Origin of the sequence: Amycolatopsis acidiphila (assembly GCF_021391495.1) — a bacterium.
GTDB classification, from domain to species: Bacteria; Actinomycetota; Actinomycetes; order Mycobacteriales; family Pseudonocardiaceae; genus Amycolatopsis_E; species Amycolatopsis_E acidiphila.
The window spans coordinates 7,667,358-7,722,815 of the sequence record NZ_CP090063.1; the positions used below are offsets into that span (position 1 = coordinate 7,667,358).

Here is a 55,458-nt window from a genome sequence, read left to right on the forward strand (position 1 = left end):
GTCGAGGTGCACCACGAAGTGCACCGCAGACGCGATGAGCAGGGCGGTGGCTTCCAGCGGTAGTCGCTCGCGGCTCTGCGCGGCGTAGGAGGCGAGCCGGGTGAACGCGATCTTCGAGCTGGACGCGTGCAACGTGGCCATGGACCCGTCGTTACCTTGGCTCATGGCGTTGAACGCGGGAATGAGTTCGGCGCCGCGGATCTCGCCGACGATCACCCGGTCCGGAGACATGCGCAGCCCCCAGCGGACGAGTTCGGCCTGATCGATGGCGCCCTCACCCTCGACGTTTGGTTCGCGGGCTTGCAGGGCGGTGACGTCGGCGTGCAGCTCGGGGTCGAGGCCGAGGCCGAGCTCGAATGCGTCCTCCACGGTGACGATGCGCTCCATGGGGTCCATTTCGGCGGCCATCGCGCGTAGCAACGTGGTTTTGCCGGCGCCGGTGCCGCCGGTGTTCAGCACGTTCTTGCGGGCCCGCACGACCGCGCGCAGGAACCGTTCCAGGCCGACGTCGAGGGTGCCGCGGCGGCGGAGCTGGGCGAGGGTGGCGGTGAGGTAGCCGTGCCGGCGGATCGTGCACGCCGTCACCCCGCCCGCGGTCAGGCCGAGCACCGCGAAGAGCCGTTCGCCGCCGGGCAGTTGGAGGTTCAGCGCGGGACTGCCGCGGTCGAACCGGCGCTCCTCGGACGAGGCGCGCGCCGCGAGCGTGCGGATCAGGTCGGTGAGTTCTTCGTTCGAGGCGGCCACGGGGGCGACCTGGGCGCGGCGGCCGTCGCTGTACTGGACGAAGACCCGGTCGTAGCGGTTGACCGCGATCGTCTCCACGGACGGGTCGGCCAGCAACGGTTGCAGTCCGCCGAGGCCGAAGACCTCGTCGAGGACTTGGTCGACGACCCGCTGCTCGGTCGCGGAATCGACCAGGGCGCGCCCGGCGAGGAGTTCGGCCTCGCTGTGCGCGGCGACCGCGGTGTCGAGGACCTCGCGGCCGATCTCCCGGCGCCGCGCCAGGGGCAACGGCCCATCGTTGGTGCGGGTGGCGGCCTCGACCCGGCCGGGCAGGTCCGTGGTCAGCGCCTGCCGAAGCCAGGCGCGCAGCCTGTGCTCGGCGTCCTCCGGGCCGCCGGGCGCGGTAGGGGGCGCTGTTGGGTAGTCGGTGCGGGTCATGCGGGTGGCTCCTTCCCTGCGGTGCTGGGCTGATGGCCGTTGCGATGCGGATCGCTGACCTGCGGTGGCGTGGGCACCAGGCGCGGCGGGTGAGGTGCCGGTCCGGGCGGGGTGATGACGCCGCCGCCCGGCTGATGGCGCACCTGCTGGGCGGGCACGCCTGGTACGGCCCCCGGCGCGTTCGCCGACGGCGGGGCGGCTGGGGCGGCGGGTCCGGCGAGGGTGCGGGCGAGGGCTGCGGCCTGGTGGGCGAGGCCGCCGTTACCGCGGCGGCGGGCCGGTGGTGGCCGGTGCCCGGTCAAGGTGGCGGCAGCGGCCGGGTCGTGCGGGATGCGGCCGATCGCCGGTACACCCAGCTCGCGCTCGACATCGGCGGTCGGGTAGCCGTCTCCGGTGAGCAGGAGGCCCGGGCGCGGGGTCCAGCGGGCCAGTTCGCCCAGGCGCGCCGCGGTGTGGGCGAGGTCGTCGCCCTGGGTGCCGGTCACCAGGACGAGGGCGTCGGCGCGGCGCGCGATTGCCTCGGCCGGGGAACCCGGATCGACGCGCCCGCAGTCTGCGAGCACCACCACGCCCGGTTCGCGGGCGACGGTGGGCAGCAGCGGCCCGTCCGGGGCGGTGGCCAGGGTGGACAGCGCGGCGCGGGCGTGCGCGCCGCCGGGCGGGGCCAGCAGCACGCGGGCGCCGCTGGGCAGGGCCTGGGTGTGCTCCCACACCACCGCGGGGTCGCGGGTGCGGCGCGCGGCGGCGGCGAGGCTGACCAGCCCCGGGCTCGCGGGCAGGCCGAAGCGCATCGCCAGATCGCCGCCGGCCGGGTCGACCTCGGCGACCAGACGGCGGGTGTTCTCCGTCTGCGGCCACTTCACGGCCAGGGCCACGGCCAGGGTGGTCACTCCCGGCGAGCCCTTCACCGAACACAACGCGATGAGCATCAGCGGCCACCGCCCGCGGGTTGCATCACCAGTGCGAGCTGACCGGCCGGGACCTGCGCCAGCTGCGACGCGCTCCCGGTGTCGAGGTCCAGCGACACCACGCTCGTCTGGTCCGTGCCCGCCGGGGACACGCCGACGACGGTGGCCCGCCAGGACGTACCCGGGCCTTGGCCTTGCGCGGTGGTGGTCGAGGTTCCCGCCGCGGTGGCGGCGGTGACGACGACGGTCACCGGGGTTCCGGCGGCGAGTTCGGGCGGGAACTGCCCGGGCTTCACGCCGACCGCGACCACGGCCCGGCCCGCCGCCGGGATCGCGGCACCGCCCACCGCGTCCGGGGTCAGCAGCGCTCCAGGCCCGAGGCTGGTCGCCATCGGCCGCCCCACCACGCTGGCCGCTTGGTCCGCCGGAATCAGTGCCACGCCCGGTGCGGCGGACACGTCGATGCTGCGCAGGTCCGCGGGCGTCAGCACGTGCCCGAGCGCGACCGGTTTCGCCAGCGCCAGCATCGGCGTCCGGTCCTGGGTGCTGGTGGTCCACCACACCGCGCCCCCGACACACAGCACGACCAGGAGCACCCCGGTCACCAGGTGCGGCAGCCGCCTGCGGCGACCGCGGCGCGGAGCTGACGTCGCGGGAGAGCCGGAACGGTCCAGCCACGACACCGGCCGGGGTTCACCGGTCGCGTTGTGGCCGCGTGCGGGAGTGTCGGTGCTGGTCACGAGAAGTCCTCCAGGCATAGCTCGCCCGCACCACGTATTCATCCGGCGAGAAATGCCGCCGCGAATACGCGGTCAGGAAAGGAAAGAAACGAAAATGACTAATTCAGTTGGGAAAAGACATTCCGGCCTATCCGGTGCCCAGGGCCTGGGCTTCGGCGACCCGGAAGGACGCCGCGGCACTGGTGGTCATGTCCGGGAAGGTCCCCGCGGCCCCGCCGCCGGACCAGGTGATCCGCCACGACACCGTCGCCGTGCCCGGGAACCGCTCGCCCGGGGCACCGGCCGAGGATTGTTGGTAGGTGTGGCCGCAATCGGGCGAAGACGCGTGCGGATCACCGTGAGCGGGGAATGGGGTGCCTGGCCCGATGCAGGTCACGGTGCTGCCATCACCCATCGCCCAGGACACCGAGGTCGGGGTCGCGGTAGCAGTAACCGATATCGCTGGCACGGACGCTGTCGCCGATTGCGGTTGCCACATCGCGCGGTCCAACCACAACCAGGTCGGCAGTCGCACCAGCTGCGTCCCGGCCGGACTCGACACGATCGCCGGACTCGGTAACCGCAGCTGCGACCGCGCCTGCTCCGCCAGCTCCTCCGGCGAGGGCAAGGGCGCCGCACCCGGTGCCTGACCGTCGGGGATCCATACCGGTGCCCGGTAGAGGGCGTCGCGCATGCCCTGGCCGGAACATTGGTAGACGTACCACCCGCCGCCCTGTTCTGGAGCTTGCGCCAGGACTATGGCTTCGGGTCGCGAACGGGATAGCGACACGAACTGCACACCGCCGGAGCGCGAGGGCCGTGGGTGGTAGCTGACCGTCTGCATTCCGTTGGCCGGTGGCTGGTAGTCGCTGCGCACATACGAGCAATCGGCCTTGTTGTCGTCGCCGCCGACGATCCGGTCGCCGGGTGGAGGGGCTGGGGTGTCCGGGCTCCCGGCTTGTGATTTCGGTTCGCCGGGGCGCGGTCCCGGTCGCGGTGCGGGCTTGCCGCCACCGCGTTGTCCCGCGCCGAGTTCGCATCCGGCGTAGGAGTTCTGGCCGCAGTTGACGTCGCCGTACCAGTCGCCGGCCAGCGCGGGTGTGAGGCTCACGAGTATCGCGGCGGAGGTCAAGATCGTCAGGGTGCCCAGTCGTCTTGCGGTCAGCATGTTCCGGTTCCTTCCACAGCGAACCGGGTCACCCGCCAGGAGCTGTCGACGGCGAGCTTCACCTCGGCGTTGATCAGGTGCTTGCCACCTGGCTCGTTGTCGGCGGGTTGTCCGTTGTCCGCGCGGTATTTCAACCAGTTCGTGGCGTCCGAGCAGTCGCGGATCATGACGGTCTTGGGTGCGTCCTGCGGCTCCACGGACTGCACGACCGGGGTGTTGACGGGCTTTCCCTTGGTGATCAGGCCGTTGTAGTGATCGGCGTACATCTGGCGCGACAGCACCGACAGCGCGTCGCCGGTGGCGTGGTCGGCCAGCCGGGGCGACTGCCAATCGGACGTGGTCGCCACGGCGGCGACGTCCTCCCACAAGCCCAAGTAGGCGGCGGTGGCCTTCTGCTTGGCGATGTCGGCGGGCGAGGCGGCCGTGGTGCTGGGGGCGGGCGGCGGCGTGGGCGTTGAGGAGGCCGGGGCCGCGCCGTTGTCTGAGCTGCAGGCGCTTAGTCCGAGTCCGGTCGCGGTGGCGAGGGCGGCCAGGGCGAGGCGGGTGCTGCGGTGGTGGGTCATCACGGTCCCCCATTTCGTCGACGATCGCTGGTCAGCGTGGGCAGGCCACACCGTGATACACCCCGGTGGTGGGCTCGTCCCAAGACCGACTTTCGTGGCGTTGATGCTCCGGGCAGCCGCTCCGGGGTGAAGTTCACCCGTTGGGTTGAGTGCGGGTGGGGCCCAGGAGCAGGCGGGCAGGATGGCGTACAGGGTGATCACGCGAGGGCCGGAGGGGTCGTGCAGCTGACAACCAGCAGCTGGTGGTGGACCGCTGGCGCCGCCTCGGTCGGGCTGGTGCTCGGCGCGGCGGCCAGCGGGCTCACCCGGCGGTTCCTGCGAGGCGAGCGGGCGCTGGCCGGGTCGTGGTGGCTCGGCGCCGTGCTCACCGCCGCTGTCCTGGGGTTGCTGGGCTGGCGCGTCGGAGCCCGCGGCGAACTCGCCGTCTACGGGTTCGTGGCCGTGCTGGCGGTCCCCTTGGCGGTGATCGATTGGCGCGAGCATCGGCTGCCCCGGGCGTTGATGTGGCCGCAGCTGGCCGGCGTCCTGGTGGGATTCGGGGTGCTGTGCCTGGCACGCCACGACCCCGCGCCGGGTGTTCGGGCGCTCGCCGCGCTGGCGGCGGCGGGCGTGCTGTTCCTGGTCCTGGCTGTGGCCACGGGCGGGGGTGTCGGCGCCGGGGACGTCAGCGCCGCTGCCGTGGTCGGGCTGGTGACCGGGTGGAGCGGATGGCCCCAGGTCGCCGGGGCGCTGCTGGCGGCCTCGGTGCTCGCCCTGGTTGCGGTCGCCGTGCCCGGCGCCCGCCAGCGTGCCGACAACGGCGCCACGGTGGTGCCGTTCGGTCCGTGCCTTCTGGCCGGTGCGCTGGTCATGGTTCTGGTCAGCGGATAGCGCTGTGCTCGCCGTGACGGACTGCGTGCGGTAGAGGAGTGGAGTCATCGCGCGTACTGCTCCGATCGGGAGAACCTGCGGTGTCGTCCGGTGGTGCGTCGTGTGGAGGGCTCGGGCGAGTCCGCGCTGTCCGCACCGGGCCTGGGTTCGGCGTCGTCGGCGGTTCCCGCGTTCTGTTCGAGGCGTGGGCAGGGAAGGGCCGTGTGGGCGTTTCCCTCCGCAGCGCTCACGTCGGCGACGGGTTCGGTGTCGGCCGATTCGCCCGAGTCGCTGGCGTTGTCGGCCGCGGGTGAAGCGGTGACGAGTTCGGCGACCGGCTGCCACGTGACGCAGTGGTCGCACCAGACGTAGCGGGGAATGGATTGCGGGTTCTCGACGAGTTCGGCGATCTCAGCGTCGCCGATCTCGTCCAGGCAGCGCGTGTGGGAGCAAAGGAGGAGGAAGTGCACCATCGGCGTGCTCCGTCCGAGACGGTGGGGGCTGGAGGGCGGAAGTGGAGGTGCGGGGGACGCAAAGGCTGGGTTCCTGGCGAGCCCCCGCACCGCCTGGTCCGCGCGCGGCTGGGCTCCCGGAGTCGGGTGCTGCTGGCCGTCTACAGGCGATGGCCCGCAGAGCGAGCCGACGGTCCGGGCCATCGTTGAACCGGCCCGCGAGACGGGCGCTGAAATTGAGAGACCCCCAGGGTTTTCCGGACGAGACAACGCATGCCGGAATGCGACTATGGGCAGATTCCTATTCAGGCAGTCAAATACGGCTCTGCTGCGGAAGGGAAGATTTCGGCCTGCCGATGTTTCCCCTGCGATGAGGTGCGCGGACATGATGCCGGGCGCCGGGGTGACACCTGGGGGGAGGAGTGTCACCCCGGCCAGCGAAGCCGCGCGGGACGCCATCGATCCCCCGACTGGACCGATGGTTCCGGGAGGTGGCTCGGCTCGCATGACTCCACAGTGGAACAACGAGGGCCCGTCGAGCTCGATTGTCCGAGGACAATCTTGTGCTTTTTTTGTGCTCGTTTTGTGCTCGTTTTGTCCAGATGAAAACCATTGTCATCTGGCGAAGGAAATGGCGGCGCAGGGTGTCCGCCTCGATACTTCCTGTTATTCCGGGCGTGCGCGCGGTTTAGCGTAGCGGCATACACGTGAATAGCTCCAGTGGGCTCCGGGTGTGTCACACCGGAGCCCGGCGTCGCGGAGACGAGAGAACGTGGCGCCCTCGGCTTTTGTTTAGGCGCAGGGCTCGCCGCGGACGCCCAGGCAGACGTTGATCGTGGCGATCTGGGCCTGGATGTCGAGCGCGCGCGGGTCTTGCAGTGATTCGAGAATCGCGCCCGCCGCGCGATAGGAGGCGCGCGCACCGTCGGCGTCGCCGAGCTTGGCCAGCGCCTCGGCTCGGGCGACAAGCGTCTCGGCCTCGCCCCAGCGTTCGCGGCCGATGCGGCGCACGGCCAAGGCTGCGTCGAAGTGGGTCAGCGCGGCGCGCGCGTGGTGCTGCTGGAGCAGGACCAGGCCGAGCTGGTGGTGGGCCAGGCTGGCGACGGGCTGCTTCGGCGCGATCGCGAGGGCTCGGGCGAGCGCGTCCTCCGCGAGGGCGCGGGCGTCGTCGGTGTTGCCCAGGTTCTGGTGCGTTCCGGAGAGCATGGCGCGGACGACGGCGACGCCGAGGTCGAGTCCGACGCGCGCGAACAGCGTCTCGGCCAGTTCGTAGGCGGCTTTGGCGTCGTCGTGGCGGTCGAAGGCGGTGTAGGCGGCGGCCAGGCCGAACTCGCTCCAGGCGCGGGCGCGATCGTCGCCCAGCTCGGCCTGCAGCTCGATCGCGCGACGCAGGTGCTCGATGGCTTCCTCGGTACGTCCGAGTTCGTGCAGGACCCAGCCAACGCTCTGAGTGCTGCGAGCGACGCCAGGGACGCTCTTCAGGGCGTGCGCGGCGGCAAGCCCTTCGGTGCTGGCGGTGAGCCAGGCGCTCCAGTTCTTGGTCAGGTAGAAGTAGGGCAAGAAGAGGGCGGGCAGCATCCACGCGGCGTCTCCCGCACCGCGGGATCGGGCGTGGCGGGCGAGTTCGATCGCGGTGGCGGCTTCGGTCTCGCACCAGGCCAGCGCGCCGTGGTAGTCGCCAGCTGGGAATGGCGCGGCGACGCCGAAAGCGGTGTCGAGTTCGACATCGAGGGTGAGCCCGGAGCCCGCCCAGTTCGGGGCCAGCGCGTTGCTCGCCGTCCACGCGGTGGCCACGTACCAGCGCAGGAGCCGGTCGTGGGCCCGTTCCAGCTCGTTGAGGGGCTCTTCGACCACGGCACGCTGGTAGGCGTAGGCGCGCAGGAGGTGGTTCATCCGCATGCGCCCGGCGCCGACCGGCGCCGCTTCGAGTAGGTGCGCGTGGCGCAGGACATCCAGGGTTTCGCGAACACCGTCGGGGCTGAGACCGGACTGGGCGGCGACCGCCTCGGCGCTGATGAACGAGGCGGGGATGATGCCGGCCAGCCGGAACACCCGCCGCTCGCGCGGCGAGAGCGCGAGGTAGGACAGGTCGATGACGCCGTGGATGTTCACCGTGGGATCCGACGAGGTGAACACGTCCAGGCGTCGGTTCTCGCTCGCGAGCTGGTCGGCCAGGTCCTGCAGCGAGTCGTGCGGGTGCTGCTGGATGCGCTCGGCGGCGACGAGCACGGCCATCGGCAGCCGCCCGCAGCGGCGCACGATCGCCTCGGCCGCCTCGCGCTCGGCGCCGACGCGGGCCTCGCCGATCCGCGCGCGTAGCAGGGTCAGGGCCTCCTCCGTCGTCAGCGGTGGCAGGTCGATGTGCAGGCCGCCGCTGTGCAGCAGCAGCGAGGGCTGGTGTTCGCGGCTGGTCAGCACCACCACGCTGCCCGCGCCGGGTAGCAGGTGCCGTACCTGGTCGTAGCTGGCGATGTTGTCCAGTACGACCACGGCGGGCCGCTGGGCCAGCAGTGAGCGGTACCGCGCGGCGCGTTCGTCGATGGTGCCCCGCTGCGCGTCGATACCGGCGCCGAGGGCGTGCAGGAAGCCATCCAGGATTTCCCCAGGATCCACGGCGCTGCCTGGAGCTAGCCCGCGCATGTCGGCGAACAGGCAGCCGCCGCTGAAGCGCTCCTGGACCCGCGCGGCCCAGTGCAGCGCCAGCGAGGTCTTGCCGACCCAGAATCCGCCCTCGATGACGGCGGTGACGGCGGCTCCCGGCCGGGTTTGCGTGATCAGTGCGGCGTCGAGCTGGTGCAGGTAGGTCTCGCGGCCGACGAAGTCCGCGGCGGCCGGCGGCAGCTGCATCGGCCGGGCAGGCGGGCGGCGAGCCTCGTCCTGTTCGCGCGCGAGCTTTTCCAGTTCGCCTTCGGCGCGTAGCGCGCGGTCGACCTCGCTGACCAGCGCGGGCGCGAGGGGCCGCGCGCCGTGCAGCATCTTCGACAGGTAGCTCGCGCTGTAGTTGGTCCGCGCCGCGATATCCCCGATCGTCATCCCCCGCCGACGGCGCAACCGATGCACCGCCTCGGCAAAACTGTTGATGGACCTCAATGTCACTATCTCCCCCTGGATCGATGACGCCCGACCCGCCGCCGTGGCGGAGTAGAAGCGTCCCGGTCCCATCCGTGGACGGGGCCGCAGGCTGTGGGGACCGGATCGGACGTCCGCTTCACCAGTGGAGCGACGACCGCGACAGCCGAGATTCGTTTGTCCCGCGCCGACACGCGGAGTGACCGACCCATCCGTGACAGGCCGTCACTACCCAACGCCCTCGCCGGGGGCGTCTCGCCGCTGTCACGCTGCAGACCCGCATGACAGCCACCACTCACAGCATTCGGGAGATTTCCCAGCTCATCCAGTCCCGAACTGCAAGACCTCTCCCCGACGGCGGGAGATCACCCGATCTTTCCTGGATACCTTGATCTTCCCGCCGGATGCAACTACCGGGTAACCGATTACACCTTTCGGGCTAATCGTGACACGGGACACTACTCAGCGCATCAGAGTAGTCCTACTTATGGGTTACTGAGTGTTATGACGCTTGCGCGACGGAAGTACGCGGGTAGGGAGTCGGGATCGGAAACAGCAGCGCCACGGTCTCCACGGCGCATTCCGGGCAGATCCGCAGGTTCGCAGGGCGGCGCGGGCTCAAGGAGCCGAGCACGAGCTGGCCGTCGTGCAGGTGCCGGGTGCACACGGAGACGTCGGTGTCGGGCAGGGCGGTGTGCGCGCGTCCGGGATGGTATGGGCTGACGCCCCATTGCACGGTGGTCATCGAGAACCTCCACTGGTTGCGGCGGCGACCTCGTCGTAGCTGAGGTAGGCGGTCGCGATCTCGGCGTCGGGGATCGGGGCGAGCCCGACATCGGCGCGCGCGAGGTTGACCTCGGCCGGACGGTGCAGCGGGTAGAGCCGGCCGGCCGCCTCGGTGCCGAGCCGCAGCCACTGGGTGCCGTAGCGCTGCGCACGCTGCTGGTCGGTCGCGACCCGATCGGAGAGAAACGCCAGGTCGCGGGGTGCGGCGTCGCGATTGGCGACCGCGGCGCGCAGCTTCGGCAGCCAGCAGGCCCGGTACGGCGCGGGCGCGTGCTGGGCGAGCACCCAGGCGGCGTGCGCGCCGTCGACACCGACGGTGCGGCGGCCGGGCCAGCCGTGCACCGCCACGATGGGCGCGAACCAGCGCACGTTGTCCTCGTCGACGAGGTGAACGGTCTCCCACTGCTCCGGTGTGGGAGCCGCTGGGTCGAGCTCGGCGCGGGCGCGCTGATCGGCGGCTGCACGCTCGATCAGCTCGCCACGCAGCGCGGCCAGCTCCGGATCGACGCTCGCCCTGTTCACGGCTGTCCGCCTGCCAGCGCCGCCGATCCGGACGCGGTCAGCGTGAGCGGCCGATCGGCATCGGCGGCGAGATGGCCGGACGCGAGCAGTTCGGCACATGCCTGCGCGATCCACTCCGGCACCGCCCGGCCCCCGTCGGTGAACAACTCGCCGTCGTGGCGACGCAGCGCTCCGCGCGCGGCCCGGCGCAGCGCCCACCAGGACGCGACGTCGACCCCGGCGCCATCCATACGGCAGCTCATCCCGGTTGTCGGTTCGGCGGCATCGAACGAGGTTGCGGGCGTCATGGCGTCTCCGATCGAGCGGTCGGCACCGGAGCGGCCAGTGCGCGGGTGGTGGCCAGCAGCGCGGCCTGCGCGGGCAGATCGGCCCGGGTGGGCCAATCGACCCAGCGCCACAGATCCAGCGCTTCGGTCTCCGGCGACGGCAGTACCACCAGGGCGTCGTCCCCGACCACGCTGACGCCCATCGGCACCAGCGCGGCCATGTGCTCCAGCGTCGCGCTGCCCGGGCCGCTCAGGAACGTCCACCGTTCTCCACCGGGGTGCACCAGCGCCGGGGCGGGCATGGCCCGCACATGCAGGCTGGGCGCGACCTTCCGGCCCAGCGTGGCGGGCATCGTGACTGCGCCGAGCAGCCCACCGAGGCGCAGGGCGATTCGGTTGCCGTCCAAGAGCTGGGCAGGAAGCCCGCACGTGGCCCAGTAGTACTCGCACCACCGCGCTGCGGTGTCCCCGGCCGATGCCGGGGGTGCACTGCATGCAACAGACATGCCCATCAGTCCCTTCGTGTTCCGGCGTTCAGCGCGGCCCGCGCGCTGCTGTGGTCGGGCAAGGACCAGCCGGTCTCCTCCGGGCTGATTCGCCAGCGCGAGATCCACGACGGCACCCGGCTCGGCGGCAGCAGCAGGCATCCCTCTCGCACCGATCGCGGAGGCTGAATCGCTCGAGTCCCTTGGTCGGGGGCGTGTTCGACGATCAGGTGCCAGCGCGGGCCCGGCCCAACCAAGATCGGCCCGAGACACCCAGCGTCCCGCAGGATCGCTTCGGTCCGGCCATCGCCAGGACCGAGATCGATCGCTCCCACTGCGCCCGGGCGCAGGAGAATGGGCCACGGCCGATCCGTCCACGCGTCGAACGCCTCGTCCTTAGAGAGGGGCTCGCCCCGGCACACCAGGTCGGCTTCCTCGGGTGAAGGTCGGCCGTCGGAGGTGTCCGGCCTGGGGTGCGGAACCCGGGCACCAGGGCAGATGAGCCAGCCGTGCGCGGCGTAGTCGGTCGCGGCGCAACGCATCTCCGTCAGTTCGCCCGCTGGATACGGATGCGTGCTCAACACCGAGCATCACCCGCCTCCGACGCTGGGGCGGACGCCTCGTCCGCGGGCGAAGGTCCACCGCTCGCCACCATGGGGGTGAACCAGTCATGGAACTCCGCCTGCGTGCGGCGTGGCCCGTCGGTGTCCCACCGATAGAGACTTTCGAGCACCTGCTCGAACAACACGGCGCGTTCGCACACCTCATCGTCTGGCGGTGAGTGAGCGGGCTCGGCGCCGAACTCGGTTGACGGGCCCAGGTTGGGCAGAAGCTCGGGCACGCGAGCTTCGTCGAGGGCGTGCCGGCTCACGAGGGCGCCTTTCCCCGCGCGACCCGTGCCAGCAACGCGACGACCGCGCTGCATGGTGGCAGAAGTTGGTTCTGCCTGGGTGGCACCACCCAGTCGCCGTCTCCTGGTCCTTTCCTTGCTCCTCCGCAGATCTTCGTCGGCAGTGAGAGCTGTGAAACCTTCCGGCAGCAGCCGCACGTTGGCTCGCACTAACGATTCCGGCAACGCGAAATCGCCCCGCCGATGCGGTGCGGTCAGTACTGCCCACCGTCCGGGCCCGCGCCGCAGGACCGGGCCCCGAAGGCAGCCCGCCGTCAGTTCGGCCACCACGGGCCGCGCCAGCTCTACCGGTACGTCGACGACATCGACGGCCTGCCCTACGGTCACCGCACGGCCCCCTGCGCCATGCGACGATCCCCGGTGAGGCCGCCGATCCAGTACTTCACGGGCTCCGACCATCACGCAGCCTCGGATATGGCCACGGGTGTCGACGTGAGCGCGTGACGACCGCTGGGCTCGCCCTCATCGTCTTCACCGAGAACGACCCGAACCCGACCTGCAGTCATCGCCGAGTGCCGCCCATCTGGAACCTCGCGATGCGGCGTGGGCGCAGCTCCGGGATGACTTCGAGGTGCGGGCACCCGCTCCCGGCCTGGCTCGCTAAGCCGCGCGTGGACTTCGATCGCCTCACGCAGCGCCGCGCGCAGCCGTCCGCTGGCCAGCGGATCGAACACCGCAGCGCCGGGCTGGTCGAACGTGATCTGGGGGCCGCGTTCGTCGACCGACACCCGGACATGCCGGCGGCGGCCGTGCTCGTCCCGGCACGGCACCGTCCATGCCTGCCGGTCCCGCTGCCATCCCAACCTCGCAAGCAGGGTGAGCAGGGGTACTGCGCGCGTTCGTCGTTTCATGGCGCCTCCTTTCGGGGTTGCTCGGCTTGTGTCGTCATACGGCGTGTTTCCGGCGGGTGCGGAGGTGGAAGGGGCTGCGTGGCTGGGCGACGGTCTCGACATCCCGGGAGGCGGGAGGATGGAGCCCGGTCGGCGTCGGCGCCTCGGGGTTCGGGAGCGGTGGTTGCTCCGCTCGGCAGCGGCGCACGCGCCGCCGCTCGGCGGCATACCACCACCCGGCACCGGCTCCAGCCACGCAGCCCACGAGAAGGAGCGCCCCTACGACCATCCCGGCGATCGGCGGCCCCACTGAAGTGTCAGCAAGGCTCAACTGTGCGGGGGTGGACATAGCCACCTCGGCGGCGATGCTAACTTTAATAGTCGCCACTGGAAGCTCCCTCTGTCCTGGGTGTTTGTCGGGACACCCATCGACTATAATTTGAATATGAAAGTTAGATAGTCCGCCAATTGGGTGACGTGGCGGGCATCCTCGGTGGCCGCGAGTGTGATCCGGTAAGGAGATGGCGTGACTCAGCATCAGCAGCTGCCGCCCGCGGTCATGAAGATCGTGCTCGGCGCCGAACTGGAACGGCAGCGTCTCCGAGCAGAGGTCACCCAAGAGCAGGCCGCGCAACGATTGCGCTGCGGGCAGTCCAAGATCGCCCACATCGAGGGCGGCAGCGGCATCAAGGCGATGGAGCTCGACGCGCTGCTCGACCTCTACGGCGCCGATGACAACGACACGGCCTATGCGCGGGCGTTGCAGGCGGAGAGCAACCGGCGCACCAAGCGCGGCGCGTTCAGTACCCGGTTCAAGCAGCAGATGCGGCTGCTGGTGGACATGGAACCCAGCTGCAACGAACTCTTGTCACATCAGGCCATGGTGATCCCCGGCCTCCTTCAGACCGAGGAGTACATGCGCGCGCAGTTCCGCGCGTGGCGCCCCTCGCCCACCCAGGACGACATCGATCGCGACACCGCGAACCGGCTCGGGCGGCAGCGGGTGCTCGACAACACCAGCCAGAAGTTCTGGTTCATCATCGACGAGGCGGCGCTACGGCGGACACCCATCGGCCCCGAGGCGATGAAACCCCAGATCACGCACCTGGTCGAGGTGATCGACCGGCCCAACGTCGAGCTGCAGATCGTCCCGTTCGACATCGGTTACTACATGGGGCAGAGTCACGACTACACCGTGTTCCAATATGAGGCGGATCCGCAGGTCAGCATCGTCTACCTTGAGAAGCATGACGGCGGCGAGTACGTCGAAGGAGCTAAGAAGACCGCCCGCTACCTCGACCTGTTCGACCAGCAGAAAGCCGCGGCCATCGGGCAGGAGCGGGCGCGGCGCTTCCTGCTCGACTTCGCTGCCAGCTTGTAGCCGCGCAAGACCACCGGAAGGCATCTCCCCAGCCATGGATATCCAGAACGGCAACAAGGCGCACCTCGACACGGACTTCCGCGAGTGGGTCAAGTCGCCCCTGAGTAATCCCAACGGCAACCAATGCGTCGAACTTTCCTTCACCAGCAACGCGGTCGGCATGCGCGACAGCCAGAACCCGGACGGTGCGGTACTCGTGTTCGACAATGACGAGTGGAACGCCTTCGTGGGCGCGGTCGAGTCCGGGTTCTTCCAGCATCGCTGAGGGGCCGCGATCCTTCGACCGGGTGTTCCGCAAGGCGTGTCGGCGGCGTTGCGCCGGGCGTGTTCAGGCCACCAGCCGCTCGATCATGTCTGGGGTCAGTGCCGGAACGACCTCGACCGCGCCGGCCGCGCGTAGTTCGTCTTCGGTGCTCTTGCCGGTCGCTACCGCGATCGCGCGTACACCGGCGGTCAGCGCTGCCTGGATGTCGTGGGGCGTGTCGCCGATCAGCACGGTGCGGCTGTTGTCGAACGGCACACCGAGGCGTTCGAAGGCGCGGCGTTGGGCGATCTGCACGAGACGTGGGCGGCTGGCGTCATCGTCACCGAAAGCACTGGTTTCCAGGTCGAGGTATCGCGCCAGCCCGAAGACCTCGAGTTTGATCCGGGCAACCTCCCGGAGATTGCCGGTCAGCACACCTTGGTGGGCGCGGGGATCGGTCGCCAGCGCGGCGAGCGTCTGCCGAGCACCAGGCAGCGCTCGACCGGTCGTGGCGAGTTCGTCGGCCATCTCGTTGTAGCCCGCCACAAGGGCTGCCGTGAGCCGCTCAACGGCTTCGCTGGTGGGGTCAACACCGTTGATGCGCAGGGACTCGGTCATGATGCCGAGCTCGGTCCGGCCCGCGATCGCCGCGAGCCTGGCCAGCGGTTTGCCCGTCGCAACGCGGAATGCACGGTCGTACACCGCACGTCCCACACCGCGGGTCTCGATTAGCGTGTGGTCGACATCCCACAGCACCAGCGTTCGGGGCGGTTCAGGCGCGCTCATGCAGAAAGTCTTTCACCACCAACCGGCCGAGCCCGGGACAGTATCGTTTACCCTGGTCGCGACCCTGGAGGGCGGTCGGGAACTTCGCAATGAGCGATCATCTGGCGCATGTGGTGGGCGAGCGGATCCGGTTCTACCGGACCACTGCTCGCCGAACCAAGGCGGTCGTCGCCGGGCTGGCTGGCATCACACCGGACTACCTCTACCAAATCGAGCGTGGCCAGAAAGTCCCAACGCTCGCCGTGCTGGCCGAGCTGGCAACCGTCCTCCACGTCGATCTCGGCGAGCTGCTCGGCGTGGTGCCGCCGCCACCTCGGCAGCACACTGACAGCGCCGCTGCGGACGCCCTCTATCGCGCCCTTGTAAGCCCGGCAACACCCGTACCGGGTTTCCGCGGGAATGACGAAGTGCGCCGTGCGGTACTCGACGCGTGGAGAACCTGGCAAACATCGCCGCACCGCTACACCGCGCTGACCGCCCAACTGCCCACCCTCATCGGCGAGACAGAAGCAGCTCTTCGCGGCGCCGACGCGGCGGGAAGCCGCGCCGCGCACAGGTCGGCAGCGGATCTCTACTGCTTGGTCCGCACCGTCACCAAGCGAGTTGGCCGCGGTGACCTGTCATTGCTGGTCGCCGATCGCGCAGTCCGGGCTGCGGAAGAGGCCGACGACCCGGTCCGCTTGGCCGGGGTTCGCTGGAACCTGACCCAGGTCTTGTTGGCCGACGGGCAAACCGAGGGAGCCGAAGCAGTCGCCATGCATGCCGTCGACGAGCTCCGCCCGTTCCGCGCGAACGGTAACCTCGATGCCTTGGCCGTGTCCGGGGCTCTGCTACTCATCGCGGCTATCGCCGCTGTGCGCAACGGAGACGCCTGGGGCGCTCGCGACCGGCTCCGGCTGGCCAGCCCGCTCGCCGAGAAGACAGGCGAGCGCAACACCTGCTGGACGGCCTTCGGCCCGACGAACGTGGCCATGTACGCCGTCAGCATCGAACTCGAGTCAGGCGAGGCTGCCGAAGGGCTGCGTCTCGCGGAACGCATCGAACCCCAACACTCACCCTCGATCGAACGGCGGGTCGCGTTCCTGCTCGACCAGGCCAAGGGCTACCAGCAACGCCGGGACTACGCCCGAAGCCTCCGACTGCTGGAAACGGCCGCGTCGGAAGCTGCGGAAGACATGCAGTTCCGGCCAACGGCGCACAAGTTGCTGCGCACGACGATCGAGCGCGGCCAACGATCGGTATCGGCCGAAGCCTCCCGCCTCGCCGGCCAAATTGGCCTTCCGTTCTGACACCAAGCACGTCGCTCAAGGCACCCGAACTGACAGTTCGGGTTACCCGCCGGTAACCGCAGTACCGTGCTTCTGGCGCTTGGACACTGGACCTACGCAGGAGGGACGGGTAGGCAGGGATCGGCTTCTGGCCGAACAATGCTCTGATGATCGATTGTGGCACTTTGGTGGCACTTCGCCCGCTGCGTTCGCTCATAGTCTCGCCCGTCTCACGCTCAGCAACGACGCGCGAAAGGGGTGACTATGACGATTCGTTTTCGCGAATGCCGAGATTCGCGGGCATCGGCGGGCAGTCATGCCCGTCGGTCGCCTCGTCTCGAATGTTTCGTGGGTCGTTTTCGCTCACTGCGGGCGAATTGTCGCGACATGGGCGGGGGGCGGGCATTTTCGCGCCGCAGCTCATTGGGAGATGGTGGGCGTGCCAACACCTGATTCTTACGCCGAGGCGGCGCAAGTTGAGCAGTCACTGGGTGAGTTGACAAGGCGCGGGTGGCATTTCATGTCGGTGACCGATCACGCCGGTGAGCTGGTTGAGCTTGCTGGATCGTATGCGCACCCGGACTCCGATGTGGTGGACACGATTCGCATGCGCAGCCCGGAGGATTGCTTGGCACGGCGGATAGTTGGAAATCCGCGCGCAGGTGGCGGAGTGACGTGGGAGCGCGACGGCGACTTGTTCTCGTGCGTCGCGGATTTGCTGGACTTGCCAGCTGCCGATGCGCGTGCGACACCCCGCTTAGTAATCGCGAGCGCCCCGCAATTGTGGACACCCGGCGCGCCGTTTCGTCATTGAATCCGCCGTAGCTTACCGGCCATTCTTTTGGGGGATGAATTCCATGACCGACGATCGTCTAGCTGTCAAAATGCACAGCAGTGAGGCGCGGCAGATGCGACCATTGGTGACACATCGAGATCTTTTCCTTTCATCGCCAGTGAAAACCACACCTGGCACTGCGGACAAGGCGCGACTGCTCATGACGCCACACCTGGCACCGGTAGTGCTGCGCGAGCGGGATCGACCGCTGCGCGTGATCGCGGAGGAGGCCGAACGCCGCTTGGGCATCCGCGCCGACGCCACAACTCCGGACGTCGGCAGGAAGCCCCCACGGGGCACTCACTCAAGTCGTCGCCAGCTGGGAGTGCACGCCGATGGTGGCGAGTAAGACCGTGCCCCCGATGTCCTCGCCGCAGCCCGCTAAGGCCCTTCCCCCAGGGGTTCCGGGCGTTGCTGCGAGGACTGGGGCGGCGGAACCACAGAGCAATTCGACGATTCCCCCTCCTGCTCGTGGTTTCGCCGCCCCACCCCGCACCGACTCGGACGAGGGCAGGTCGATGCCGGCGGTGATCGTGCTCCCTGCTCACGCACACACGGCGACCATCGGCATGGTCGCGCGCCACGTCGAGGATGCGGTGCTAGCCGGAGCGCGCGGTCGGCCGGTGTGCACGGTGCTGGTTGATACCAGCGACCGGAAGGACCCGTCGACCCAAATGAGGTTCGCCTCCAGCGGTTTGCGCGCGACGCACGTGGTGCTGACCTTGCCGGGCGCGAGCTGGGGCGCGGCGGTGGGGCGCGGCCTGCGCCACGCCGCGCAGGTCGGCGCAGAGGAGGTGGTGCTGGCAGATCCAGACGTGCCTGCGGATCTTGAAGCGCCAGCTGCGGAGTCACGGCTCGCGTCGGCGTTGCGCCGACTGCGCGAGCAGGACCGACCGGGAGCGGTGTGCACCCCGTTGGCCGCGCCGTGGTGGCAGCGATTGCTCGCCATTCACGTGCTGCGGCCCTTATGCGCGCCAGCGCTGGGCTTGACGCTGGTGGACCCGCAGGTCCGCACGCTGGTGCTCTCCGGCGACGCCGTACCCCACGCGCTCTCACCGTCCTGGGGTTTGATGCGCATGGGCTGGGAGCACGGGCACGGCCTGGGCCTGTTGGCAGCCGTTCGCGAGGCCGGTCTGGATGTCGGGCAGACCTTGCCACGCATTCCGCACTCCGAGGCGTTCGCCCGGTCGATGAACCGGGATCCGGTGGATCGTGGCGAAGCGTCCGCACTGCTGCCGATCGCGTTGCGGATGGCGTCGGTCGGCCCCTCGGAGCGCGACCCGGCGCCGGTAGTGCCGTGGGTGGCCGATCTCGGGTTGGTCCAGGGACACCTTCCGCCGCCGGAGATGCTGACGCAGTGCTCGCGGGCGGCCCAGGTAGTGGCTTCGCGACCGGGCGTTGCCGCGGGCTGGCCCGAGCCGCTGCTGAACTCCTGGCATGCCGCCCGGGCGCTGCGAGCCGATATTCCCGCGATCGCCGAACGGTTGTGGCTGACGTACCTGGCGCGGCTCGGGCCGTGGCTGCGCTTCGGCGCCAGCGCCGGTGGCTACACCGCGCCCGCCCGTTATTCAGTGGTCGCGGCGGCACGCCAGTTCTTGCTGGCCACCGGAACACCGGTCGTGGCCGACCAGACCGCTGAGGACTTCGGCGGTGAGCACATCGCCTCGTCGCTTCCCGGCACCGGCTGAGCACAGTCAACGCTCGCCGGTCACGTTCCCGCGAAGTATCTCGAAGAGAAAGGTTCGTATGCCACGCCGACAATTCGCACCGGACGACGCCGTGGACTGCACGACGGTCAGCGGCCGAGACTGCGCCGAGGTGTTCGCCGCCGCAGCCGAGTGGCTGGCCGACCCAGCACAGGCCGAAGTCCAGGTCTGGGGCATCGACCTCGACCAGCCCCGCCGCGCCGATCGCGAATCCGACGCGGACGTCTACCTCGAGCTGTTCTACAAGCGCTCCGACGACGGCCGCAGCACCGAAGAGCACGGCGAATGACCACGGCCAACTTCCCAGACCGCGCTGTGGAACGAATCGCGTTGTTCGGGGCACTCGCCAGCGCGTTCCACGGGTCGCATCTATGGGCTGACCGCTGGCTCCAGCGTCCGAAAGACGCTGTCCTCAAAGGACTACACGGCGACGAGCTGGTATACCCCAGCGACGGCAAATCCGCAGCCGAGGTCTCGCGTGAGAATGAGACCCCGGTGCCGGCCTGCGTCGTCGGGCGCCGCGCGGCCACAGCTCACGTGTTGACCTACGCCGCCGGGCAACTGATCGTCACCGAGGCCGTCGCGCGCATCCTCGGCCTGCGTCTGCCGTGGCGTGCCCAGCTGGCCGGTGCGGTGATCAACTTCGGGACGCACTGGATCATCGACCGTCGTCGTTTCCTGTTGTGGCTGGCGAAGCGGGTCAACCACAAGGACACCTTCATCGCGGTCGCCACCGTGATGCGCAAGCCCGATACCGAACCGGACACGTCCGGGCCGGGCACGGCGCTCTCCGACCTCGACCAAGGGCTCCACAAACTTCTGGGTGTCATCGCGGCGGCGGTGATGGCCCACCTCGCCGTTCCCGCGCGCCGTCGAGTGCGAGGTACCGCGTGCTGATCACCACCGACGTGGGCGACACCCTCGGCTCGTTCGATCGGCCCGGCACGGCGGACGTGCTGCGGGACATCGCGCTGGCGCCGGACAACGCGGCCGAGATCGACCGCAACATCCTGCACGTCGTGCCCGAACTCACCGACGAGGTCGCCGAACTGGTGCGCGAGCGGTTGCTCATCAACACCTCCGACTGGCCGCAGATCTGGCCGACCGGCGGGTTCACCGCCTACCCCGGCACGCTGGCCGCCCTGGAACGCCTCGCGGCCCTGGCACCGGTGGTGGCGCTGTCGAACGTCTCCTGCATCGCCGGGCCCGCCAGGATGGGCGACCTTCTTGACCAGTGCGGGCAGCACCTCGCCGGGGTGTACACCAGCTACCAGCTGCGTGCACGCAAACCCCAGCCCCGGTCCTGGACCACGATCGCCACCGAGCACCAGGTGCCGGTCAGCGACATCGTGCACCTCGGGGACCGCGTGCCCGAAGACATCCGGGGAGCGCTCGCCGCCGGGTGCCGGGCCGCCGTGCTCGTCAACACCCGCGACGTCGACATCCCGGACGACGTTCACCGCGACCCGCGTGTCGCCGTGGTACCCGATCTCGCCGGCGCCGCCGAACACCTCGCGAAACTGGCAGGAGCACCTGCATGAGCGTGACGATCTCGCCGATGCCCGAGGAACGCGGGCGCTACTGGAATGGGTTGTGTTCTCATCCGCACGGCGGATGCGGGGCGACCTTTACCTGGCCACACAACCGGATTCGCCAACAGCGCCACTGGGGCGAACTGCCGCGCTTATGCCTGTGTTATCCGCATATCTCGCGGGTGGAGAACGCGATCGTCGCCAACGGCGACCGGGCATGGCTGCTCGATCACAAAGTCGCCGAGGAAATGAAACGCATCGCCCCGTACGCGAAAACGGCGCTGCGGATGCGGCGCGCCTTTACGTCCCGGGTGATCGAGTACGCGCTGGACGAAGGCATCACCCAGTTCGTGGAACTGGGGTCAGGACACGTGCACACCAGCGCGGCACACGCGGCGGTGATCGGCGCGGACGCTGAGCAGGATCCCACGATCGTGCTCGTCGACCACGACCCGCTCGTCCTTGCCCACGGTCGGGGCGACTTCGAGGACGACCCCCGCGCTCGGCACCGATCGAACATGGTGCGGGGAAACCTCTTCGCTGTCGGCACGATGCTCACCCACCTGTCCACGAAGGGATTGCTCGATCTCACCCAACGCGTGTGCGTACTGGCAGTCGACCTCTTGCACTTCGCCGAACCCGGAATCGACGGCCGCTCCGTGCCGCGACGCCTAGCACAACGTCTGCATCCGGGCAGTCTTGTCGCGATCACGCACCTGACGGACGAGCCGTTGCTCGCGCCCGCGAACCCCGGCGATCTCGTGGCCTTGCGGGCGGTCACGGCCCGCTGGTGCCGAGCACACCAACGCTGTGTGCCGCCGCACCCGCAGCCTTGCAGCGTCGATGAGTTCGCCCGGCTGTTTACTGATCTCGATCTGCTCGACCCGGGCATCACCACGACCCGGCGCTGGCCCGAGCCGGAGGAGACCCGCCACCCCCGCGCGCCCTACACCCTCGCCGCGGTCGGACGTGTTCCCGAACGCCGCGCCGACGTCAGCCGGACGGGCGCGCCATGATCCACAACGACCGGTCTGACGATGAGCCCGATCCTCCTCGTCGGCCTTTCGGCCGCGCTGCTGGTGGCTGGCGCCGTGCTCGCCGTGCGAGCCCGCGCTCGCCGTCGGCGACGGCGCTGGAACGAGCGCCCGGACTCGGTCGCGGCAATAGCCGCCCGCGTCGAAGCCGAGCAGAAACAGCCACCACCCCCGGCCTGGCCGGTACACGACCGCGACCTCCGGGCTACCCGTCCGGAACGCGAGCAGCCGACGCTGCGGCTTCCCCCAGTCCGCACACCACCCGCACGGCCACGAACCGGGCCCCGGCCCTACCTACGACACGCTTCGCGCCCCACGCCACCGAACGACGCCGACACCACTGAAGCCAGGACACGTCCGCCCGAACCGCACTAACCGCGCCACCACGACGGTCGAGGCTCGCGGCTTCATTCCCCGACGAACCGCGTCCGCTGCCGTACGGCCGACAGCGCAGACGCTCTGCCCGAAGTCGCGAAGGCCATCGCCCCTTTGCGGGCCACGCACAACACCGCCCACTGACACCCCAAGGAAGGCCACCACCGGAATGCTCCACCTATTCGGCACCCTGCTGACCCGTGTCCGGGACGTACTCGACCCGTTCGTCGGGACCGGCCGCCACGGGCGCCCGCCCGCCGACGACGGAACCGTCGACCCGCTGATCGCCTGGTTTACCTATCGCGGCTGGACAATTCTCGATCGCGACTCAGACATCGTCGCCAACTTCTACTACCCCGCGAGTTTCGGTGACGCGCTCGACGACGACAACCGCCGGTACCCCGCGGCCGATGTCGGCTTGAACGAACTCGAATGCGACCTCTACCGCGACGGTGAGCACTGGATCGCCCGCTTCACCTCGTGCGGCACCATCATCGGCTGCGCTCGTCACCGCAGCACACCGCTCAGCATCGGCCTGCACACCGGTGTCTTTCCCGCCGTGCTCGTCCGACTGGAACACCATGCGCGCACGCTCCACCCCAACGAGATCTCCCGTTGCCTGATCTTCGGCTCGTGCGGCAGCAACGACAATCCCAGCGAGCCCTGCCGAACCGGCGCGCCGGGACACGACAAACCCGCCCTGCACGCCGTGACCGAACGCGAAGACGTCGTCGAATAGCCGGGGTCAGCCGCCGATGCCGTTCAGCCATCCAGGCCGCGGGCCACCGATCTGCCCGGACCGCAACGAATCCATTGTGGACAAATTGTCGCTTTTCTTTCAGATGGGAAGACAACCTTCGTGAACAGAAAGATCATGTCGTTCACAGCAGCCGTCACGGTGAGCATCGCCGCCGCGCTGACCGCCCCGGTGACCACAGCGGTCGCCGACACCCCGCCTCCGGTCGAACCGATGATCGTCGGCGGGCACCCGGCCACGAGCGCTCCTGCCGGTATCACCTCGCTGCAGTACGACGCGCCCGCGCACGGCGCCAAGTACATCGACTACCACACCTGCGGCGCGGCCTTGGTGTTCCGAGGCTGGGTGGTCACCGCCGCACACTGCGTCACCGACCCGCCAACAGGTGCGGCCAACGGGTCCACGGCCCGGCGATTCGCAGCCGACGCGGCGCCGATCCCGACCGCGGACAAGGCGTTTCACGTCCGGGTCGGCAGTCTCGATCGGCTCTCCGGCGGGGAAACCGCGACGGTGACCAAGATCGTGGTCCACCCCGGCTGGAACTGGGCCCAAGGCGCGCCCAAGAACAAGGTCTCGGACATCGCCATGCTCAAGCTCGACCACCTGCTCCAGCAGCCGACCGTCCAGCTGGCGCGCGACACCGCCCGTCGGGACAGCAAGATCAGCCTCTACGGCTGGGGCGTGACCGAGCCCGACAGCACCAGCACCGACCTGCCGCTGCACCTGCAACAGCTCGACACCCGCGTCACCGCGCCCTCCCGCTGCGCGGACGCGGCCATGTCCGTCGGCGAGCTGTGCACCGACAACCCCTCGGGCACGGACGGCAGCTGCTACGGAGACTCCGGCGGGCCCGCCCTGGCCACCGTCAACGGCGTGCAGCAGCTCGTCGGCGGCGCCAGCCGCGCCGCCACCGAATTCTGCGGCACCGCGCCCGACGTGTACACCAGCTCACCGGACTTCCGGGACTGGATTTACCACGTCGCCCGCACCGGCAACGCCACCTAACACGAAGCCCGGGCTGTCGCGCCCGTGCCCAGCACAGCGCGGCACCCCGGGACTCAGCCGGATCAGACCTGAAGTCGGGGACGACCAACGCCGATGAACCACACGACAAGCGCGACCGCGAACGACGCCCCACGATGGCCGACACCGGACTTCTCCCGGCTCGAACAACCCAACACGGCCCGGATCGCGGACTGGGCCGCCGGAAACAGCCACAACACCGGCGTCGACCGGTATTTCGGCGAACAAGTCGCACTCCTGCTACCCGTCGGCGACATCGCCCGCCATAACCTCGCCTTCGCCACCGACGTACTGCATCACGCGCTCGACCACGGGGTCCGGCAGGTACTCGTCCTCGGTTGCGGCATGCCCACCGGGCCCACCTGGCGGCACCAGGCCACGCTTGCCCATCCCGGAATCCGCGCGGTTCATGTCGACTACGACCCCATCGTGACCGCCGCCTGCACGATCGCCCGGCAACAGCATTCCAACCCGGCGAGCGAGATCCTCACCGCCGACCTGCGCGACCCCGACGCGATCCTGGCCAGCACAGCGGTGCGGAGCACCCTCGACCTGACCCAACCCGTGCTCCTGCTGGCCACCGCCGTCCTGCACCACGTCCCGGACGAACACCACCCCGCCGACATCCTCGCCCGCTACCGCGACGCCCTCGCCCCCGGCAGCTACCTCGCGCTCTCCCACCTCACGCCCCCGGACAAGCCCGAAGACCATCTCCGCCTGTCGGCCGCGCTGAACCTCTATCGCAGCATCGAACAACCACTCACGCCCCGATCCCGCCGCACGCTCAGCCGCTGGCTGTCCGGCCTCGACACGATCCCGGCCGACCACCACGACGGCCCGTTCCTGCACTGCGTCGCCGCACGCATCCCCGACGCCGACGTCCAAGACCAGTAATGGGCAGCCGTACCGGCAGCGCTGTTGCCGCTGCGAGGACTCGCCGCCCGGCCCCACCGGGCATGGCCAGCCGGTACGAGGCCGGCGCGTCCCTGCGGTCCCTCGCTCGCCGCTACCGCATGTCCGTCAAGACCGTCCGCGCCCATCTGGTCGCCGCTGGCGTCCAGATCCGGCCGCCCGGCCGCCCCAAGCGAACCGCGCACCCAGCCGCCTCAACCGCGGGCTCGACGGCCACCCTGCCCACGGAGCACCGACCAGCCCTGGCCGCCGTCCACCTTCTGCGACCACGCCCCAGTGGTCAGCACGAGAAGCCGGAACCCGAACCGCAGTGGCCATCGTTCGACCTCGATGCCCTCTTCACGCCGGTTGCCCCCGAACCGCCCGCGACAGCGACGGCTGGCGAGCGATGCATCGGCTTCACCACCCCGCAGACCGTGCACAGGATCAGCGACACCCCGATAGCGACCCGATACGGCGACCACACGGCCGCCTTCACTCGATGCGCGCGAATCGGCCTCATCGACGCCACGATCCCCGACGACGCCCAACCCTGCGCCGAATGCCACCAGGGCGCCCCCACGCAGGAATAACCGCGCCGACAGGCCCAGCGACCGGATCCGGGGGCGACCCACTTCGACAACCGACAGGCACGGCCAGCCGGGAACCACCAAGCCCGCAATTACCACGGTCCCCCGGTCAACAGGGCACCCAGGCCGCGCAGCGCCCGACGGCCTCCCGCTAAACTTACTCGCGGGCCGCTAGCTCAGTTGGTAGAGCAAAGGACTTTTAATCCTTGGGTCCAGGGTTCGAGCCCCTGGCGGCCCACAAGTTTCCGCAGGTCAAGCCACCTTTCCTGTTAAGTTCAGCGAGGTGGCCTCGGCTGGCGAGGTCGTGTGAGGTCCCTGGGCGAGGTTGCTCAGGGTTTGATTCCGACGGCGGCGAGTCCGAGACGCCTGGTTGGCGTCGGTGCGGTCATGCTGGGGCCGTCGGGCCACCAGTCGTCGAACGCCACGAGGCCGGGCGGCACGAGTTCCAGTCCGTCGAGCAGGGCCTCGATCTCGGCGCGGGTGCGGTAACGGCCAGTATTGGGACAGCGGACCTGCCAGGTGGCCTCCAACGCGCACGCGGCGTCGTGCTCAGGGCCGGTGCCGGGATCCCACCAGTGGCTCACGACGACGGCGGAACCGGGTGCGAGCGCGTCACGGTAGGTCGCCATGAGCTTGTCGGGATGGGCGTCGTCCTCGACGTGGTGCAGGGTGTCGGTGAGCAGCAGCCCGATCGGGCGGGTGAAATCCAGGAACGCACCGGCGGCGGGCAGGAGTTCTTCAGGATAGGTGTAGTCGGCCTGAAGGACGAGGCTGCACTCGCCGTCTTGCAGCAGGGCGCGACCGTGGGCCACGACGATGCAATCGGCGTCGGCGTAGGCGACCCGAGCGTCGGAGTTGTGGCGCTGGGCGACCTCGTGGGTGTTGTCGAACAGGGTCGGCAGCCCGACGCCGCAGTCGAGGAACTGGTCCATCCCGATGCCGGCGAGGTACCGCACGGCGCGGACGTGCCACGCGCGTTCGGCGCGGACCAGGTCTTTGAAGCCGGGTGTCGCGTGTTCGAGCTCGGCCACCAGGTCCCGGTCGATGGAGTAGTTGTCCTTGCCGCCCAGCGCGGCATCGCGCACCCGGGCTACCCCAGGGCGGGTGGTGTCCAGCGAGGGACACATCGGGTGGGTGCTGTTGATGTGCGCCATGACTGGCCTTCCCCACGGGTGGGCTCGTTCACCCCGACTCGAACGAACCCGTTGACACTGTAACGGCGTGCGCGGCTGTGGCACCCGGGCGCCGCTGTACCGGAGCGACAGTGGCGCGACGGCCCGGGTGTCCCGCTCTGGCTGGGGGTGTGACCGGTATCCGCGACGTCCATGACGGCGGAGCGGTGCACCGTGTCACCGAGGTTTCCCCGGCGGCGAGCCGTCGCGTCGTGGTTGCCAGAGGTCGGTGTTCGGGGCGCATGGTCGCTAGCCGGTCACCGACGATGCCGGTGCGTCGGTGTCGGCGGTCTTGACGGTGTGGGCGTCCAGGATCGCGGTGCGCGCCGCGTGGGCGAGGATGGCTTGCGTTCGCGCGGTGAAGCCGAGGCGGTTCCAGTGGAAAATGATCGCGTAGCTGATGACCTCGCGGAGGCCCCTGCGAAGGCGACCCTCGCTCGCTGCGGCACCGAGCGCGTGGCCGGCGTCGCGGAATGCTCGTGTCCAGGGGGCGATGGATGCCAGCGGCCCGCCCGGGCCGAGCAGTGACCCCCTGTCGGTGATGTCGGCGAGCAGGGGTTGGCGGATCGCCGCGGCCATGGCGGCGACGTTGCCGGAGGTGATGTCGGCGGGCAGCGGGCGTTGCTGGGAGACGTGGTGCCAGATGTCGCCTTGCTCGTACCACTCGATGTGGGCGGCGCGCATGAGCGTGCTGCACAGCAGCAGGGACAGCTCGCGGCGGCCGAGGCCGATGTCGCGGTGCGCCACGGTGAGGATGGCGTGGCTGTCGGCGCAGAACAGGTCGTGGGCGATGTCGATACCGGGGTGGTCGCCGAAGGCGGCGGTTTCCGGTTCGTAGATCCCGGTCCACCACGAGTGGAGGTGACCGCGGGCGGTGAGGTCGTCGAAGGCGCCGGAGAGCGTCTGTATCAGGGCGTGGCGGTGTTGTGGGCCGACGTGGAGCCGCAGTCGCCAGCAGGGGTGTTTGCGGATGAACCACCACCCGCTGGTCATGTCGTCATCGGCAGCGAGGGTGAGCAGCGGGGCGAGGTGCGCGGTGGCGGTGTGTTCGGCGTTGTCCCAGTCGGTGAAGCGGAGGTAGACCTGCCACCAGCTGGGGTCGGTGTGCTGGTCGAGCGCGCGCTGGCCCGCGTCCCGGTAGATCTCGATCGCGTCGGACAGTGCGAGCGCGTCCATCCCGGCTGTCGAGGCGGCCTGGTCCACTGGCGTGCCGGCGAGGACGGTGGCGATGGCGTGCTCGAGGCCAGGGCACGGGGTCAGGTGATCAGCAGGCATGCGTCCCATCCCGAGATCGGTGGTGTGTCGTGAGTCGCGGTGTGCGCGGCGAGCGCGAGTCCTGCCGTGCCGGTGAGGAACCCGGCGGCCTGTTCAGATGTGTTCGAGGTGGCGTGGCTCAACGATGCGGCCAAACGCGGCAGGTGCTGGCTGATGTCGGCGCTGAGCGCGTCTTGGGCCGCGCGCCAGGCGGTCTGGTAGAGCCCGGCCCAGCCGTGGCAGAGGCTGGTGTCGGTGACGTGGGCGAGTTGGCCGGAGTCGGCCAGGCAGACGGCGAGGGCGTCTTCGGCCAGGCGTTGCCGGGCGGTGTCGCCGGCAGCGATGGCGGCGATCTGCTGGGCGCGCGCGATTCCGGGGGTGCCGTAGCACCAGCTCGGCCGCAGTGGGCCGCGCTGGTGGGCTCGGCCGGTGCGGATTTCGTCGTGGGTGAGCCATTCCGGCCACCACGGGCCGGAATCGTCGTCGTGGCGCCAGGTGTCCAGGTGCGCGCAGATCCGGGCGATGGCCTCGGCGTGGCCCTCGACGGTGACACCGCGGCGCAGCGCGGTGCCGAGGAAGGCCAGCACGCCGCAGATGCCGTGCGCGAGGCCGAGGTTCGCGTGGCCGCCGGGTGTCGCGATCGTGGTGTCCGGGTCGTGCCCAACCCACCATCCGGGCAGCTGGTCAGGCCGGGGTTCGGTCAGGCGCACGAGGTGGTTCAGGACCTGTTCGAGTACGTCGGCGCCGGGGTTGTGCTGGAGCAGGAGCCGCCCGATCCCGGTCAGGCCGGTGAACAGGTCGTACTCGCTGAAATTCGGGGCCTCGCCACGGCTGGCGCGGGCCGCAGCGGTCTCAACGCGGTGCTGGGCCAGCGTGCGGACGCGAGCTTCCAGGGTGGCGACAGCGTCCTGGTAGCGGTGCCGCCCGTCGGCCTGCGCCGCGTGCAGGAGGAAGGAGATTGCCGGTGCGCCGAGGTAGAGGTTGGTGTCGGCGGCGATGCTGACGCCGCGGGAGGTCGCCGCAGTGACCCACGGGTGGGCGGTGGCCCAGGATCCGGCTCCGGCGAGGGCGCGTTCGATGTGCAGCAGGGCGATCCCGGCCGCGCCTTCGGCCAGCGATTGCTCCCGGCCGCTGTGGTCGTCTGGGTCGGTGACCGGGACCGCCAGGCGCGCGGCCAGTTGGTCGGAGAGCGTTTGTGGTTCCCGCGTGGTGGTCATGCTCGGTCCTGGCGGAGAAGGGCGAGGCGGCGCTGGGCGGTGGCTCGGGCGAGGCGAGCGGTGACCTTTTCCGTGCCGGGGTCCACGCTCACCGCGCGCAGGTGGTGGCTGTGCAGCAGCGTCCGCAGCACTAGCCGTTCCTCGACGCTTTCGTCGTGTGCCGCGCGTTCGCGGTAGGAGGCGAGGGCGTGGTGGCGCTGCTGCCACGCCTCGGTGACGGCGTCTCCGCCGGGTAGGGGCCGCAGCTGGCCGTGGTGGTCGACGAGGGCGAGTGCGGCGTCGGCGAGCGCGCGGTCGAGCTTGCCGGGTTCGTGAGGCAGCAGGTCGACCAGGTCGCGCAATCCGAGCTGCGGGGAGGTCGCCAGTGACGCGACGATCTCGGTCATGGAGGCCGCCGCAAGGGCTTGGCCGGGTGTTTCGGTGCGTTTCGCACAGCGCAGCTGTTCCACGGCGGCCACCGAGTCCGCGGTGAACACCTCGTCGAGGGCGTCGCGTGTTTCCGGGGTGTGGCCGAGGGCGGCCGGGGATGGTGTTGCGGAGGCGTAGGTGAGTTCGGCGAGCAGACCTGCCTCGCTCAGGGTGCCGGCCCAATCCGTGAGCTGGGCGGCCACGGCCTCGTGGGTGTCGGGGCGGGTACGCAGGCACAGCACGAGGTGCTGGTCGCAGTCGGCTCGGGCGGGGTCGTGATGTCGCCAGAACCACCACGGCGCGGCGCCGTGCTCGGTGTTGACGCCGGTGATCAGGCCGGGCAGGTAGTCGGTGAGGATCTCGTCGAACCGTGTGGGATGGGCGTGCAGGTGTGCGCGGATGATTCCTGCCCTGCCTGGCATCGCCGTGTCCGAGCGGCGCACCGCGACGTGTGGCCGGGCTGCTCGTGTCTCGTCGTGCCCCGGTGTCTTGGCCGGTGGGGCGGCGCGCAGTGGGACCACTAGTTCGCAGGGGCGCCCGGCCCAGCCGCCGGGTTCGTGAGGTCCGGCCTCGCGCAGTTCGAGGTGGCCGGTCCGGTTGCGTTCCAGGCGGCTGCGCAACAGTGCGCGATCAGCGTGGTCGTCCAGGTCGAGCGGGAGCCGGAGTTCACCTTCGACCAGGACGACCGCCGAGGGCACCCGCCACCGTGCCCGCCAGGTGTGCAGCGCCTCGTCCCAGGAACCGGTGCCCGCGGCGGGTGGGACGTCAGTGGGGGTGAGGTGCCAGCGGGCGGGCGAGAGGACGGCGCGGCCGTGGCGGATGCGGGGCACGAACGGCAGGTCGTCGGCGACGCCGTAGCCGAACGGGCCGTACACCGCGCGGCGCGCGGAGGCGACCTCGGCCAGGAACCGCGCCAGCGGCGGGGTCTGGATGGTGTTCTGCAGCGCGTGCGGGATGTGCGGCTGGACCCGCCGGCCGGTGGAGATCCGCACAAGCGCGATCTCATCGGCGTCGGCGGTCACCGCCAGATCGTCCAGCTCGATCACGGTCCGCTCGGTGGCGTGGTGTTCGCCGAGAGGGATCAGGTACGGCAGGAACCGGGGTACGCGCACGATGTTCTCGTTGCCCTCGCGCCGTGGCGGGAACGACAGCTGCGCGCAGGCGACGTCGGCGCAATCCGGGGCGTAGCTGGCGGCCAGCCGTTCCCGGTCCTGTTCGGACAGCAGGCGGGTGAAGCGTCCGGCCATGCTGGTGGCGTGCATCGGAGCGCCGGTGACCCACAACTGGAAATGCCCGCGTTCCAGGGCTTCGGATGAGGTGGCATGAAGCTGGAACGCCAGCTCCGCTCGAGCGGGCGCGATGAGTTTCGCGTGGTCACCGACGCGGAGATCCTCGAGGACGGACTCGGTCACGGCGATCTCGGCCCGGCCCTCGGTGCTGGCGCGCTGGATCAGCCGCAGGAGGGTGACGTCGCGTTCGGTGACGAGGTGCGCGGCGCGCGGCCGGGCCGCGCCGAGAAACCCGGCGGGGAAACCCAGCCCGGAGTCGGCGATCACCTCGCGCACACCGACGACCGCGCCCGCGCCGTAGCGGTCCAGGAACCGGGCGTGCCAGTCCTTCCATGCCGGATCGCCGAACGGGAACGGGGTGAGCCGCAGGAGCGTCGTCGCGGCGATCTCCGCCTCGCGCAGCACCGCCTCGGGAACGGTCAGCTCGCCGGCCACCGCCACGTCCACGGCCTGGACCCGCCCCGGGGTCGGATGGAGCGCGCGCATCCGATCCTCGGTCTGCTCCAACGCGATCGCGTGCTCGGCCATCGGCGCCCAGGCACGCGCCGAGGCCAGCTCGTCCCGGATCGCGGTGAGTTCGGCGGTCATCTTCACCAGGTCGGGCAGGTCGTCGATGCCCGCGGCGTCGAGTTCGGCGAGCAGGTGCGACAACGGGTCCGTCGCTGTCAACGGTGGTCGCAGTGTGGTGATCAGCGCGCCGCTCTCGACCAGTTGCGCGAGCAGTCGGCCGATGGTCTCGGGGTCGGTGGCGGGGAAGTCGGAGCCGATCCGCTCAGCCAGCTCCGCCATCCGCACCGGGGACGCCGCGCCTCGCAAGGCGTTCTCGACCGCGCGGGTGTAACGGAGGGAGGTGTCGAGTGCCGCGCCGCGCTGGGGCTGGGTTTCGTCCGGGCGGGCGGGAATCACGACCCGGGTGCCGCGCCGGAACGCGGCGTTGTTGGCGACCACTGTCAAGCGCGGCAGCAGGTCGTGACGTTGCTGCAGGCCCGTGATGATCTCGCCGAGCCATCGGGCGTCCGCCCGCGCCGACACCCGGCATTCGGGGTCGAGGCGAGCGGACGCCGGGGCGTCGGTGGAGGCGGCGGCGACTCCGGCGAACAAGCCGAACGGGGTCGCGCGCCGCCTCCACCGCAGCAGGTAGGACGAGGTGGCCGACAGCACACGCCGAACCTGGCGCGGGTCGCCGTCGCGGCCGGAGACGAGCTGGTCAATCTGCTCGGCCAGCACGGGGCTCGCGATTCGCAGCGCGGCACGGACCTCGGCGCGGTGCCATAACCGCACCAGCCACGCCCGGCCAGTCCCGGAGGCGTCCCCGGTTCCGGCGGACACGGCCTCGGGCACGTCCAGCCCGCCTGGGTCCGTGCTGACCCGGGCCAGCACCAGATCGACGTGCTGGAAATGGGTCCGTTTCGCGGCCATGAGCCTCGCCCTGTCTTCTACTCGGAGTCGGTCACAGAGGCGTGGCGACGTGGCTGGTGCAGGCGGACCCGCAGGTCGTGCCGCCGCAGTTGTCGCTGGTGTCGCACGACATCTTCGCCAGCGGCAGGCTGTCGGCGATCACCGTCAGATCCAGCGAGAACTCGTCGGCCTCCTCGGCCGGGGAGGTAAGGGCCAGGGTCATAATCGATCACTCCTTCTCGGTTACTTCTTGGTGTTCCTGGCCTGTCGGGGAAGGCCAGGACATCGTGATGCGCTGGTGCCGCTTGTCGACAACCACGCCGTCGGGCAGCCGCTCGTCCGGGGTGCCGGGCGGCCACACGCCGAAGGTGGGCCCAGGGCCGTGGCGCTGGTCGCGGTCCCACGCGCGGATCTGCTCGCAGAACGCGGTGACGAGGTCGTCCGCGTGCGGGCCGAAGGCGTGCGCGCCGAATTCGGCGATCCCGGGTTCGACACCTCGCGTAGTCAGATACGCGACCGAGTCACCCTCGATGGCAGCGGAGTCGAACCACACGGTGCCCTCGTCGACCAGTACCGGCCGCAGCGACGCCTCGGCGCGCAGCTTGCCGAACCCCGGGAAAACGGTGGCCAGCCACAGTTGCAGCGTTTCGAACGACTCGGCTCCGCCGATCCGCACACCCGTCCACGCCTGCGCACGCGGGGTGTCCAGGACGCCGTCCAGGTCGGGGACCTGCTCGCAGGGCCAGCCGTCGTCGAACCGCATCACCGCGTCGGTACCGCGCAGCGGCACCAGCTGCTCCTGGTGCGCTCCGTCGCCCTGCATGGCGACGAATCCGCAGATCTCCGCCGACCGGCTCACCAGGTGATCGCCCTCGCGGACCAGTTCCAGGGAACGGGTCAGTCCCCGCACCCGCAGCGGCACCACCAGCCGACCGTCGGGGGCGAGCTGGTCCAGCCACGCCTGCGGGATGTCCCAGGCGCCGACCGTGACGATGATCCGGTCGTAGGGTGCGAAGTCGGCGATCCCGGTCTCGGCGTCGGCGAGGATGACGTTGACCCGCTCGTAGCCGGCGGCGTCCAGCAGCCGCCGGGCGCGTTCGGTGACGTCGGAGTCGATGTCGACGGTGGTGACCTGCCCGCCGGGTCCGGCCAGCCACGCCATCATGGCCGCGTTCACCCCGCCGGAGCCGATCTCCAGTGCCCGCATCCCGGGGCGGATGTCGGCCTGCTCCAGCATCCCGGCCTGCAGCTGCGGCGAGGACACCGTGCTGATCGGCACGCCGCGCTCGTCCCGCTTCACATGCACCGCGTCGCGAGCCTTGTACGCCTGCGCCGGTGTCGCCTCGGGGGCGAACAGATGCCGGGGCACCCCGTCGAACACGGCGGCGACCCGGTCGCTGCGGATCGCCCCCATCTCCCACAACTCGGCGATCATCGCCTTCCGCAACTCGTCGGGGTCCTCGGCCGCGCGGGCGGCATCGGTGTCGGTGTGTTCAGGTGTGCTGATAGCAGTACCTTCTTTCATGGCTGGGGCCTCCGGGGAACGCTTGATGTGCTTGTCCCGCGAGGACTGTGATGAGACAGCGTCCTCGGAGGTTTTAGCCGGAGGCTTGTCGTCTTGGAGGGTGTTGTCCCGATGAGGACTGGTTTATCAGCACGACGCGCGGCCTCCGGTTCCAGTTTTTTCGTTCCTGGACACGAAGGGAGTCGGCGCATTTGCTGGGAGCAGGTATCGACTGGGCGGAGTCTTTTCATGATGTGGCCCTGGGCCGCCCGGGCGAGGGAGTGATCGAGCAATTCCGTATTGACCACACCGCGGCGGGAGTCGGTCGGCTTGTGGCTCGCTGCCTGGAATTGGAGACCGACCCGGCCGACGTGCGGATCGTGCTGGAAACACGACACGGTCTTCTGGTCGAGGCGTTGACTGATGCGGGCTTCACGGTCCTGCCGGTCAATCCGGATGTGGTGGCCCGCCGCCGGGGGCCGGCCAAGAAGAAAGACGACGCCGAGGACGCCCGGATTTGCTGCTTGCTGGCATTGGATCAGTTCCTGGAGCTGCGGAAACTGATCCCGCACGGTGAGTTGGCGGGCGAATTGCGCGCGATCGCCCGAGACGACGAACGCGCCGCCCGCGACGAACGAAGGCTGCTCAACCGGCTGCGTGCGGACTTGCTGGCCATCTTCCCGGCCGCTCTGGCCATCGCCGGCGGCGACCTCGGCTCGCCGGTCATGCTGAAGCTGTTGAGCCGCTGGCCAGGCCATGACCAACTGGCCGCAGCCGGCCCCGGCGACATCGCCGCGTTCGCTCGCGCCGCTAAACACGGCTGGCCCGACCGCTTCGCCGCCCGCGTCGCTGACGCCCTGGACGCTGACCGGTTGCCGGTCAAAGAGTATCTGGTGCGCGCGAAATCCGGCACGATCGCGCTGACTGCGACCCAATTGCTGGCCATCCGCGATCAACGGAGGGCGTGGGAACGCCGCATGGCGGAATTGCTGCTCGGATCGGCCCGTCATGGCCGCGCGAAACAACCGAAGGAGCCTGATCCGGGAAAAGCGATCCCGGGCGGTGAGATCTACCTGAGTTTCCCCGGGCTCGGGGACCGGCTCGCCGCCCGGATAGCCGGAGAAATCGGAGACGACATCACCCAGTTCGACACACCCAACGGGTTGCAGTGCTATGGCGGCACCGCCCCCGTCACCCGACGCTCCGGCCGGAGCGAGTTCGTCGTCGCCCGCCGTTTGGCGCATAACCACTACCTGGGCACCGCCGTGACGGCGCTCCCTGAAAGTCCCCAGGGGTACTCGTCGAAATTCCCCAGCTGAGGTGTGCCAGCTTAGCCTGGGTCAGCGGTGGAGTGGGATCACTCCGTCGGGTGCTGCCAGGGGCATCTGCGGGCGGGCGGCTTCGGGTGTGGTGAGCAGGGCGACGATGGTGACCGGGCCGCCGCAGTGCGGGCAGTCGCGTTGCGCGGCCGGCTGCGGCAGCGGCGCGGGCGCGCTCGGCGGGGCGGCCGCCGGAGGCGGCCCGAAGGACGTGTGCGGGTGGCCGGCCCGGTCGATCTCGCGGCGGGCGGCGGCGGTGCGTTTGCACTGGCGCGAGCAGTAGAGGCGGGTCTTGGCCTGACGTCCGGTCGCGATGAACGCTTCCCAGCAGATCGGGCAGGTCTTGCGCGTCGCGTTGTAGTTCGGGTCGCGCGGGTCAGGAGACATGCGCGTTCACCGCCTTGCGCAGCTTGTCCGATGTGGACTGATGGGTGCGGAGTCGGTAGGAGGGGCCGTCGATGCCGACGACGGTCGCGCGGTGCAGCAGCCGGTCCAGCATCGCCGCGGTTATCTGACTGCTCGGGTTGAGTGTCCACGATGTACACGATTGGGTTGGCGTGCCTCCCTTGCGTCCGTTGTGGACGGATTACCTTGCTCCGTCTATGACGGGATCAGCGTTGAGGGTGCAGCGGGTCGTGATGCCTTCGGGCACGGAGTCGGCGACTGTTGTGGCCGACGGCCTGGTGCTGGATCCGGTGGATCGGTTCCTGGCGCATCTGACCGCGATCGACCGCTCCCCGAACACCGTGCGCGCCTATGCCCATGATCTGCGGGACTATTTCGAGTTCCTGCACTGCCGTGGCCTGCACTGGGATCGGGTCGCGCTGGAGGATCTGGGCCGGTTCGTGACGTGGCTGAGGTTGCCGGTCGGGGCCCGCGATGGACGGGTGGCGATGCTGCCCTGGGTGGAGGCGAATCTCGCTGCCGCGACGGTGAATCGCAAGCTGTCGGCTTTGGCGTCGTTCTATGAGTTTCATCAGCGGCACGGTGTCGAGCTCGGTGAGTTGCTGACGCGGTGGCGGCCGGGCCGCCGCGGCGGGTCGTGGCAGCCGTTCCTGGCGCACCTGGGCGCACGGCCGGAGCGGCACCGCGCGATCTCGCTGCGAGCAGAGCGGCGGCCGCCACGGGAGCTGAGCCAGGCGGAGATGACGGCGCTGATCGGTTCTTGCGACCGGTTGCGGGACAAGTTCCTGCTGAACCTGTTGAAGGGCACGGGATTGCGGATCGGTGAGGCGCTGGGGTTGCGGCACGAAGATCTCGACGCCCGCCGTCGGCTGGTCGCGGTTCGGCCCCGGAGGAACGTGAACCGAGCGCGGGCAAAGACGTGGTCACGGGAAGTTCCCGCCGATGCTGACCTGTTCCGCCTCTACAGCGATTACCTGCACGAGGAATACGGGACGCTGGACTGTGACTACGTGTTCGTCAATCTCTGGGGCTCGCCGGTCGGCGCGCCGATGAGCTACGCCACCGTCGACCGACTGGTGCGCCGCCTGCGAGCCCGCACCGGGATCGCGTTCTCGCCGCATCTGTTCCGCCACAGCTACGCCACCGGGTTGCTGCGCCGCGGGGTCGCCGCCGAGATCGTCCAGCACTTGCTCGGGCACGCCAGCATCAGCACCACCGTCGACACCTACTCCCATCTGGGTGTCGAGGACGCTCGTCGCGCCCTGGCCGCGGCCGGGTTCCTCGACGCGCCAGCGACAACGGAGCCGACCGCATGAGGCAGCTGCACCCGATCCCGCACGGCGACAACGACTCCGGCACCGATCTGGCGGCCCGGCTGCGGCCGCAGTTCGCGCAACCGGTGATCCTGGTCGACCCCGACGACCCGGTGATCGGAGGGCCGCAGTGCCTGGTCCCGGTCTGCGACCGGCTCGCGGTGATCTTCGGCAAGTGCTCGGCCCACCATCAGCGCTGGATCGAGGCCGGCCGCCCCGACGACGTCGAGACCTGGGCGAAGTCGGCGCCCGCGAACCGGCGCTGGCTGCACCAGCCCCGGAAATGCGCGATCACGACCTGCCACCGCAGCCGCCGCGAGCACGGTCTCTGCCACTCCCACGCCAGTCGGTGGCAGAAACAGGGCCGCGCCGGGCTGACACAGTGGATCGCCGACGGCGGTGGCGGTCCGCCGCTGCCGGCCGGGGACGGCTGCCGGTTCCCCGACTGCTGCCTGGAGGCCGAGGGCGAGGCTGGATTATGTGACCATCACCGGAATCGGTGGATCCGCGCCGACCGGCCGCCGATCGAGTCCTGGCTCCTCGGTTGCGCGACGTTCGGGCAGGACCGGTTCGACCTGCGCGCCCTGCCGCTGAAGATGCGGCTGGAGATCGCCTACGCGATCCAATGCCGGGTCGACGAACGCCGCACGATCACCCGGCCGCACTCGATCCGGCGGCTGCTGCGAGCCCTGCCCGGCGGCGGCGTCCCCTCGCTGCTGGACCGCAGCCCCGATTCCTGGATGGCCTATCTCGGGTTCTCCAGCGAGCGCGGCTACATCGAGCGACGGTTCCTGCTGGACGCGATCGGCTATCTGCGTGATCTCGTCGACGGCGTTGGCTGGGACGCGGAGTTCCCGCGCGATGTGTGGCTGCTGCGCCGGCTCGGGTTCCCCGGCCGCGACACCCGGTTCCGGTTCACCGGGATCGAACCGATCTGGTTGCGGCAGTTGACGAAACGGTGGGCCCGCTGGCGATTATCCACCGGGATCGCCGTCGCGACCGTCGGCGCCGACATCCGCGCGATCACCCTGTTCGCGCAGTCGTTCCCGGCCCTGCAGCGCGGACCCGAAGCACTGACCCGGGAGCTGGTCGAGGTCCATCTGGCGCACCTGATCGAACGGTTTCCGAATCCGAAGAGCCGGACCGGTCAGCTCAGCAGCCTCGCCGGTCTGCTGCGCGCGGCCCGCCAACACGGCTGGGAATCCCGGCTGTCTGCTCAGGTTGACCTGTTTCCCGAGGACTACCCGCGCCTGGTCAAGGGGCCACCACGGGCGTTGTCGGAAGCGGTGATGGCCCAGCTTGAACACCCCTGCGTCCTCGCCCGCTTCGCCGACTCCCGCGGCCGGTTGTTGGCGCGGATCCTGATGAGCACTGGGCTGCGCGTCGGTGACGGCGCCCGGCTGCGGCTGGACTGCGTCGTCCGCGACGGCCAGGGCGCGCCTTACCTGCGCTACACCAACCACAAGATGCGCCGGGACGCGTTCGTCCCGATCGACACCGACCTGGCCGAGGCGATCGCCGTCCAGCAGCAGGCGGTGCTCGACGAGTTCGATGACCCGGCGGTCCTGCTGCCGCGGCCCACCCGCAACCCTGACGGCAAGGTGGCGTTCAGCACTGCAACCTTCCGGGGAGAACTGCGAGAGTGGTTGCGCGTCAGCGATGTCCGGGACGAACTCGGCCGCGCCGTCCATGTCGCGCCGCATCAATGGCGCCACACGTTTGGCACTCGCCTGATCAACAACGAGGTCCCGCAGGAGACCGTCCGTCGTTTGCTCGACCACGACTCGCACGCCATGACTTCGCACTATGCGCGGCTGTCGGACACGACCATCCGGGAGCAGTGGGAACGCGCTCGCAAAGTCAACATCGCCGGTGAGGCCTTGGCCACCGACACCGGTCCGCTGGCCGACGCTGTCTGGATGAAGAACAACCTCTCCAGGGCGAAGATGGCGCTGCCCAACGGCTACTGCTCCTTGCCGCTGCAGCAGAAGTGCGAGTTCGCCAATGCCTGTTTGACCTGCCCAGTTTTCGTCACGACGCCGGAGTTCCTGCCCCAGCATCGTCACCAGCTCGAGCAGACCCAAGACTTGATCGCCCAGGCCGACCGCAACGGACACCAGCGCCTTGCCGAGATGAATCGCACCGTCGAGAAGAACCTCCTGGCCATTATCGACGGCCTGACCACATCGGATGGCTGCTGCGGCGGCGGAAAGTCCTGCGCCTGCAACGGAAAAAGCGGCTCGAATGCTTGCTGACAACCCCAGACACCTCGCCGAACACGCCCGTCAGCGCCACGATCAGACCCTGCACCGCGCCCAACAGGCGCTCGCCGAGCTGGCCGACGCCGGAGAACAGGTGACCGTTGCGCAACTTGCCAACCGGGCCGGCGTCTCGCGGTCATGGATCTACACCCAACCCGCATTGCGCGACCGGATCCGGCAGCTACAGCAGCATCGCGCCAGCGCTGGCTTCGTCCGCGACACCGCCACCCGGGCCACCGACGACTCACTGCGTCAACGTCTGGCCCTGGCGCACGAGCGAATCAACCAGCTCCGCACCGAGAACCAGCAACTCCGTGACGCCCTTGCCCACGCCCACGGCCAACTCCGCGCAGCCCGCCTCAGCACCGGTGATCGATAGTCAAAGACACCTGTCCACGACGCGAAACGCCAGGTCAAAGGCGGTATTTGAAGATCGAAGTCGAGATAACGGCGGCGACGGTCGCGTCACCGAAAGCTGTTGCCCAGTCAGCGATCCCGACGTTGGTGGTCAGGATCGTGGACGACTTGAGGTAGCGCTGGTTGATCACCTGGAACAACGCGGACGCGCCGTCGCCGGGCAGCGGCAGATAGCCGAGCTCGTCCAACTATGTGGATATCCACATAGTTGGACGAGTTCGGCTACATGGAACTGGACAAGGTCGGCGCGAAACTGCTCTTCCAGCTTTTCACCGACCGCGAGGAACGCCGCGCGATCGCCATCGCGACCAACGCACCCTTCTCGGAATGGCCGAAAACCTTCACCGACCAGCGTCTCTGCCGCGCCGTGATCGACCGCATGACCTTCAACGGCACCATCATCGAGACCGGCAGCGAGTCCTACCGCGCCCAGAGCACCCAAGCCCGGCTGCAGGAACAACAACTCGCCGCGAGCGAGAACGACGGCCTGATCGGCGCCCTCAACCGCCCCTGAAACGAATGGGGCCGGCTGCCCACGGCGACTGTCTTGTCGGAGACAGGTCCGTGAGCACCCGGCCCCGCACAACCTAAACCTCGATCCACCGAGGTGTGGGGCTGGGGTGGGTGTGTCGGAATGAGAGAAGTGCCCTCTGAGCTGGGATGATTGGAGTTCTCACACAGCAACCTGACCCCAGTTCTGGAAGGCACTTCGAGTGCAAGTTTCGCACAGGTTCGCCGAGGAGTCGGCGATATTCGACGATGACCATCTCGTGTCGCTGGCCGGTCTGGTGCCGGTGATGACGCTGGCCGGACAGACCAGACTGCCGCAACTGCTGGCGGAGAAGGTGTCGATCACCCAGCCGCGGATCGCGTCCGGGACGGCCAATCCGGGCCCGAAACTGGCCACGGTGATCGCGGGGATGTGCGCGGGCGCGGACTGTATCGACGATGTTGATGTTGTGCGCTCGGGCGGGATGACGACACTGTTCGGCGGGGTGTATGCGCCCTCGACGGTCGGAACCCTGTTGCGGGAGTTCACCTTCGGACACGCCCGCCAGCTGGAGTCGGTGCTGCGTGAACATCTGACGGCCTTGTGCGAGCGAGTCGATCTGCTGCCCGGCACTCACAAGCGGGTGTTTGTGGATATCGACTCGCTGTTGCGGCCGGTGTACGGGCATGCCAAGCAGGGCGCGTCCTACGGGCACACGAAGATCGCCGGGAAGCAGGTGCTCCGCAAAGGGCTTTCACCGTTGGCGACCACGCTGAGCACCGAGCACGGCGCGCCGGTGATCGCCGGGATGCGGTTGCGGGCCGGGAAGACCGGCTCCGGCAAGGGCGCCGGACGCATGGTCGCCCAGGCGATCGGGACCGCTCGTGCCGCCGGGGCCGGTGACATCCTCGTGCGGGGTGATTCCGCCTACGGCTCCCGGTCGGTAGTCCGCGCCTGCCGGCGGGCCGGGGCGCGATTCTCGCTGGTGCTGACCAAAAACGCCGCAGTGCGGCGGGTGATCGCGGCGATAGGTGAGGACGCGTGGACGCCGGTGAAATACCCCGGTGCGGTCCGTGACCCTGACACCGGGGAGTGGATCTCCGACGCCGAGGTCGCCGAAATCCCCTACACCGCGTTCGCCTCCACGGCCGACCGGGTCACCGCGAGGCTGATCGTGCGGCGTGTCAAAGACGCCCGCTACCCGGACGCGCTGTTCCCGGTCTGGCGATACCACCCGTTCTTCACCAACACCGCCGAACCGACCGCTGCCGCTGACATCACCCACCGCCGCCACGCGGTCATCGAAACCGTGTTCGCCGACCTCATCGACGGCCCCCTGGCGCACCTGCCCTCGGGCCGGTTCGGCGCCAACAGCGCGTGGGTGTTGTGCGCGGCGATCGCGCACAATCTGCTACGCGCCTGCGGTGTCCTGGCCGGCGACCGGCACGGCCACGCCCGCGGTGCCACCCTGCGCCGCCGCATCGTCACCGTCCCCGCCCGGTTCGCGCGCCCGCAGCGCCGACCGGTCCTGCACCTGCCCCGCCACTGGCCCGGGGCCACGTCATGGCTTCGGCTGTGGCGCAGCACTATCGGCTTTACGCCACCATCAGCGATGCCCATCTGACCACCCGCCGCACGACGGCCCGACCGGAGACCACAGTGGAAAAGCTGGGCAGACCAGCGGCTACCTCCCACCCGAAAAGACGCTGGTGCACCCCTTCAGCACGCGGACCAGCCCAAAATCCCAATCGGTGGATCGAGGCTAAGTCGTCCTCGACCTCGGGAATGTCGGCCTCGCCCGTTCGCTGGCCATCCTCGGCGTTGAGGAATCACTCATCGTCGGCTCATGGCCGCCGCCGAAGCGTTCGCGCACCTGGAGATCTCGACAGGGCTGCATGCTCTTCCGTCGAACTTTCGCCGAAGCCGGGCCCCGCCCGGCATCGACATGGAACAACGCGGCACCGTGGTCATTGTGCCGACGCGGCGCGGTTGCTGTCCGTACATCTTCACAGTCCGGAGGCAGCAGGGACCGAGCGTGAAGCCGCGTCCCGTTCGTCAGCACTCAGCGCAGCGTGTGGTGTGACGCTGGTCGGGTAGCCGCCAGTGGGGAGGTTCGAAACCCGGATTCCGGGATACCCCCGGGCGTATTCTGGCGTGGTAAGACGGTGAGAAAGGTGATCGGCGATGGAGTACGGCTTCGCTGTGCGGTGCGAGGCGCCGATGGGCGAGACGGTCGAGCGGGTACGGGCGGCGCTGGCCGAGCAGGGGTTCGGCGTACTGACCGAGATCGACGTGCAAGCGACGCTGCGGGCGAAGCTCGGTGAGGAGAGCGAGCCTTACTTGATCTTGGGGGCGTGCAACCCCCAGCTGGCGCATCAGGCGTTGGGCGTGGATCGGCGGATCGGGTTGTTGTTGCCGTGCAACGTCGTGGTGCGCGCAGACGGCGGGTCGACGGTGGTGGAGGCGCTGGACCCGCAGGTGATGGTCAGCGTACCGGGCGATTCCCGGCTGCAGCCGATCGCTGACGAGGCCGGTCGGCGCTTGCGTACCGCCTTGCAGACGGTCAAGGGTAGCTGATGGTGCTCGCGGCAGTTCCGGCAATCGGACGAGCCTGTGTGCTACGGGAGGTGAGGTCGCGATGATGGGCGGCGCGATGGGCGGCGCGATGGGATGGATGTGGATCTGGCCGGTACTGGTCGTGCTCGGCCTGTTCGCCGTCGTGGGGGGCCTGCTGTGGTGGGTGCGGGCGCGGCGCGAAACCCCGGCAGGCGCGAACGGCAGTGCCCGCCGGATCCTGGACGAGCGGTTGGCGCGGGGCGAGATCGACGAGGACGAGTATCGGCGTCGTCGCACGGAGCTGCAGTGACTGGCGATCCGGTCGGTCGGCGCAGGGCATTGGGGCTGCTGGCGGCCGGGTCGGCTTCGGTGGTAGCGGGGGTGACCGGCTGGGTGACTGGTCTGGGCGCCCCGGCCAGCGGTGGGTACCCGGTCACCGGTGACCAGCCGCTACGCGAACCACTGGCATCGACCAGCAATAACGGTGCACTCGCCGTGTCGCTGACCGCGGCACCTGGCGCGGCGGTGGCCGGGCAGGCCGGCGCCGGGCTCGGGTTCAACGGAGGTTCTCCGGGGCCGACGTTGCGAGTGCGTCCCGGTGACGTTCTGCGAGTGCGCCTGATAAATCACCTGCAACAGCCCACAAACCTGCACACCCACGGGTTGCACGTTTCCCCGGAGCGCAACGGCGACAACCCGTTCGTGGTGATCGCGCCGGGCGAGGTGTTCGATTACGAGTACACGATTCCGGCCAATCATCCGGCGGGGACGTTCTGGTACCACCCGCACCACCACCAGTACGTCGCGGATCAGCTCTTCGGCGGGCTCGCCGGTGCGCTCATCGTGGACAGCGGCCCCGACCTGGGCGCCGCCACGGACCGGGTGCTGCTGATCGGCGACACCACGCTGGACGACGGGGGCCGGATCGCCGCGGTGAGCGCGATGGACCGAATGATGGGACGACAGGGCTCACTGGTCCTGGTCAACGGCCAGCACCAGCCCGTCGCCACCGCCGAGTCCGGGGTGCCGGAACGATGGCGGCTGATCAACGCCTGCACCTCGCGCGTGTTGTCCCTGCGGCTGGAAGGGCATCAGCTGACCCACGTCGCGAGGGACGGCTATTTCCTGCCGGTCCCGGAAGTGCGGGACCGGATCGTGCTCGCGCCCGGCAACCGCGCGGATGTCCTCGTTCACCCGGCGGCGGGACGGCACCGGCTGCTGACCGATCCCTATGACCGCGGCAATCCCGGGATGATGGGCGGTATGGCAGCCACGGGCTCCACTGCGGCCAACGGGCCCATTGCTCTCGCGACACTGGTGGTGACCGGGGCCATGAGCCCCACGGCCTCGCCACCGGGTGCGTTGCCGGCGCCGGCGCTGCCCACAGGGCCGGTGACGACTCGGCGGACAGTGACGTTCGGCATGCAGATGGGCATGGGCGGCGGCGGGATGGGGTTCACCATCGACGGAAGGCGCTTCGACCCGCAGCGCACCGACCAAGCGGTCCGGCTCGGGGCCACCGAGGAGTGGCTGGTGTCCAACACCAGCCCGATGGATTCCCCCGTTCCACCTGCACGTGTGGCCCTTCCAGGTACTGGCCACCAGCGCAAACCCGGTAGCCGAGGAAAGCCTGCGGGACGTGGTGCTCGTGCCGGCGCACGGCTGGGCGCGCCTCCGGGTGACCTTCGCCGACTTCTCCGGCCGCAGCGTCTACCACTGCCACATCCTCGACCACGAGGACGCCGGCATGATGGCCACCATCCAGGTCGCACGCTGACTCTCGCTCCAGGTTTCTCTCCGGAACACGCACTCCTGCGCCGACCCGCCCGTGACCGCGGCGGCATGGCCAGCGCAACGCCGGGCGTCCTCGGGTAGTCCGGCGGGAAGCCGACCGTTTTGTTGCCCCTGGCCGGGCGCGCCGGGGCGATCCCCCTGTCTCCGGCGGTGTGGTGTGTGCCGCAGCCACTCGTCTCTTCATACCCCCGGGGGTACTGTCGAGAGCGAGTGGTCGTCGAGTAAAGGAGACTCACGGATGTGTCGTCGTGTCACGTGTTCGCGGTGCGGGAAAGCCACCTACGCCGGATGCGGTCAGCATGTGGAGCAGGTACTTGCCGGTGTGCCGGCTTCGCGGCGGTGCGCTTGCACGCCCGAGCCGGGCGCCGCGGCCCGCGTATTGCGCCGCCTGTTCGGCCGCGGCTGACCCGCCGGTCCGCGATGCCGGACACAGCTGGGTGAGGCCGCGCAATCACTACCCCCCGGGGTATGTTGAAGGCTGCGGAGGTGGAACATGGAAATGACACCCGAACTGGTGGGTGACGCGCTGGTGCGGTTGCGCCGGGCGCAGGGGCAGTTGGCTGCGGTGATCGGCATGATCGAGACCGGAGACGACTGCGCCACGGTGCTGACCCAGCTGGCCGCGGTGTCGCGGGCACTGGACCGGGCCGGGTTCAAGATCGTGGCCAGCGGGATGCGGCACTGCCAGGCCGCCCGCGACCGGGGCGAGGACCCCCCGATGACCGAGGCGCAGCTGGAGAAGCTGTTCCTGGCCTTGGCCTGACCCGTTCGACGCGGAATTCCGGCGCCGACCTACGTTTAACGGATACCCCCGGGGTATTCGAGCGAAGTGGTGGAGGTACCACGTGGCAGTACATGAAGCGACGGTGGAAGAGCTGGAGCGGGCGCTCGCCGAAGGTGTGCGGCTGGTGGACGTGCGCACGCCGGGCGAGTTCGCCGAAGGGCATGTGCCCGGTGCGATCAACGTGCCGCTGGAGCAGGTCCCCGACGCGGGGCGGGAGTGGAACGGAGCGGGTGTGGCTGATCTGCCAGTCCGGGGCACGCAGCCTGCGCGCGGCGCAGGCGCTGGATGCCCTGGACGTGGCTGCGGTGTCGGTGGCCGACGGCACCGCCGGCTGGCAGCGCAGCGGCCGGCCCGTGCGAACCGGAACGAACTGAGGCAACGACCGCACTCGGGCGGGAAGGAGACAGCACATGCTGGACGTACAGGTGATCGAGACATCGTCGCTGGGCGACCGCAGCTACCTCGCGCACGACGGCGAGGTCGCCGTGGTGGTGGATCCACAGCGCGACATCGATCGGATCGTCGCCCTGGCGGGCCGGCTGGGGGTAGGGATCGAGTGGGTACTGGAAACCCACGTGCACAACGACTACGTCTCCGGCGGGCTGCAGCTGGCGCGGCTGACCGGCGCCCGCTACGGGATCGCCGCTGCCGACGACGTGTCCTACGACCGGGTGCCGTTGCGCGACGGGGACGTGCTGGAGGTGTCGCCGCGCATGCGGATCCGGCCGGTCGCGACCCCGGGCCACACCTTCCACCACCTCTCCTACCTCCTCGACGGTCCCACGGGGCCAGAAGGAGTGTTCACTGGCGGCTCGCTGCTGCTGGGCACCACCGGCCGCACCGACCTGCTCGGCCAGGACCACGCCCACGAACTGGCCCGCCGGCAGCGCACCTCCGCACAGCGGCTGGCGCAACTGTTGCCGGACGGGGCGAACGTGTGGCCCACCCACGGGTTCGGCAGCTTCTGCTCGGCCACCCAGGCCAGCGGTGACGCCTCCACCATCGGCCGGGAGAAGCAGATCAACCCGGCACTGACCCTGGCCGAATCCGAATTCGTCGAACAGACCCTCGCCGGCCTGGACGCCTACCCCGCCTACTACGCCCACATGGGCGCGCGCAACACCGCCGGGCCCGGACCGATCGACCTCACCCCGGTCCACACCGCCGACCCCGCCGAGTTACGTCGCCGGGTCGACGCGCAGGAATGGGTGGTCGATCTGCGCTCACGCAAGGCGTTCGTGCACTCGCACCTGGCCGGCACGATCAGCCTCGGGCTGGACGGGCCGATGGCGACCTGGCTGGGCTGGCTCATCGACTGGGGCGCGCCGATCACCCTGCTCGGCGACACACCCGAGCAGGTCACCCAGGCGCAGCGGGAACTCGCGCGCATCGGCATCGACCGGCCCGCCGCCGCGGCCACCGGCGACCCCGCCCAGTGGGCCGGCGACCGGCACGAGCAGGTAGCCACCATGACCACCGCGTCGTTCACCGACCTCGCCCACGCCCTGCGGCACGGCCACGCCGACAGCCTGCCCGCCCCCACCGTCGTGCTCGACGTGCGGCTGGCCCACGAGTGGCACGACTCCCACGTGCGCGACGCCGTGCACATCCCGCTGCCCGAGCTCCCGCACCGGCTCGGCGAGGTGCCCGCAGGCCCGGTGTGGGTGCACTGCGGCAGCGGCTACCGCGCCGCCGCCGCGGCGTCCCTGCTCGCCCGCGCGGGCCGCACGGTGGTGCTGGTCGACGACGCCTTCGCCGATGCCGCCGACGCCGGCGTCCCCATGGCGGCCTGACCGATGCTGGTGGCCGCCGCCCTGGCCGGGCTGCTGATCGGGCTCGCGCTCGGACTGCTCGGCGCGGGCGGGTCCATCCTCGCCGTGCCCGCGCTCGTCTACGCCGCCGGGCAACCACTCGCCTCCGCGATCCCCGCGTCCCTGCTGATCGTCGGCGTGTCCTCGGCCGCAGCGGTGATCCCGCGGCTGCGCGCCGGCACCGTGCGCTGGCCGGTCGCGCTGGTTTTCGGCGCGGCCGGTGTCCCCGCCGCCTTCGCCGGGGCGGCCCTCGGGCATCTGGTGCCGCCGCGGTTCCTGCTGCTCGGGTTCGCCGTCCTGATGGCCGTGGTCGCCGTCCGGATGCTCCGCAAACCCACCGGCACGGGCACGGCGGCGTGCCGGACCAGCGGAGGCCATGTCAACTGGCGGGCGTGCCTGCCCAAGGCCCTCGCCGCCGGGATCGCCGTCGGGGTACTGACCGGGCTGTTCGGCGTGGGCGGCGGATTCCTCATCGTGCCCGCCCTCACCCTGCTGCTCGGCCTCGACGCTGGCGAAGCAGTCGCCACCTCGCTGGTGATCATCGTGCTCAACTCCGCCGCCGGGCTCGCCGCCCACGCCGGCGCCCCACTCGATTGGGTCACCATCGGCATTTTCGGCGGCGGCGCCGTCCTGACCGCGCTGGCTGGTGGCCGTGTGGCCCGCCGCCTACCCGCCGACACGATCCGCCGCGGCTTCGCCTACCTCGTCCTGGTCGTCGCCGCCGCCATCGCCGTCACCGCCATAGTCGCCCCGGCCACCCTGCCGGCCCATTGACGGCGCCCTCCGTTCAAGGTTCGAGACCGGTCTGGGCGTGGCAAAACGAACCCGGCCAGCACAAGCACCGACGGGCACGCAGATCGATCCCACCTGGCCCGAACTGCTCCACTGATCAGGAGCACGACTCCACGCGGATCGTGGAACTGCGGCACTCACCCGGCCGACTGACTATGAAACGATCGCCTTGCACAACACGTGTTGTGATCAGTACGCTTCAACAACAAAGCCGCTGAGCTGCTGAGACTCCGTCGTAGAGTCCACCTCAGGTTGGCGACCCCCGGAGAATGCGGGACCTGCCGCAACGATTGCGCCGACTGTCCCCGGTGCCGCGACTTCGACTGCGAGGTGTGCCTGCCGGTAGTGATCACTCCCCGCACCGCCGCCGCGCTGGACGCGGCGCTGGGGAGGCTGGCCGACGAGGTCTACGACATCGCCGAGCAGACACCCTTGGCAGGCAGGGGACCGGCCCTCGACACGGACACGACCGTCCCGGCGTGCGTGGCCGACCGTGACCCGTGGTTCTTGCGGTGCTACGCACGGGCCTTCGACGACCTGGCCGGCGACCTCGCTGCCGGGAGGCGTCCGACCCCGGCGTGTACCGCCGAGGAGATCGCGCTGGACTTGGCGATCCAGGACGCCGAACGGTGTCAGAAGGACGAGCCCGACGTGCACGCCGAGCAGGTCGCCGCGCATCCGAGTTCACGGTTCGACTACGACTGGGCGATCCTGCAGGACGCCTTGTTCCAGGACAAGGACTACGAGGGGCTCCTCTATCACCCGGTCCCGTTGCCGGACATGGGCGCCGAGGACTGGTTCGGCGAATTCGGCAACGTCCCTGCCCGCGACCCCGAGCGCGGATTCCGCCGCTGAGCACCCTTTCGCAGTTTCGAAGGTCGTTTCGTGCGCCATCGAGCACACGGCGACCGACAGAATGCCGCAGCAAGCAGCGCCGAAGTATCACCGCGATGTCACACCGCGCCCGCGCTGACCGGCGACGATGCCGAGAACAAAGACCAAGGAGGTGACTGGCAGGATCGCCGGAACGAGCGCATGCTGAAAGTTCCTGTCGGAGCACAAAAGGGGGAACTGCATTGGGCACCGCGACCACCACCGAGGTCCGTACCGGATTCGGTGCGGCGATCCTGCTGGGCATCGGCGATGACGACAACGTCGCCTGCGTCGCCGAACACGATGCCGCCACCGAGGGTGAGGCCCGCCGCTGGATCGAGCAGGCCCTGCCGACCGCCGCGATGCCGGATTGGGTTCACCGGCGCCCCCACGGCACGGCCGGAGCCTTCCTGTTCGCCGTCTACACCGAAGGCATCCGCGTCCACGACGGACCGGGCGAATCCCGCTGGGAGAACTACCCGGACGACGCGCCCGAACACACCGCCGACCTCATCGACGGTGCCGTGCGCTGGTGGCCGCGCGCAGACACCCAGCGATAGCCACACATCCCGCGCGGCGGGCTCGTCGTGACGGTCTCGCTGCCTAGACTGCTGCCGATGGCACCCACCGGATCGAAGTCTATTGGTAACCACCGGAATCAGAACGTGCTGAATGCACTCCGGTGATCGCGCCGCCGATGGCTCGGCTGCGCGGGCGGCCTGGGCGCCGACTGCGGGTTCGGTATGCGCAACCGCAGCGGTCGGCTGGCGCGTCGCGTCCACCAGCTCACCGGATCATCGTTCAGAACGCTCCTTGCCTCACTTCACTCATCTGGCCAGGTCAGAACGTTTGCGTTGACACCCGTCGATCGGGATCGGCGACACTCCACCGGCGGGGTGGCGGCTAGTCGCCCCGCCGGTGTCGGTCCGCATCGTCGACGCCGTCGTCACGGTCGGACGGCCGTGCAGTTGCAGACGAGCTGGGATTTCTTGTTCATGTGGCTCGCGATTCAGTGCGCGATCCAGCGGGTGGAGTTGCTGGCGGGTTTAGCGTGGTGGTTTGGGTGAGTGCGTCTGCCCATGGCGCTTTCTGGGTGATGAGGCGGCGGAGTTTGGCGATGGCTCGGGGTTGGTTGACGGCGAGCGCCGCGGTGATGTGGTTGTTGTGGCGGTAGAGCACGGTGAATTGTCCGGTGTCGGGATCTCCGATGAGGGTGGACGGTTGGTCGGTGTGTGGGTCGCCGATGATTTGGATGCGGTGGCTGTACCAGTCGGACCACACGTAGGGCACGGGTTCGTAGCGGGTGGGTGCCGCGGTGGTGATGGCGTTGCGGGCGGCGTGGGCGCCTTGTTCGGCGGCGGCGGTCCAGTGTTCGAGCCGGAGGGTGCCCTCGCGTCGCGGGTGGGGGAATCGTGCCAGGTCTCCCGCGGCGTACACCCCCGGTGCCGAGGTGGCGAGGTAGGGGTCGCAGGCCACGCCGTCGTCGAGGGCGACGCCGGAGTCGGTGAGCCAGCCTGTGGTGGGGACGGCGCCGATTCCGACGAGCACGGTGTCGGCGGGCAGGACGCTGCCGTCGGACAGGTGCACCTGCTCGATGTGGCCGGTGCCGGAGAAGTCGGTGACCTGGACACCGCATTTGAGGGTGGTGCCGGCCTGTGTGTGCAGCCGGGCCAGTGCTGTCCCGGCGGTTTGTCCGACCGCGTGGGCCAGGGGTGTGTCCTGGGTTTCGACGATGGTCGCGTGGATGCCGTGTTGGGTTGCTGTGGCTGCGACTTCCGAGCCGATGAAGCCTGCGCCGATGATCACCAGGTTGGTTGTCCGCGCGAGTGCGGCGCGCAGCGCCCGGGCGTCGTCGAGGGTGCGCAGGTAGTGCAGGCCGGCGAGGTGGGTGGTGGTTGGCCACCGGCGTGCCGTGGCGCCGGTGGCGATGATCAACCGGTCGTAGGGCAGGCGTTGCTGGTCGTGCAGCAGGAGTTCCCGGCTGTCGGTGTCCAGTCCGGTGGCCGTGACTCCGAGGCGCAGGTCCACACCGAGGTCGTCGCGTAACTCGTCTTCTGCCATCAGGACGGCGGGGGCAGGGGGGTGAGCCTGCTCGTCGGGTTCGTGTGCGGCTGGGTGGTCGCTGCTGTGGGTGAGGAACGTTTTCGATAGTGGGGGCCGGTCGTAGGGTAGGTGTTCCTCGGCGCCGATGAGGATGATGGTGCCGGTGTGCCCGGCGTGCCGCGCGGCGCGCGCGGCACGCACCCCGGCCAGCGAGGCACCGACGATCACGAGTCGGCCGGGCTCGGTGGCCGCGTGGGCACTCATGACGGCGGGGCGTCTGCCAGCCGGAGCGCGAGTGTCGGGCATTGCTGCACGGCCTGCTCGATGACTTCACGCCGATCGTTGGGGGGCGGGTCCTGGAGCAGGTGTGCCAGGCCGTCGTCGCCGACTTCGAAGATGTCCTCGGCGAGGCCTTCGCAGACGCCGTGCCCGGTGCAGCGGTCGGGGTCGATGTGGATGTTCATCTGCTCCCTCCTTGACGTGGTGGCAGAGACGTGGTGGCAGAAAGGGGTGGGTCGGGGCTGGCAGTCGGTGTCGACGGTCAGTGCTCCGGGGTCAGTGTTCTGGGGTGAAGCGGCAGGGCATGGACTTCACGGCGTGCAGGAAGTTGCCGGGGACCAGTCGCTGGTCGCCGGCTTCGATGTCGGGTAGGCGGTGCAGTAGTTCGTCGAACAGGGCACGGAGCTGGGTGCGGGCGAGTTGGTTGCCGAGGCAGTGGTGGATGCCGCCGCCGCCGAACCCGATGTGCGGGTTGGGGTCGCGGGAGAGGTCGAAGCGCCACGGGTCGGTGAACACCCGCTCGTCGCGGTTGGCCGAGGAGTAGAACATGACGACCTTGTCGCCGGCGGTGATGTGCTGGCCGTGTAGTTCGAGGTCGCGGGCGGCGGTGCGGCGGAAGGTCATGATCGGGGTGGCCCAGCGGACGAACTCCTCGACCGCGCCGTCGATGCGGTTGGCGAAGTCGCTCATCAGCCAGGCCCGCTGGTCGGGGTGGTCGGTGAGGGCTTTGAGCGCGTGGCTGGTGGACTGGCGGGTGGTGTCGTTGCCGGCGATGGTCAGCAGGGCGAAGAAGGCGCTGATCTCGTCGTCGGTGAGGCGTTCCCCGTCGATTTCGGCCTGGACGAGCGCGGTGATCAGGTCGTCGCCGGGGTTGCGGCGCCGGTGATCGGCAAGGTCGGTGATCAGGCCGTGCATGTAGTGCAGCGCCTGGAACAGTCGGCCGAGGACCTGTTCACGTCCGTGCCCGACGAGTTCGGGGTCGTTCCAGCCGGTGCCGACGGCGGCTTCGTGGGCGGCTTTCTGGCGTTCACCGTCGGGCACGCCCATGATGTCGTTGATGTTGTGCATCGGCAGCAGGGCCGCGCACTCGGCGACGAAGTCGGCCTCGCCTCCGCTGTCCGCCCCTACGGCGGCGAGGTGGTCCACGACCATGCGGGCGTTGGCGCGGATCCGGTCGTTGATGCGGCGCATCTGTTTCGGGGTAAATGCCGAAGCCACGAGCCGTCGCATCTTGGTGTGCCGGGGCGGATCCATCCCGATGATCGACTGGGCGGCCTCGACGAGTTCGGGGGGCAGGCTTTCCATCAGGATGCCGGGCCCGGACAGGAAGTCCTCGTGCCGCTTCGTGACCTCGACCAGATCGGCGTGCCGCACGATCGCCCAGAACCCGTAGTCCTCCGGGTCATCCAGCAACTGCTCCTCAAACGGGCGATGCCAGGTGACCGGCCGGTCGGCGCGCAGCGCGGCGAAGTTGGCGTCCCGTTCGGCCATGGTCGCCGACCAGAATCCCCGTGAGGACAGGTCCACCTCGTCGTAGGGACGGTCGGGATGACCGCTGGCGTTCCGGGTACGGGGCAGCGTCACGGCGGCACCCTCCTCAGCATCGGCGTTGACACCCTCAAGGTTAGACAGCATGCGTCACATTGTCTAGATAGAAGACATGAGATCGTGACCGGTCTACTGGTTTGACGACCGTGGGCGGCTTGTCTAAGGATGGTGGGGTGGTGAATGCGAGATTGTCGGGGCGGGCGCGCCAGTTGATGCGGGCGGACGCCCTCGATGTGGCGGAGGCGATCGTGCTGGATCGCGGGTACCGCGGGGTGAACATGCAGGAGGTCGCGGACCGGGTGGGGGTGGCCCGGCAGACGCTTTACAGCGAATTCGGCAGTAAGCAAGGTCTCGCGTCGGCGTTGGTGCTGCGGCTGACGGGCCAGTTCCTGGACGGTATCGAGCGGGCGCTGGCGGCTCATCCGGAGATGCGGGCGGCGTGGTGGGCGGCCGCCCGCTACACCTTCGACGCCGCTGCCGACAACCCGCTGTTGAAGGCCGTCCTGGTCGGCGACGGCAGTGGTGAGCTGCTGCCGCTGTTGACCAGCGAGGCCGCGCCGGTGGTGCGGGAGGCGACCGAACGTCTGGTGACAGGTGTGTGTCGGCGTTGGCCCGGTCTCGATCATGCCGAGGTCGGCGTCGCGGCCGAGGCCGCGACCCGGCTGGCGTTGAGCCACCTGGTGTTGCCGCTGCACCCTCCGGATGTCGTCGCCGAGCACATCGCGGAGTTGGTGGTGCGGTTTCTTGGTCACCAGGGGTGACCCGAGGGTGGAGACGGGTGGCGCGGTTCAGCGTCGGGTTAGGTGGACGGGCAGTCCGTCGGTGGGGATGGGTAGTGAGGTGTTGTCCCAGCGCACCCGGTAGCCATCCGGCACGCTCCAGTGGTGGGTGCGCAGCATCTCGTGCAGGATCGCCTTGACTTCGAGGGTGCCGAAATGCATGCCGATGCATTTGTGTACGCCGCCGCCGAACGGGATCCACGCGAAGCGGTGGTTCTGGTCCTCGCGGCGGTGCGCGGCGAACCGGTCGGGGTCGAAGGTGTCGGGGTCGGTCCAGCATTCCGGCACGAAGTGGTTGATCGCGGGGGCGACCGCGACCAGGGTGTCGGCGGGGAGGTAGTGGCCGAGGATCTCGGTGTCGGTCACGGTCTTGCGCATCACCAGCGGTACGGGCGCGAGCAGTCGGAGTGCTTCCTTGATGACCAGGTCGAGGGTGTCCAGGCGCTCCAGGGCGTCGATGTCGGGGAGGTCGTCGCCGAGGGCGAGGGATTCCTGGCGGGCGCGGTCCTGCCAGTGGGGGTGGGTGGCGAGGTAGTAGGCGGCCGCGGTGGTGGTGATGGTGGAGGTGTCGTGCGCGGCCATCATCAAGAAGATCATGTGGTTGATGACGTCGTCGTCGCTGAACTGCTCGCCTTCGGGGGTGGTGGCCTGGCACAGCGCGGAGAACAGGTCCTCACCGTTGCCGGCGCGGGCGGCGGGCAGATGGTGGGCGAAGTAGCGCTCCAGGACGCGGCGGCCGCGCAGCCCGGCGCGGTAGCGGGTGCCGGGCAGGGGGTAGCGAACCAGGGAGCTGGCGGCGCGCACGGTGGCCACGAACGCGTGGTTGATCCGCTCACTGTCAACCCCGTCTCCGCGGCCGCCCATGAACACCCGGGTCGCGATGTCCAGGGTCAGGTCTTTGAGCAGCCAGTACAACCGAACCGGGTGGGTGGTGGACCAGGTGGGCACGGTGGCGCGCACACAAGGTCCGACCTGCTGGGTGTAGCCGGCGAGGCGGTCGCGGGTGAAGGCGTGCTGCATGATGCGGCGGTGCATCTTGTGCTCGTCGAAGTCGAGCAGCATCAGCCCGCGGTGGAAGAACTGGTCGATCAGGAAGGTCCACCCGGCTTGAGAGAAGGCCTTGTCCTTGTTGGTGAGCACCAGCTGGGTCGCTTCGGGTCCGGCGACGGTGGCGATGCGGGTGCCGAAGGCGCCCATCCAGGTCACGGGGCCGTAGCGGTCGTAGCGTTCGCGGGCGAAGTCGGTGCCGAACCGGATGTAGTCGAGCACGTGCCCGACCAGTGGGGTGCCGTAGTCGCCGCGGATCGGCCGCAGGTCGCTGCCCGAGGGTGGGGCGGCGAGGTCGGTGGCGGGCCAGCGGCGGCTGAACCGGCGCAGGGCGTCATCGACCGGCTGGGGTGCCGGTGCCAGTAGCACCGAGGACAGGCGCTGCCGGGCTGCCCGGGTGGTGCGCTCGATCAGGTGCGTCATCTCGGCTCCTCTATCGGTGGGGTGTGGGACGGGGCGAAAGTGTCGATCACCGCGGTGGTGGCCGATGGGCCGGCGAATGAGGGCGGGTAGAGCAGGGTGTGCTCGTACAGGCCCGCCCAGCGAGCATCGAACTGGGCCCGCACCTGGTCGGGGGTGCCGGCCAGGGCGATCGTGTCGATCATCTGGTCGGTGACGGCGGCCACCATCGCCTCCAGGTCTCCGGCCTTGTGGGCGGTGCGGATGGCGGCGGCCTCGTCGGTGAACCCGTGCAGGGTCATGATCGCGTCGTAGGTTTTGACCGAGGCGTAGAACGCGATCTGGGCCGCGGCGAGCCGGCGGGCCTGTGTCGGGTCCGGATCGACCGCGCAGATCACGTAGCCCGCGACCGGCACCGGCTTGGTGCGTCCCGCGCGTTGGGCGCCGGCCTGCAGAGCGGGACGCACGGTGTGGCGCAGGTATTCGGGGGTGCACAGCGGATGGCCCACGAGCCCGTCGGCGACCGCGCCGGCGGCGCGGACCATGCGGGCGTTCACCCCGGCCAGATAGAGCGGGATCGCCCGGCGTGTCGGCGGCGGCACCGGGGCGGTGGGCACGACGTGTGCGCGGTAGAAGCGGCCCTCGTGGTGCACCGGGCCCTCGTCCAGCCGCCACAGCTGGCGCAGCAGCGGTATCAGCTCCTCCGTCCGGGGCGCGGGATGCTCACCTGACAGGCCGTGCCAGTCCTGCTGCATGCGCCGGGTTCCGGTGCCCAGCCCCAGGATCAGCCGACCACCAGAGAGCGTGTCGAGGTCCCGGGCCTCGGCGGCCAGCACCAGCGGGGTCCGGCCGAAACCGTAGGCGATCCCGGTGCCCAGCGTGATGTTCTCGGTCGCCGCGGCCATGGCCGCCACGGCCACCACCGCCGACCGGTCGTAGAAATCGGCCGCCCACACCGAGGCGAAACCCGCCCGCTCCGCGGCGGCGGCCATCGACGCCACCTCGTGCACGTCCCGCCCGGCGCACACCAGCGACAACCCCCGCCGGGCCGATGCCACCGTCGGTTCGCTCGTCATCGAAGGCTCCCTTCGCGCCACCTGGCTTGTCCTCCCCCACGGCGGGGGACCCGTCACTCCGTCGCGTCCACGGGGCCGGGCCGGTTGCGCTGCACCGCGCGGGCCTCGTAACCGGCCCGG

Annotated in this window: 59 protein-coding genes and 1 tRNA gene (2 of these 60 running past the window's edge); 31 read left to right on the forward strand and 29 right to left on the reverse strand. The window is 69.7% G+C overall.

Features of this window, described 5'->3' with window-relative positions; genetic code table 11:
- The 5 genes from LWP59_RS37540 to LWP59_RS37560 form a co-directional block, all read right to left on the reverse strand.
- Positions 1-1,161 carry the 5' portion of a CpaF family protein gene (locus tag LWP59_RS37540; RefSeq protein ID WP_101436295.1) on the reverse strand. The gene continues 219 nt to the left of window position 1, outside the view, so the window shows 1,161 of its 1,380 coding nt (coding positions 1-1,161); the start codon lies at positions 1,159-1,161; its stop codon lies off the left edge, out of view.
- Positions 1,158-2,090, reverse strand: coding sequence for a P-loop NTPase family protein (locus LWP59_RS37545; protein WP_101436296.1), 933 nt, complete (start codon positions 2,088-2,090; stop codon positions 1,158-1,160). Before LWP59_RS37545 ends, LWP59_RS37540 begins: the two co-directional genes overlap by 4 nt.
- A complete protein-coding gene (locus LWP59_RS37550) occupies positions 2,090-2,809 on the reverse strand; it encodes an SAF domain-containing protein (protein ID WP_229857923.1) in 720 nt (239 codons plus the stop codon). Before LWP59_RS37550 ends, LWP59_RS37545 begins: the two co-directional genes overlap by 1 nt.
- Positions 2,810-2,936: 127 nt before the next feature.
- A complete protein-coding gene (locus tag LWP59_RS37555) occupies positions 2,937-3,956 on the reverse strand; it encodes a hypothetical protein (RefSeq protein ID WP_167441928.1) in 1,020 nt (339 codons plus the stop codon).
- Positions 3,950-4,519: a hypothetical protein gene (locus tag LWP59_RS37560; protein WP_101436297.1), complete on the reverse strand. Its 570-nt coding sequence runs from the start codon at positions 4,517-4,519 to the stop codon at positions 3,950-3,952. The genes LWP59_RS37555 and LWP59_RS37560 overlap by 7 nt, the downstream gene beginning before the upstream one ends.
- Positions 4,520-4,738: 219 nt before the next feature.
- On the opposite strand from LWP59_RS37560, the gene LWP59_RS37565 reads away from it, so the two are divergent.
- The gene (locus LWP59_RS37565; RefSeq protein WP_101436298.1) at positions 4,739-5,389 is read left to right on the forward strand and encodes a prepilin peptidase; all 651 of its coding nucleotides are present in this window, start codon (positions 4,739-4,741) and stop codon (positions 5,387-5,389) included.
- Positions 5,390-5,433: 44 nt separating this feature from the next.
- Here the strand turns inward: LWP59_RS37565 and LWP59_RS37570 are convergent, their stop codons facing one another.
- From LWP59_RS37570 to LWP59_RS40825, 8 genes are all read right to left on the reverse strand, one after another.
- A complete protein-coding gene (locus LWP59_RS37570) occupies positions 5,434-5,841 on the reverse strand; it encodes a hypothetical protein (RefSeq protein WP_101436299.1) in 408 nt (135 codons plus the stop codon).
- 771 nt (positions 5,842-6,612) lie between these two features.
- Complete coding sequence (locus LWP59_RS37575) at positions 6,613-8,916, reverse strand: ATP-binding protein (protein WP_101436300.1); 2,304 nt, start codon at positions 8,914-8,916, stop codon at positions 6,613-6,615.
- Positions 8,917-9,391: 475 nt separating this feature from the next.
- Positions 9,392-9,634 (reverse strand): hypothetical protein, encoded by a 243-nt coding sequence (locus LWP59_RS37580; RefSeq protein WP_101436301.1) that lies wholly within the window; start codon positions 9,632-9,634, stop codon positions 9,392-9,394.
- Positions 9,631-10,197, reverse strand: a complete 567-nt coding sequence (locus LWP59_RS37585; protein WP_101436302.1) for a DUF6624 domain-containing protein — start codon at positions 10,195-10,197, stop codon at positions 9,631-9,633. The genes LWP59_RS37580 and LWP59_RS37585 overlap by 4 nt, the downstream gene beginning before the upstream one ends.
- Positions 10,194-10,484: a hypothetical protein gene (locus LWP59_RS37590; protein WP_143271389.1), complete on the reverse strand. Its 291-nt coding sequence runs from the start codon at positions 10,482-10,484 to the stop codon at positions 10,194-10,196. The genes LWP59_RS37585 and LWP59_RS37590 overlap by 4 nt, the downstream gene beginning before the upstream one ends.
- Entirely contained in the window at positions 10,481-10,870 is a 390-nt protein-coding gene (locus LWP59_RS37595) for a hypothetical protein (RefSeq protein WP_101436304.1), read from the reverse strand. Before LWP59_RS37595 ends, LWP59_RS37590 begins: the two co-directional genes overlap by 4 nt.
- A gap of 104 nt (positions 10,871-10,974) precedes the next feature.
- Positions 10,975-11,121, reverse strand: coding sequence for a hypothetical protein (locus LWP59_RS37600; protein ID WP_186383349.1), 147 nt, complete (start codon positions 11,119-11,121; stop codon positions 10,975-10,977).
- A 1,135-nt stretch (positions 11,122-12,256) separates the two neighbouring features.
- Complete coding sequence (locus tag LWP59_RS40825) at positions 12,257-12,709, reverse strand: hypothetical protein (protein WP_308431755.1); 453 nt, start codon at positions 12,707-12,709, stop codon at positions 12,257-12,259.
- Between the two features lie 538 nt (positions 12,710-13,247).
- Between LWP59_RS40825 and LWP59_RS37610 the strand changes: the two genes are divergently transcribed.
- Both LWP59_RS37610 and LWP59_RS37615 read left to right on the forward strand, forming a co-directional pair.
- Complete coding sequence (locus LWP59_RS37610; RefSeq protein WP_101440875.1) at positions 13,248-14,069, forward strand: helix-turn-helix domain-containing protein; 822 nt, start codon at positions 13,248-13,250, stop codon at positions 14,067-14,069.
- A gap of 34 nt (positions 14,070-14,103) precedes the next feature.
- Positions 14,104-14,334: a DUF397 domain-containing protein gene (locus tag LWP59_RS37615; protein ID WP_043835490.1), complete on the forward strand. Its 231-nt coding sequence runs from the start codon at positions 14,104-14,106 to the stop codon at positions 14,332-14,334.
- 63 nt (positions 14,335-14,397) lie between these two features.
- On the opposite strand, the gene LWP59_RS37620 is transcribed toward LWP59_RS37615, so the two are convergent.
- On the reverse strand, positions 14,398-15,099 hold the full coding sequence (locus LWP59_RS37620; protein ID WP_101436307.1) for a haloacid dehalogenase-like hydrolase: 702 nt from the start codon (positions 15,097-15,099) through the stop codon (positions 14,398-14,400).
- Positions 15,100-15,188: 89 nt separating this feature from the next.
- Between LWP59_RS37620 and LWP59_RS37625 the strand changes: the two genes are divergently transcribed.
- The 11 genes from LWP59_RS37625 (at position 15,189) to LWP59_RS37675 (ending at position 25,348) form a co-directional block, all read left to right on the forward strand.
- Entirely contained in the window at positions 15,189-16,388 is a 1,200-nt protein-coding gene (locus LWP59_RS37625) for a helix-turn-helix domain-containing protein (protein WP_101436308.1), read from the forward strand.
- A 1,332-nt stretch (positions 16,389-17,720) separates the two neighbouring features.
- Entirely contained in the window at positions 17,721-18,890 is a 1,170-nt protein-coding gene (locus LWP59_RS37630; protein ID WP_101436309.1) for a hypothetical protein, read from the forward strand.
- 58 nt (positions 18,891-18,948) lie between these two features.
- Entirely contained in the window at positions 18,949-19,197 is a 249-nt protein-coding gene (locus LWP59_RS37635) for a hypothetical protein (protein ID WP_101436310.1), read from the forward strand.
- Entirely contained in the window at positions 19,194-19,805 is a 612-nt protein-coding gene (locus LWP59_RS37640; protein WP_101436311.1) for a hypothetical protein, read from the forward strand. Before LWP59_RS37635 ends, LWP59_RS37640 begins: the two co-directional genes overlap by 4 nt.
- Entirely contained in the window at positions 19,799-20,449 is a 651-nt protein-coding gene (locus tag LWP59_RS37645; RefSeq protein ID WP_101436312.1) for an HAD family hydrolase, read from the forward strand. The genes LWP59_RS37640 and LWP59_RS37645 overlap by 7 nt, the downstream gene beginning before the upstream one ends.
- On the forward strand, positions 20,446-21,456 hold the full coding sequence (locus LWP59_RS37650; RefSeq protein WP_101436313.1) for an SAM-dependent methyltransferase: 1,011 nt from the start codon (positions 20,446-20,448) through the stop codon (positions 21,454-21,456). Before LWP59_RS37645 ends, LWP59_RS37650 begins: the two co-directional genes overlap by 4 nt.
- A gap of 562 nt (positions 21,457-22,018) precedes the next feature.
- Entirely contained in the window at positions 22,019-22,588 is a 570-nt protein-coding gene (locus tag LWP59_RS37655; RefSeq protein ID WP_101436314.1) for a hypothetical protein, read from the forward strand.
- A 135-nt stretch (positions 22,589-22,723) separates the two neighbouring features.
- Complete coding sequence (locus LWP59_RS37660; protein ID WP_101436315.1) at positions 22,724-23,611, forward strand: S1 family peptidase; 888 nt, start codon at positions 22,724-22,726, stop codon at positions 23,609-23,611.
- A gap of 93 nt (positions 23,612-23,704) precedes the next feature.
- Positions 23,705-24,523: an SAM-dependent methyltransferase gene (locus LWP59_RS37665; RefSeq protein ID WP_101436316.1), complete on the forward strand. Its 819-nt coding sequence runs from the start codon at positions 23,705-23,707 to the stop codon at positions 24,521-24,523.
- A 119-nt stretch (positions 24,524-24,642) separates the two neighbouring features.
- Entirely contained in the window at positions 24,643-25,113 is a 471-nt protein-coding gene (locus LWP59_RS37670; protein ID WP_143271392.1) for a hypothetical protein, read from the forward strand.
- 162 nt (positions 25,114-25,275) lie between these two features.
- Positions 25,276-25,348: transfer RNA gene (locus LWP59_RS37675), tRNA-Lys, on the forward strand.
- Positions 25,349-25,439: 91 nt separating this feature from the next.
- Here the strand turns inward: LWP59_RS37675 and LWP59_RS37680 are convergent.
- The 6 genes from LWP59_RS37680 to fxlM all read right to left on the reverse strand — a co-directional run bounded on the left by LWP59_RS37680 (position 25,440) and on the right by fxlM (position 33,373).
- On the reverse strand, positions 25,440-26,264 hold the full coding sequence (locus tag LWP59_RS37680) for an SAM-dependent methyltransferase (RefSeq protein ID WP_101436318.1): 825 nt from the start codon (positions 26,262-26,264) through the stop codon (positions 25,440-25,442).
- 267 nt (positions 26,265-26,531) lie between these two features.
- Positions 26,532-27,557, reverse strand: a complete 1,026-nt coding sequence (locus LWP59_RS37685; RefSeq protein WP_101436319.1) for a thiopeptide-type bacteriocin biosynthesis protein — start codon at positions 27,555-27,557, stop codon at positions 26,532-26,534.
- Positions 27,539-28,753: a lanthionine synthetase C family protein gene (locus LWP59_RS37690; protein WP_101436320.1), complete on the reverse strand. Its 1,215-nt coding sequence runs from the start codon at positions 28,751-28,753 to the stop codon at positions 27,539-27,541. Before LWP59_RS37690 ends, LWP59_RS37685 begins: the two co-directional genes overlap by 19 nt.
- The gene (locus tag LWP59_RS37695; RefSeq protein ID WP_101436321.1) at positions 28,750-31,869 is read right to left on the reverse strand and encodes a lantibiotic dehydratase; all 3,120 of its coding nucleotides are present in this window, start codon (positions 31,867-31,869) and stop codon (positions 28,750-28,752) included. Before LWP59_RS37695 ends, LWP59_RS37690 begins: the two co-directional genes overlap by 4 nt.
- Before the next feature lie 31 nt (positions 31,870-31,900).
- A complete protein-coding gene (locus LWP59_RS37700) occupies positions 31,901-32,071 on the reverse strand; it encodes an FxLD family lanthipeptide (protein WP_081685088.1) in 171 nt (56 codons plus the stop codon).
- A 6-nt stretch (positions 32,072-32,077) separates the two neighbouring features.
- Positions 32,078-33,373, reverse strand: coding sequence for a methyltransferase, FxLD system (gene fxlM, locus LWP59_RS37705; RefSeq protein WP_167441929.1), 1,296 nt, complete (start codon positions 33,371-33,373; stop codon positions 32,078-32,080).
- Positions 33,374-33,564: 191 nt separating this feature from the next.
- Here fxlM and LWP59_RS37710 point away from each other — a divergent pair, with 191 nt between their 5' ends.
- A complete protein-coding gene (locus LWP59_RS37710; RefSeq protein ID WP_246370192.1) occupies positions 33,565-34,671 on the forward strand; it encodes an IS110 family transposase in 1,107 nt (368 codons plus the stop codon).
- Between the two features lie 21 nt (positions 34,672-34,692).
- Here LWP59_RS37710 and LWP59_RS37715 read toward each other — a convergent pair whose 3' ends face one another.
- Positions 34,693-35,058 carry a hypothetical protein gene (locus LWP59_RS37715; RefSeq protein ID WP_101436322.1) on the reverse strand — a complete coding sequence of 122 codons (366 nt, stop codon included), beginning with the start codon at positions 35,056-35,058 and terminating at the stop codon, positions 34,693-34,695.
- On the reverse strand, positions 35,048-35,182 hold the full coding sequence (locus LWP59_RS40830) for an ATP-binding protein (RefSeq protein WP_275294527.1): 135 nt from the start codon (positions 35,180-35,182) through the stop codon (positions 35,048-35,050). Before LWP59_RS40830 ends, LWP59_RS37715 begins: the two co-directional genes overlap by 11 nt.
- Positions 35,183-35,339: 157 nt before the next feature.
- Between LWP59_RS40830 and LWP59_RS37725 the strand changes: the two genes are divergently transcribed.
- From LWP59_RS37725 to LWP59_RS37735, 3 genes are read left to right on the forward strand one after another with little or no spacing between them, the layout of a single operon-like run.
- Positions 35,340-36,392 (forward strand): site-specific integrase, encoded by a 1,053-nt coding sequence (locus LWP59_RS37725; RefSeq protein WP_222425610.1) that lies wholly within the window; start codon positions 35,340-35,342, stop codon positions 36,390-36,392.
- Entirely contained in the window at positions 36,389-38,644 is a 2,256-nt protein-coding gene (locus tag LWP59_RS37730) for a tyrosine-type recombinase/integrase (RefSeq protein ID WP_208637254.1), read from the forward strand. Before LWP59_RS37725 ends, LWP59_RS37730 begins: the two co-directional genes overlap by 4 nt.
- Complete coding sequence (locus LWP59_RS37735; RefSeq protein WP_101434335.1) at positions 38,634-39,029, forward strand: DUF6262 family protein; 396 nt, start codon at positions 38,634-38,636, stop codon at positions 39,027-39,029. Before LWP59_RS37730 ends, LWP59_RS37735 begins: the two co-directional genes overlap by 11 nt.
- A gap of 34 nt (positions 39,030-39,063) precedes the next feature.
- Here the strand turns inward: LWP59_RS37735 and LWP59_RS37740 are convergent, their stop codons facing one another.
- The gene (locus LWP59_RS37740; protein WP_229857928.1) at positions 39,064-39,255 is read right to left on the reverse strand and encodes an ATP-binding protein; all 192 of its coding nucleotides are present in this window, start codon (positions 39,253-39,255) and stop codon (positions 39,064-39,066) included.
- A 20-nt stretch (positions 39,256-39,275) separates the two neighbouring features.
- Here LWP59_RS37740 and LWP59_RS37745 point away from each other — a divergent pair, with 20 nt between their 5' ends.
- The 12 genes from LWP59_RS37745 (at position 39,276) to LWP59_RS37810 (ending at position 48,727) form a co-directional block, all read left to right on the forward strand.
- Positions 39,276-39,581: an ATP-binding protein gene (locus LWP59_RS37745; protein ID WP_275295543.1), complete on the forward strand. Its 306-nt coding sequence runs from the start codon at positions 39,276-39,278 to the stop codon at positions 39,579-39,581.
- A 199-nt stretch (positions 39,582-39,780) separates the two neighbouring features.
- Positions 39,781-41,181 carry an IS1380 family transposase gene (locus LWP59_RS37750; RefSeq protein ID WP_101436323.1) on the forward strand — a complete coding sequence of 467 codons (1,401 nt, stop codon included), beginning with the start codon at positions 39,781-39,783 and terminating at the stop codon, positions 41,179-41,181.
- Between the two features lie 222 nt (positions 41,182-41,403).
- Entirely contained in the window at positions 41,404-41,640 is a 237-nt protein-coding gene (locus LWP59_RS37755; RefSeq protein ID WP_143271393.1) for a hypothetical protein, read from the forward strand.
- 101 nt (positions 41,641-41,741) lie between these two features.
- Entirely contained in the window at positions 41,742-42,134 is a 393-nt protein-coding gene (locus LWP59_RS37760) for a DUF302 domain-containing protein (protein ID WP_101436324.1), read from the forward strand.
- Between the two features lie 61 nt (positions 42,135-42,195).
- Positions 42,196-42,423: an SHOCT domain-containing protein gene (locus tag LWP59_RS37765; protein WP_144641520.1), complete on the forward strand. Its 228-nt coding sequence runs from the start codon at positions 42,196-42,198 to the stop codon at positions 42,421-42,423.
- Positions 42,420-43,988, forward strand: a complete 1,569-nt coding sequence (locus tag LWP59_RS41400; protein ID WP_444541912.1) for a multicopper oxidase family protein — start codon at positions 42,420-42,422, stop codon at positions 43,986-43,988. The genes LWP59_RS37765 and LWP59_RS41400 overlap by 4 nt, the downstream gene beginning before the upstream one ends.
- 412 nt (positions 43,989-44,400) lie before the next feature.
- Positions 44,401-44,670, forward strand: a complete 270-nt coding sequence (locus LWP59_RS37780) for a metal-sensitive transcriptional regulator (RefSeq protein WP_144641517.1) — start codon at positions 44,401-44,403, stop codon at positions 44,668-44,670.
- A 251-nt stretch (positions 44,671-44,921) separates the two neighbouring features.
- Positions 44,922-45,065 carry a rhodanese-like domain-containing protein gene (locus tag LWP59_RS37790; protein WP_229857929.1) on the forward strand — a complete coding sequence of 48 codons (144 nt, stop codon included), beginning with the start codon at positions 44,922-44,924 and terminating at the stop codon, positions 45,063-45,065.
- 36 nt (positions 45,066-45,101) lie between these two features.
- Positions 45,102-46,484 (forward strand): MBL fold metallo-hydrolase, encoded by a 1,383-nt coding sequence (locus LWP59_RS37795; protein WP_101436328.1) that lies wholly within the window; start codon positions 45,102-45,104, stop codon positions 46,482-46,484.
- A gap of 3 nt (positions 46,485-46,487) precedes the next feature.
- Positions 46,488-47,276 carry a sulfite exporter TauE/SafE family protein gene (locus LWP59_RS37800; protein ID WP_101436329.1) on the forward strand — a complete coding sequence of 263 codons (789 nt, stop codon included), beginning with the start codon at positions 46,488-46,490 and terminating at the stop codon, positions 47,274-47,276.
- A gap of 363 nt (positions 47,277-47,639) precedes the next feature.
- Positions 47,640-48,149, forward strand: a complete 510-nt coding sequence (locus LWP59_RS37805; RefSeq protein WP_101436330.1) for a hypothetical protein — start codon at positions 47,640-47,642, stop codon at positions 48,147-48,149.
- Between the two features lie 221 nt (positions 48,150-48,370).
- A complete protein-coding gene (locus LWP59_RS37810) occupies positions 48,371-48,727 on the forward strand; it encodes a hypothetical protein (RefSeq protein WP_101436331.1) in 357 nt (118 codons plus the stop codon).
- A gap of 433 nt (positions 48,728-49,160) precedes the next feature.
- On the opposite strand, the gene LWP59_RS37815 is transcribed toward LWP59_RS37810, so the two are convergent.
- The 3 genes from LWP59_RS37815 to LWP59_RS37825 form a co-directional block, all read right to left on the reverse strand.
- Complete coding sequence (locus tag LWP59_RS37815) at positions 49,161-50,438, reverse strand: NAD(P)/FAD-dependent oxidoreductase (RefSeq protein ID WP_229857931.1); 1,278 nt, start codon at positions 50,436-50,438, stop codon at positions 49,161-49,163.
- 32 nt (positions 50,439-50,470) lie between these two features.
- Positions 50,471-50,674 carry a ferredoxin gene (locus LWP59_RS37820; protein ID WP_101436333.1) on the reverse strand — a complete coding sequence of 68 codons (204 nt, stop codon included), beginning with the start codon at positions 50,672-50,674 and terminating at the stop codon, positions 50,471-50,473.
- Positions 50,675-50,765: 91 nt separating this feature from the next.
- Positions 50,766-52,124: a cytochrome P450 gene (locus tag LWP59_RS37825; protein ID WP_101436334.1), complete on the reverse strand. Its 1,359-nt coding sequence runs from the start codon at positions 52,122-52,124 to the stop codon at positions 50,766-50,768.
- 146 nt (positions 52,125-52,270) lie between these two features.
- On the opposite strand from LWP59_RS37825, the gene LWP59_RS37830 reads away from it, so the two are divergent.
- Complete coding sequence (locus LWP59_RS37830) at positions 52,271-52,798, forward strand: TetR/AcrR family transcriptional regulator (RefSeq protein WP_208637355.1); 528 nt, start codon at positions 52,271-52,273, stop codon at positions 52,796-52,798.
- A 27-nt stretch (positions 52,799-52,825) separates the two neighbouring features.
- Here LWP59_RS37830 and LWP59_RS37835 read toward each other — a convergent pair whose 3' ends face one another.
- The 3 genes in view from LWP59_RS37835 to LWP59_RS37845 are tightly spaced (at most 53 nt apart) and all read right to left on the reverse strand, a layout consistent with a single transcriptional unit that may run on beyond the window.
- Positions 52,826-54,286 (reverse strand): cytochrome P450, encoded by a 1,461-nt coding sequence (locus tag LWP59_RS37835; RefSeq protein ID WP_101436336.1) that lies wholly within the window; start codon positions 54,284-54,286, stop codon positions 52,826-52,828.
- Entirely contained in the window at positions 54,283-55,338 is a 1,056-nt protein-coding gene (locus LWP59_RS37840; RefSeq protein ID WP_101436337.1) for an LLM class flavin-dependent oxidoreductase, read from the reverse strand. Before LWP59_RS37840 ends, LWP59_RS37835 begins: the two co-directional genes overlap by 4 nt.
- Positions 55,339-55,391: 53 nt before the next feature.
- A protein-coding gene (locus LWP59_RS37845) for an SDR family oxidoreductase (protein ID WP_101436338.1) crosses the window boundary here: on the reverse strand, positions 55,392-55,458 show its final stretch. Its footprint extends 821 nt past the window's final position; only the last 67 of its 888 coding nucleotides appear in the window; the start codon falls outside the window, past its right edge — the gene reads right to left on this strand; the stop codon is at positions 55,392-55,394.

Bases quoted from the DNA above. Each gene is read 5' to 3' on its own strand.
- LWP59_RS37545 (WP_101436296.1), bottom strand. From the start codon at position 2,090: ATGCTCATCGCGTTGTGTTCGGTGAAGGGCTCGCCGGGAGTGACCACC.
- LWP59_RS37555 (WP_167441928.1), bottom strand. From the start codon at position 3,956: ATGCTGACCGCAAGACGACTGGGCACCCTGACGATCTTGACCTCCGCC.
- LWP59_RS37560 (WP_101436297.1), bottom strand. From the start codon at position 4,519: ATGACCCACCACCGCAGCACCCGCCTCGCCCTGGCCGCCCTCGCCACC.
- LWP59_RS37570 (WP_101436299.1), bottom strand. From the start codon at position 5,841: ATGGTGCACTTCCTCCTCCTTTGCTCCCACACGCGCTGCCTGGACGAG.
- LWP59_RS37580 (WP_101436301.1), bottom strand. From the start codon at position 9,634: ATGACCACCGTGCAATGGGGCGTCAGCCCATACCATCCCGGACGCGCG.
- LWP59_RS37590 (WP_143271389.1), bottom strand. From the start codon at position 10,484: ATGACGCCCGCAACCTCGTTCGATGCCGCCGAACCGACAACCGGGATG.
- LWP59_RS40825 (WP_308431755.1), bottom strand. From the start codon at position 12,709: ATGAAACGACGAACGCGCGCAGTACCCCTGCTCACCCTGCTTGCGAGG.
- LWP59_RS37610 (WP_101440875.1), top strand. From the start codon at position 13,248: ATGAAGATCGTGCTCGGCGCCGAACTGGAACGGCAGCGTCTCCGAGCA.
- LWP59_RS37615 (WP_043835490.1), top strand. From the start codon at position 14,104: ATGGATATCCAGAACGGCAACAAGGCGCACCTCGACACGGACTTCCGC.
- LWP59_RS37620 (WP_101436307.1), bottom strand. From the start codon at position 15,099: ATGAGCGCGCCTGAACCGCCCCGAACGCTGGTGCTGTGGGATGTCGAC.
- LWP59_RS37625 (WP_101436308.1), top strand. From the start codon at position 15,189: ATGAGCGATCATCTGGCGCATGTGGTGGGCGAGCGGATCCGGTTCTAC.
- LWP59_RS37630 (WP_101436309.1), top strand. From the start codon at position 17,721: ATGCCGGCGGTGATCGTGCTCCCTGCTCACGCACACACGGCGACCATC.
- LWP59_RS37635 (WP_101436310.1), top strand. From the start codon at position 18,949: ATGCCACGCCGACAATTCGCACCGGACGACGCCGTGGACTGCACGACG.
- LWP59_RS37640 (WP_101436311.1), top strand. From the start codon at position 19,194: ATGACCACGGCCAACTTCCCAGACCGCGCTGTGGAACGAATCGCGTTG.
- LWP59_RS37650 (WP_101436313.1), top strand. From the start codon at position 20,446: ATGAGCGTGACGATCTCGCCGATGCCCGAGGAACGCGGGCGCTACTGG.
- LWP59_RS37655 (WP_101436314.1), top strand. From the start codon at position 22,019: ATGCTCCACCTATTCGGCACCCTGCTGACCCGTGTCCGGGACGTACTC.
- LWP59_RS37660 (WP_101436315.1), top strand. From the start codon at position 22,724: ATGTCGTTCACAGCAGCCGTCACGGTGAGCATCGCCGCCGCGCTGACC.
- LWP59_RS37665 (WP_101436316.1), top strand. From the start codon at position 23,705: ATGAACCACACGACAAGCGCGACCGCGAACGACGCCCCACGATGGCCG.
- LWP59_RS37670 (WP_143271392.1), top strand. From the start codon at position 24,643: ATGTCCGTCAAGACCGTCCGCGCCCATCTGGTCGCCGCTGGCGTCCAG.
- LWP59_RS37680 (WP_101436318.1), bottom strand. From the start codon at position 26,264: ATGGCGCACATCAACAGCACCCACCCGATGTGTCCCTCGCTGGACACC.
- LWP59_RS37685 (WP_101436319.1), bottom strand. From the start codon at position 27,557: ATGCCTGCTGATCACCTGACCCCGTGCCCTGGCCTCGAGCACGCCATC.
- LWP59_RS37690 (WP_101436320.1), bottom strand. From the start codon at position 28,753: ATGACCACCACGCGGGAACCACAAACGCTCTCCGACCAACTGGCCGCG.
- LWP59_RS37695 (WP_101436321.1), bottom strand. From the start codon at position 31,869: ATGGCCGCGAAACGGACCCATTTCCAGCACGTCGATCTGGTGCTGGCC.
- LWP59_RS37700 (WP_081685088.1), bottom strand. From the start codon at position 32,071: ATGACCCTGGCCCTTACCTCCCCGGCCGAGGAGGCCGACGAGTTCTCG.
- fxlM (WP_167441929.1), bottom strand. From the start codon at position 33,373: ATGAAAGAAGGTACTGCTATCAGCACACCTGAACACACCGACACCGAT.
- LWP59_RS37715 (WP_101436322.1), bottom strand. From the start codon at position 35,058: ATGTCTCCTGACCCGCGCGACCCGAACTACAACGCGACGCGCAAGACC.
- LWP59_RS37730 (WP_208637254.1), top strand. From the start codon at position 36,389: ATGAGGCAGCTGCACCCGATCCCGCACGGCGACAACGACTCCGGCACC.
- LWP59_RS37735 (WP_101434335.1), top strand. From the start codon at position 38,634: ATGCTTGCTGACAACCCCAGACACCTCGCCGAACACGCCCGTCAGCGC.
- LWP59_RS37755 (WP_143271393.1), top strand. From the start codon at position 41,404: ATGGCCGCCGCCGAAGCGTTCGCGCACCTGGAGATCTCGACAGGGCTG.
- LWP59_RS37760 (WP_101436324.1), top strand. From the start codon at position 41,742: ATGGAGTACGGCTTCGCTGTGCGGTGCGAGGCGCCGATGGGCGAGACG.
- LWP59_RS37765 (WP_144641520.1), top strand. From the start codon at position 42,196: ATGATGGGCGGCGCGATGGGCGGCGCGATGGGATGGATGTGGATCTGG.
- LWP59_RS37780 (WP_144641517.1), top strand. From the start codon at position 44,401: ATGGAAATGACACCCGAACTGGTGGGTGACGCGCTGGTGCGGTTGCGC.
- LWP59_RS37795 (WP_101436328.1), top strand. From the start codon at position 45,102: ATGCTGGACGTACAGGTGATCGAGACATCGTCGCTGGGCGACCGCAGC.
- LWP59_RS37800 (WP_101436329.1), top strand. From the start codon at position 46,488: ATGCTGGTGGCCGCCGCCCTGGCCGGGCTGCTGATCGGGCTCGCGCTC.
- LWP59_RS37820 (WP_101436333.1), bottom strand. From the start codon at position 50,674: ATGAACATCCACATCGACCCCGACCGCTGCACCGGGCACGGCGTCTGC.
- LWP59_RS37825 (WP_101436334.1), bottom strand. From the start codon at position 52,124: ATGCTGTCTAACCTTGAGGGTGTCAACGCCGATGCTGAGGAGGGTGCC.
- LWP59_RS37835 (WP_101436336.1), bottom strand. From the start codon at position 54,286: ATGACGCACCTGATCGAGCGCACCACCCGGGCAGCCCGGCAGCGCCTG.
- LWP59_RS37840 (WP_101436337.1), bottom strand. From the start codon at position 55,338: ATGACGAGCGAACCGACGGTGGCATCGGCCCGGCGGGGGTTGTCGCTG.